General features: G+C 66.1%; 57 protein-coding genes and 1 riboswitch (1 of these 58 cut by a window edge). Of the genes, 29 read left to right on the top strand and 28 right to left on the bottom strand.

All coding sequences use genetic code 11. From position 1 onward, the window contains the following. Both CYJ10_RS15340 and CYJ10_RS15335 read right to left on the bottom strand, forming a co-directional pair. A protein-coding gene (locus CYJ10_RS15340) for an acyl-CoA thioesterase (RefSeq protein WP_092601105.1) crosses the window boundary here: on the bottom strand, positions 1–132 show its start. 357 nt of this gene lie to the left of the window's left edge; only the first 132 of its 489 coding nucleotides appear in the window; the start codon lies at positions 130–132; its stop codon lies off the left edge, out of view. Positions 133–317: 185 nt separating this feature from the next. After that, positions 318–599, bottom strand: a complete 282-nt coding sequence (locus CYJ10_RS15335; protein ID WP_008651272.1) for an HU family DNA-binding protein — start codon at positions 597–599, stop codon at positions 318–320. A gap of 102 nt (positions 600–701) precedes the next feature. Here CYJ10_RS15335 and CYJ10_RS33765 point away from each other — a divergent pair, with 102 nt between their 5' ends. The 3 genes from CYJ10_RS33765 (at position 702) to CYJ10_RS15325 (ending at position 3,456) form a co-directional block, all read left to right on the top strand. After that, positions 702–1,076, top strand: coding sequence for a hypothetical protein (locus tag CYJ10_RS33765; protein WP_146002044.1), 375 nt, complete (start codon positions 702–704; stop codon positions 1,074–1,076). Between the two features lie 83 nt (positions 1,077–1,159). Next, a complete protein-coding gene (locus tag CYJ10_RS15330) occupies positions 1,160–2,362 on the top strand; it encodes an ammonium transporter (RefSeq protein ID WP_101682335.1) in 1,203 nt (400 codons plus the stop codon). Positions 2,363–2,595: 233 nt separating this feature from the next. After that, positions 2,596–3,456 carry a mechanosensitive ion channel family protein gene (locus tag CYJ10_RS15325; protein ID WP_101682334.1) on the top strand — a complete coding sequence of 287 codons (861 nt, stop codon included), beginning with the start codon at positions 2,596–2,598 and terminating at the stop codon, positions 3,454–3,456. A 19-nt stretch (positions 3,457–3,475) separates the two neighbouring features. Here CYJ10_RS15325 and CYJ10_RS15320 read toward each other — a convergent pair whose 3' ends face one another. Beyond that, the gene (locus CYJ10_RS15320) at positions 3,476–4,690 is read right to left on the bottom strand and encodes a Bcr/CflA family multidrug efflux MFS transporter (RefSeq protein WP_101682333.1); all 1,215 of its coding nucleotides are present in this window, start codon (positions 4,688–4,690) and stop codon (positions 3,476–3,478) included. Positions 4,691–4,951: 261 nt separating this feature from the next. On the opposite strand from CYJ10_RS15320, the gene CYJ10_RS15315 reads away from it, so the two are divergent. Further along, the gene (locus tag CYJ10_RS15315; protein ID WP_101682332.1) at positions 4,952–5,533 is read left to right on the top strand and encodes a hypothetical protein; all 582 of its coding nucleotides are present in this window, start codon (positions 4,952–4,954) and stop codon (positions 5,531–5,533) included. 87 nt (positions 5,534–5,620) lie between these two features. On the opposite strand, the gene mdoH is transcribed toward CYJ10_RS15315, so the two are convergent. Beyond that, complete coding sequence (gene mdoH, locus CYJ10_RS15310) at positions 5,621–8,227, bottom strand: glucans biosynthesis glucosyltransferase MdoH (RefSeq protein WP_101682331.1); 2,607 nt, start codon at positions 8,225–8,227, stop codon at positions 5,621–5,623. Next, positions 8,200–9,717: a glucan biosynthesis protein G gene (locus CYJ10_RS15305; RefSeq protein WP_146002050.1), complete on the bottom strand. Its 1,518-nt coding sequence runs from the start codon at positions 9,715–9,717 to the stop codon at positions 8,200–8,202. The genes mdoH and CYJ10_RS15305 overlap by 28 nt, the downstream gene beginning before the upstream one ends. Before the next feature lie 569 nt (positions 9,718–10,286). On the opposite strand from CYJ10_RS15305, the gene CYJ10_RS15300 reads away from it, so the two are divergent. Next, positions 10,287–10,688, top strand: coding sequence for an RT0821/Lpp0805 family surface protein (locus tag CYJ10_RS15300; RefSeq protein WP_101682329.1), 402 nt, complete (start codon positions 10,287–10,289; stop codon positions 10,686–10,688). A gap of 63 nt (positions 10,689–10,751) precedes the next feature. Here the strand turns inward: CYJ10_RS15300 and CYJ10_RS15295 are convergent, their stop codons facing one another. The 3 genes from CYJ10_RS15295 to CYJ10_RS15285 all read right to left on the bottom strand — a co-directional run bounded on the left by CYJ10_RS15295 (position 10,752) and on the right by CYJ10_RS15285 (position 13,494). Next, a complete protein-coding gene (locus tag CYJ10_RS15295; RefSeq protein ID WP_101682328.1) occupies positions 10,752–11,321 on the bottom strand; it encodes a surface-adhesin E family protein in 570 nt (189 codons plus the stop codon). 216 nt (positions 11,322–11,537) lie between these two features. Continuing rightward, positions 11,538–12,224 carry a 3,4-dihydroxy-2-butanone-4-phosphate synthase gene (ribB, locus tag CYJ10_RS15290; protein ID WP_101682327.1) on the bottom strand — a complete coding sequence of 229 codons (687 nt, stop codon included), beginning with the start codon at positions 12,222–12,224 and terminating at the stop codon, positions 11,538–11,540. Positions 12,225–12,352: 128 nt separating this feature from the next. Further along, positions 12,353–12,515, bottom strand: a riboswitch (FMN riboswitch). Between the two features lie 109 nt (positions 12,516–12,624). Further along, positions 12,625–13,494 carry a helix-turn-helix domain-containing protein gene (locus CYJ10_RS15285; RefSeq protein WP_101682460.1) on the bottom strand — a complete coding sequence of 290 codons (870 nt, stop codon included), beginning with the start codon at positions 13,492–13,494 and terminating at the stop codon, positions 12,625–12,627. Between the two features lie 198 nt (positions 13,495–13,692). Between CYJ10_RS15285 and CYJ10_RS15280 the strand changes: the two genes are divergently transcribed. From CYJ10_RS15280 to CYJ10_RS15260, 6 genes are all read left to right on the top strand, one after another. Beyond that, complete coding sequence (locus CYJ10_RS15280) at positions 13,693–13,992, top strand: type II toxin-antitoxin system RelE/ParE family toxin (protein WP_101682326.1); 300 nt, start codon at positions 13,693–13,695, stop codon at positions 13,990–13,992. Continuing rightward, positions 13,989–14,336 (top strand): HigA family addiction module antitoxin, encoded by a 348-nt coding sequence (locus CYJ10_RS15275; RefSeq protein WP_101682325.1) that lies wholly within the window; start codon positions 13,989–13,991, stop codon positions 14,334–14,336. Before CYJ10_RS15280 ends, CYJ10_RS15275 begins: the two co-directional genes overlap by 4 nt. A gap of 110 nt (positions 14,337–14,446) precedes the next feature. Next, positions 14,447–15,760, top strand: coding sequence for a hemolysin family protein (locus CYJ10_RS15270; RefSeq protein WP_101682324.1), 1,314 nt, complete (start codon positions 14,447–14,449; stop codon positions 15,758–15,760). Between the two features lie 14 nt (positions 15,761–15,774). After that, entirely contained in the window at positions 15,775–16,164 is a 390-nt protein-coding gene (locus tag CYJ10_RS33760; protein WP_146002043.1) for a hypothetical protein, read from the top strand. Further along, entirely contained in the window at positions 16,164–17,501 is a 1,338-nt protein-coding gene (locus CYJ10_RS15265; RefSeq protein WP_101682323.1) for a GGDEF domain-containing phosphodiesterase, read from the top strand. Before CYJ10_RS33760 ends, CYJ10_RS15265 begins: the two co-directional genes overlap by 1 nt. A 130-nt stretch (positions 17,502–17,631) precedes the next feature. Next, a complete protein-coding gene (locus CYJ10_RS15260; protein ID WP_066740471.1) occupies positions 17,632–17,763 on the top strand; it encodes an entericidin A/B family lipoprotein in 132 nt (43 codons plus the stop codon). 143 nt (positions 17,764–17,906) lie between these two features. Here the strand turns inward: CYJ10_RS15260 and CYJ10_RS15255 are convergent, their stop codons facing one another. From CYJ10_RS15255 to CYJ10_RS15245, 3 genes are read right to left on the bottom strand one after another with little or no spacing between them, the layout of a single operon-like run. Next, the gene (locus tag CYJ10_RS15255) at positions 17,907–18,548 is read right to left on the bottom strand and encodes a bifunctional 4-hydroxy-2-oxoglutarate aldolase/2-dehydro-3-deoxy-phosphogluconate aldolase (protein WP_101682459.1); all 642 of its coding nucleotides are present in this window, start codon (positions 18,546–18,548) and stop codon (positions 17,907–17,909) included. Between the two features lie 59 nt (positions 18,549–18,607). After that, a complete protein-coding gene (locus CYJ10_RS15250) occupies positions 18,608–19,543 on the bottom strand; it encodes a sugar kinase (RefSeq protein WP_101682322.1) in 936 nt (311 codons plus the stop codon). A 15-nt stretch (positions 19,544–19,558) separates the two neighbouring features. Then, complete coding sequence (locus CYJ10_RS15245; protein ID WP_101682321.1) at positions 19,559–20,827, bottom strand: amino acid deaminase; 1,269 nt, start codon at positions 20,825–20,827, stop codon at positions 19,559–19,561. 123 nt (positions 20,828–20,950) lie between these two features. On the opposite strand from CYJ10_RS15245, the gene CYJ10_RS15240 reads away from it, so the two are divergent. The 7 genes from CYJ10_RS15240 to CYJ10_RS15210 all read left to right on the top strand — a co-directional run bounded on the left by CYJ10_RS15240 (position 20,951) and on the right by CYJ10_RS15210 (position 28,344). Beyond that, positions 20,951–21,856 (top strand): MurR/RpiR family transcriptional regulator, encoded by a 906-nt coding sequence (locus CYJ10_RS15240; RefSeq protein WP_101682320.1) that lies wholly within the window; start codon positions 20,951–20,953, stop codon positions 21,854–21,856. Positions 21,857–21,858: 2 nt separating this feature from the next. Continuing rightward, entirely contained in the window at positions 21,859–23,325 is a 1,467-nt protein-coding gene (locus CYJ10_RS15235) for an N-acyl-D-amino-acid deacylase family protein (protein ID WP_101682319.1), read from the top strand. A 63-nt stretch (positions 23,326–23,388) separates the two neighbouring features. Next, positions 23,389–23,781, top strand: coding sequence for a RidA family protein (locus CYJ10_RS15230; protein WP_101682318.1), 393 nt, complete (start codon positions 23,389–23,391; stop codon positions 23,779–23,781). A gap of 157 nt (positions 23,782–23,938) precedes the next feature. Further along, on the top strand, positions 23,939–25,294 hold the full coding sequence (locus CYJ10_RS15225) for a GntP family permease (protein ID WP_101682317.1): 1,356 nt from the start codon (positions 23,939–23,941) through the stop codon (positions 25,292–25,294). A gap of 140 nt (positions 25,295–25,434) precedes the next feature. Next, positions 25,435–26,616 carry an ABC transporter substrate-binding protein gene (locus CYJ10_RS15220; RefSeq protein ID WP_101682316.1) on the top strand — a complete coding sequence of 394 codons (1,182 nt, stop codon included), beginning with the start codon at positions 25,435–25,437 and terminating at the stop codon, positions 26,614–26,616. A 154-nt stretch (positions 26,617–26,770) separates the two neighbouring features. Then, the gene (locus CYJ10_RS15215; RefSeq protein ID WP_101682315.1) at positions 26,771–28,030 is read left to right on the top strand and encodes a PQQ-dependent sugar dehydrogenase; all 1,260 of its coding nucleotides are present in this window, start codon (positions 26,771–26,773) and stop codon (positions 28,028–28,030) included. After that, positions 28,027–28,344 (top strand): c-type cytochrome, encoded by a 318-nt coding sequence (locus tag CYJ10_RS15210; protein WP_101682314.1) that lies wholly within the window; start codon positions 28,027–28,029, stop codon positions 28,342–28,344. The genes CYJ10_RS15215 and CYJ10_RS15210 overlap by 4 nt, the downstream gene beginning before the upstream one ends. Before the next feature lie 57 nt (positions 28,345–28,401). Here CYJ10_RS15210 and CYJ10_RS15205 read toward each other — a convergent pair whose 3' ends face one another. The 5 genes from CYJ10_RS15205 to CYJ10_RS15185 all read right to left on the bottom strand — a co-directional run bounded on the left by CYJ10_RS15205 (position 28,402) and on the right by CYJ10_RS15185 (position 32,366). After that, positions 28,402–28,902, bottom strand: a complete 501-nt coding sequence (locus CYJ10_RS15205) for a GNAT family N-acetyltransferase (RefSeq protein ID WP_101682313.1) — start codon at positions 28,900–28,902, stop codon at positions 28,402–28,404. Between the two features lie 150 nt (positions 28,903–29,052). Further along, positions 29,053–29,772: an ABC transporter ATP-binding protein gene (locus CYJ10_RS15200; RefSeq protein ID WP_101682312.1), complete on the bottom strand. Its 720-nt coding sequence runs from the start codon at positions 29,770–29,772 to the stop codon at positions 29,053–29,055. Then, positions 29,765–30,517: an ABC transporter ATP-binding protein gene (locus tag CYJ10_RS15195; protein WP_101682311.1), complete on the bottom strand. Its 753-nt coding sequence runs from the start codon at positions 30,515–30,517 to the stop codon at positions 29,765–29,767. The genes CYJ10_RS15200 and CYJ10_RS15195 overlap by 8 nt, the downstream gene beginning before the upstream one ends. Beyond that, complete coding sequence (locus tag CYJ10_RS15190) at positions 30,514–31,503, bottom strand: branched-chain amino acid ABC transporter permease (protein ID WP_101682310.1); 990 nt, start codon at positions 31,501–31,503, stop codon at positions 30,514–30,516. Before CYJ10_RS15190 ends, CYJ10_RS15195 begins: the two co-directional genes overlap by 4 nt. Further along, complete coding sequence (locus tag CYJ10_RS15185) at positions 31,500–32,366, bottom strand: branched-chain amino acid ABC transporter permease (RefSeq protein ID WP_374703271.1); 867 nt, start codon at positions 32,364–32,366, stop codon at positions 31,500–31,502. The genes CYJ10_RS15190 and CYJ10_RS15185 overlap by 4 nt, the downstream gene beginning before the upstream one ends. Before the next feature lie 240 nt (positions 32,367–32,606). Between CYJ10_RS15185 and CYJ10_RS15180 the strand changes: the two genes are divergently transcribed. From CYJ10_RS15180 to fghA, 4 genes are all read left to right on the top strand, one after another. Continuing rightward, positions 32,607–33,530, top strand: coding sequence for an aldo/keto reductase (locus CYJ10_RS15180; protein ID WP_101682308.1), 924 nt, complete (start codon positions 32,607–32,609; stop codon positions 33,528–33,530). A 28-nt stretch (positions 33,531–33,558) separates the two neighbouring features. Continuing rightward, a complete protein-coding gene (locus CYJ10_RS15175; RefSeq protein ID WP_257993345.1) occupies positions 33,559–34,938 on the top strand; it encodes an NTP/NDP exchange transporter in 1,380 nt (459 codons plus the stop codon). A 124-nt stretch (positions 34,939–35,062) separates the two neighbouring features. Continuing rightward, positions 35,063–36,169 carry an S-(hydroxymethyl)glutathione dehydrogenase/class III alcohol dehydrogenase gene (locus tag CYJ10_RS15170; RefSeq protein WP_101682307.1) on the top strand — a complete coding sequence of 369 codons (1,107 nt, stop codon included), beginning with the start codon at positions 35,063–35,065 and terminating at the stop codon, positions 36,167–36,169. A gap of 11 nt (positions 36,170–36,180) precedes the next feature. After that, positions 36,181–37,029: an S-formylglutathione hydrolase gene (gene fghA / locus CYJ10_RS15165; protein ID WP_101682306.1), complete on the top strand. Its 849-nt coding sequence runs from the start codon at positions 36,181–36,183 to the stop codon at positions 37,027–37,029. A 60-nt stretch (positions 37,030–37,089) separates the two neighbouring features. Here fghA and CYJ10_RS15160 read toward each other — a convergent pair whose 3' ends face one another. Both CYJ10_RS15160 and CYJ10_RS15155 read right to left on the bottom strand, forming a co-directional pair. Next, positions 37,090–37,749 (bottom strand): nucleotidyl transferase AbiEii/AbiGii toxin family protein, encoded by a 660-nt coding sequence (locus CYJ10_RS15160; RefSeq protein WP_101682305.1) that lies wholly within the window; start codon positions 37,747–37,749, stop codon positions 37,090–37,092. Continuing rightward, on the bottom strand, positions 37,740–38,243 hold the full coding sequence (locus CYJ10_RS15155) for a helix-turn-helix transcriptional regulator (protein ID WP_101682304.1): 504 nt from the start codon (positions 38,241–38,243) through the stop codon (positions 37,740–37,742). Before CYJ10_RS15155 ends, CYJ10_RS15160 begins: the two co-directional genes overlap by 10 nt. Before the next feature lie 119 nt (positions 38,244–38,362). Here CYJ10_RS15155 and CYJ10_RS15150 point away from each other — a divergent pair, with 119 nt between their 5' ends. Next, positions 38,363–39,838: an amidase gene (locus CYJ10_RS15150; RefSeq protein WP_101682303.1), complete on the top strand. Its 1,476-nt coding sequence runs from the start codon at positions 38,363–38,365 to the stop codon at positions 39,836–39,838. Positions 39,839–39,850: 12 nt separating this feature from the next. Here the strand turns inward: CYJ10_RS15150 and msuE are convergent, their stop codons facing one another. The 7 genes from msuE to CYJ10_RS15115 all read right to left on the bottom strand — a co-directional run bounded on the left by msuE (position 39,851) and on the right by CYJ10_RS15115 (position 46,591). Continuing rightward, on the bottom strand, positions 39,851–40,414 hold the full coding sequence (msuE, locus tag CYJ10_RS15145) for an FMN reductase (RefSeq protein ID WP_101682302.1): 564 nt from the start codon (positions 40,412–40,414) through the stop codon (positions 39,851–39,853). A gap of 179 nt (positions 40,415–40,593) precedes the next feature. Continuing rightward, entirely contained in the window at positions 40,594–41,352 is a 759-nt protein-coding gene (locus tag CYJ10_RS15140; RefSeq protein WP_257993357.1) for a MetQ/NlpA family ABC transporter substrate-binding protein, read from the bottom strand. Between the two features lie 122 nt (positions 41,353–41,474). Then, on the bottom strand, positions 41,475–42,968 hold the full coding sequence (locus CYJ10_RS15135; protein WP_101682300.1) for an efflux transporter outer membrane subunit: 1,494 nt from the start codon (positions 42,966–42,968) through the stop codon (positions 41,475–41,477). Then, complete coding sequence (locus CYJ10_RS15130; protein WP_180862941.1) at positions 42,965–43,939, bottom strand: efflux RND transporter periplasmic adaptor subunit; 975 nt, start codon at positions 43,937–43,939, stop codon at positions 42,965–42,967. Before CYJ10_RS15130 ends, CYJ10_RS15135 begins: the two co-directional genes overlap by 4 nt. Next, the gene (locus CYJ10_RS15125) at positions 43,936–44,145 is read right to left on the bottom strand and encodes a DUF1656 domain-containing protein (protein WP_066740578.1); all 210 of its coding nucleotides are present in this window, start codon (positions 44,143–44,145) and stop codon (positions 43,936–43,938) included. The genes CYJ10_RS15130 and CYJ10_RS15125 overlap by 4 nt, the downstream gene beginning before the upstream one ends. After that, complete coding sequence (locus CYJ10_RS15120) at positions 44,145–46,121, bottom strand: FUSC family protein (protein ID WP_101682299.1); 1,977 nt, start codon at positions 46,119–46,121, stop codon at positions 44,145–44,147. The genes CYJ10_RS15125 and CYJ10_RS15120 overlap by 1 nt, the downstream gene beginning before the upstream one ends. Positions 46,122–46,126: 5 nt before the next feature. Beyond that, positions 46,127–46,591, bottom strand: a complete 465-nt coding sequence (locus tag CYJ10_RS15115) for a MarR family winged helix-turn-helix transcriptional regulator (protein ID WP_101682298.1) — start codon at positions 46,589–46,591, stop codon at positions 46,127–46,129. A 140-nt stretch (positions 46,592–46,731) separates the two neighbouring features. Between CYJ10_RS15115 and CYJ10_RS15110 the strand changes: the two genes are divergently transcribed. Further along, positions 46,732–47,169, top strand: a complete 438-nt coding sequence (locus tag CYJ10_RS15110) for a type II secretion system protein (RefSeq protein ID WP_101682297.1) — start codon at positions 46,732–46,734, stop codon at positions 47,167–47,169. Continuing rightward, complete coding sequence (locus CYJ10_RS15105) at positions 47,144–47,629, top strand: type II secretion system protein (RefSeq protein ID WP_101682296.1); 486 nt, start codon at positions 47,144–47,146, stop codon at positions 47,627–47,629. The genes CYJ10_RS15110 and CYJ10_RS15105 overlap by 26 nt, the downstream gene beginning before the upstream one ends. A gap of 45 nt (positions 47,630–47,674) precedes the next feature. On the opposite strand, the gene CYJ10_RS15100 is transcribed toward CYJ10_RS15105, so the two are convergent. Beyond that, complete coding sequence (locus CYJ10_RS15100; RefSeq protein ID WP_101682295.1) at positions 47,675–48,658, bottom strand: NAD-dependent epimerase/dehydratase family protein; 984 nt, start codon at positions 48,656–48,658, stop codon at positions 47,675–47,677. Then, positions 48,655–49,857, bottom strand: coding sequence for a glycine C-acetyltransferase (gene kbl / locus CYJ10_RS15095; protein WP_101682294.1), 1,203 nt, complete (start codon positions 49,855–49,857; stop codon positions 48,655–48,657). Before kbl ends, CYJ10_RS15100 begins: the two co-directional genes overlap by 4 nt. 98 nt (positions 49,858–49,955) lie before the next feature. On the opposite strand from kbl, the gene CYJ10_RS15090 reads away from it, so the two are divergent. Beyond that, entirely contained in the window at positions 49,956–50,558 is a 603-nt protein-coding gene (locus CYJ10_RS15090) for a helix-turn-helix domain-containing protein (protein ID WP_101682456.1), read from the top strand. 95 nt (positions 50,559–50,653) lie between these two features. Here CYJ10_RS15090 and CYJ10_RS15085 read toward each other — a convergent pair whose 3' ends face one another. Continuing rightward, a complete protein-coding gene (locus CYJ10_RS15085; RefSeq protein WP_101682293.1) occupies positions 50,654–51,325 on the bottom strand; it encodes a GntR family transcriptional regulator in 672 nt (223 codons plus the stop codon). Between the two features lie 118 nt (positions 51,326–51,443). Here CYJ10_RS15085 and pruA point away from each other — a divergent pair, with 118 nt between their 5' ends. The 3 genes from pruA to CYJ10_RS15070 all read left to right on the top strand — a co-directional run. Continuing rightward, positions 51,444–53,069: an L-glutamate gamma-semialdehyde dehydrogenase gene (gene pruA / locus CYJ10_RS15080; protein WP_101682292.1), complete on the top strand. Its 1,626-nt coding sequence runs from the start codon at positions 51,444–51,446 to the stop codon at positions 53,067–53,069. A gap of 49 nt (positions 53,070–53,118) precedes the next feature. Further along, positions 53,119–54,330 (top strand): ABC transporter substrate-binding protein, encoded by a 1,212-nt coding sequence (locus tag CYJ10_RS15075; RefSeq protein ID WP_101682291.1) that lies wholly within the window; start codon positions 53,119–53,121, stop codon positions 54,328–54,330. A 72-nt stretch (positions 54,331–54,402) separates the two neighbouring features. Beyond that, the coding region (locus CYJ10_RS15070) for an ATP-binding cassette domain-containing protein (RefSeq protein ID WP_146002049.1) at positions 54,403–54,728 on the top strand (326 nt) is incomplete at its 3' end.

The raw sequence follows: 54,728 nt of genomic DNA, 5'->3' as shown, positions 1-54,728 counted from the left end.
GCGGCTTGCACAGGCGTAGGCCACCATATCCAGATACTTGAGGATGGTGCCGCCGTGTACGTTGCCGGAGAAATTTGCCATGTCCGGCGTCATCAGCACGGTCATGGACAGCTGGTGGGACAAATCATTCATCGCAGAAAATCCAGAAATCGAGCCTGAGGCGCGGGCAGTGTAACCCGGTGCGCCGTGTCATGGCATATCGGTTGGCGTGATTTCCGTAACGGAGCCGCCAGACAGTCTGAATACCCCGCAGGACAAATAGAAAAGCGGCCCCGCAGGCCGCTTTCTGTACTGCTGTACCGCTGGACGCGATGCGCTTACTTCTTCTTGTTCACGGCGTCCTTGAAACCCTGGCCGGCGGAGAACTTCACCGTCTTCGCGGCCGGGATCTTGATCGTTTCGCCGGTACGCGGGTTGCGACCGGTACGGGCAGCACGCTTGCCCGAGCTGAAGCTGCCAAACCCCACCAGCGTGACCGAGTCACCCTTTGCAACTGCCTTCTTGATACTGTCCAGCGCAGCGTTCAGCGCGCGCTCGGCGGCGGCGTTGCTGAGTTCTGCTTCCGCGGCGATGGCCGATACCAGTTCACCTTTATTCATGGCTGATTTCCCTTGTTTGGTCGTCGTCACCGGACTTTTGCCAAGTGGGAAAAGTCCGATCGGCGCAGTCTAATCTCCCCTTTGTGGCTTGAGCAATCCCTAGTGGCACCGATGCAACGGAAACCGCCGGAAATCGTTCTCTGGCAAGACTTAGCGGGGTTTTTACCCCTCTGTTTTGCGAATCGGCACATCACATTTCGGGAGCAGGACGTATCGGACGGCGCACTTTATGAAACCGGCAGAAAGTTGCCGCAAATCCTCTGGAATGCGCAATTTCCGCCGCGGTTTTCCGGGGTGCCGCCGTCGATACCTTTGCGCGATTTCAGTGCATCAAGACCTGATGCACCATTAGCGTTCAATTTCCGCCTGCGTCATGCGTCGTTTTGGCGCATGCATGCCCCACAACCGCCCCATCCCGCCAATTTATTGCCGTTCTGCCGGGTGCCTCAATCGCCATTGGCGTGCGGCGCGCCCTGATTTGGCGCCATATTCCCCGTTTTGCGCCCAAAACTGGAACGCTAATTGCTTATCCGTGCTCCCATTTTGAGCATGAGGTAACGATGGACAACCTGAAGACAGGCACGGATGCCTTGTTCATCCTGCTGGGCGCGATCATGGTGCTGGCAATGCACGCCGGGTTCGCATTCCTGGAACTCGGCACGGTTCGCAAGAAGAACCAGGTCAACGCACTGGTAAAGATTCTGGTCGATTTCGCGGTATCGACACTCGCCTACTTCTTCCTCGGTTACACGATCGCCTATGGGGTGCAGTTTTTTGCAGGCGCCGAGACGCTGGCCGAAAAGAATGGCCACGAACTGGTCAAGTTCTTCTTCCTGGCCACTTTTGCCGCAGCCATCCCGGCGATTATCTCGGGCGGCATTGCAGAGCGCTCGCGGTTCAATCCGCAACTGGTGGCCACCTTTGTCCTGGTGGGCTTTGTCTACCCGTTTTTCGAGGGCATCGTCTGGAATAACCGGCTGGGGGTGCAGGACTGGCTGGCGTCGGTAACGGGCGCGCCCTTCCACGATTTTGCGGGTTCGGTGGTGGTGCATGCCGTGGGCGGCTGGATCGCCCTGCCCGCCGTGCTGCTGCTGGGCGCGCGCCGTGGCCGCTACCAGAAGGATGGCCGCATCAGCGCGCATCCGCCGTCAAACATCCCCTTCCTGGCCCTGGGTGCCTGGGTGCTGGCGGTGGGCTGGTTCGGCTTCAACGTCATGAGCGCGCAGACCATCGACAAGATCAGCGGCCTGGTGGCCATCAACTCGCTGATGGCAATGGTCGGCGGCACCCTGGCGGCATGGGCGGCAGGTCGCAACGACCCGGGTTTCTCGTACAACGGACCCTTGGCCGGGCTGGTGGCGGTCTGCGCCGGGTCCGACATCATGCATCCGCTGGGCGCGCTGGTGACCGGTGCCGTAGCCGGCGTGCTGTTCGTCCATCTGTTTACGCTGGCCCAGAACAAATGGCATATCGACGATGTGCTTGGCGTCTGGCCGCTGCACGGCCTTTGCGGCGCCTGGGGCGGCATTGCCGCCGGCATTTTCGGCAGCCGTCTGCTGGGCGGGATGGGCGGCGTGTCGCTGGTGGCGCAGGTGGCCGGTACGCTGATGGGTATCGTGGTCGCGCTGGTCGGCGGCACGGTGGTCTATGGCACGCTGAAGAAGCTGGTGGGCATCCGCCTGGACCCGGAAGAGGAATTCAATGGTGCCGACCTGACGCTGCACCGTATCTCGGCCACCCCGGAGCGCGAAACGAACTGGTAACCCACGGATTTGCAAGGCATTGCGTGGAAAAAGCGGCCGGGTAAATACCCGGCCTTTTTTATGTGGCGCGCAAAAAAGATTGACTTGAACTTTCGCACGCGGGCGCCCAATAATGCCCTTGCCCTTTCCGCAAACGCCGACACAGGCGTGCCTTGTGATCCTGACATTATCGACAGCACCCTTCATTTTTGCTGTCCCTGTTTTGCCTGCCCGTAAATCACAGGAGCATGTTCATGGATACCACCTCGCTGCAAAGCATCCGCGACGTCATTTACAGCTACGCCACCATATTCGGCGTGAAGATCCTGGCCGCGCTGGCATTCTGGGTGGTGGGCCGCTGGCTGATCCATTTCGTGGTACGGCTGGTGCAGAACTCGCTGTCCAGACAGAGCGTCGACCCCACCCTGCTGCGCTATGTCGGATCGATTGTCACCGTCACGCTGAATGTCGTGCTGGTGATCGGGATCCTCGGCTACTTCGGCATCCAGACCACCACGTTTGCGGCACTGATCGCGGCGGCCGGCGTGGCCATCGGCATGGCGTGGTCCGGACTGATGGCCAACTTTGCCGCCGGTGCCTTCCTGGTCGTGCTGCGTCCGTTCAAGGTGGGCGATTTCGTGACCATCGGCGGCGTGACCGGCACGGTGCGTGAAATTGGCCTGTTCGCCACGTCGCTCGATACCCCGGACAACGTCCTGACCGTGGTCGGCAACAACAAGATCTTCAGCGACACGATTCAGAACTACACGGCCAATCCGTTCCGGCGCGTGGAACTGAAAGCGCAACTGGCCGGCACTACCGATGCCGTGGCAGCCATCGCGCTGCTCAAGGAAAAACTGGCCGCCATCCCGAATGTGCTGGCCGAACCGGCGGTCGACGTCGATATCCTGGAATTTACGCTGGTGGGCCCGGTGCTGGCAGTACGGCCGTACTGCCACAACGACCACTACTGGCAGGTGTATTTCGATACCAATCGCACCATCCGCGACAGCTTCGGCGCCGCCGGCTTCGCCGCCCCGATGCCGGCGCAGATGGTGGTCATGCAGAACGCACCAGCTGTGCCATTGACCCAGTCGGCCAACCAGGCCGCCTGATCCGGCACACCCGGCACGATCAGCCGGGCTGGCGCACGCCGGCCCGGCCGTACAGGCGCAGCAGCACCGCGCCGCTGCCGCAGACCGCCATCACCACGGCCAGCGGCAGCGCCGTACCGTCGTGCCAGATGCTGACCGCTGCGCCCGCCAGCGTGCCGAAGCCGAACTGAAGCGTGCCCATCAACGCCGATGCCGTGCCGGCCCGATGGCTTTGATGGGCCAGGGCCAGTGCCGACGCGTTGGGCGTGATGCAGCCCAGCCCGGCCAGAAACACGAAGAAGCAGCACAGCAGCACCGGCAGCGAGGCCACACCCAGCAGCGTGGCCGCTGCCAGCGTCAGGCCCGCCACGCATGGCGCGATCAGCGCGACGCGCAGCACGTCGTCCAGCGCGCGGGCGCGCACCAGCTTGGCATTGACCTGCGACATCGCAATCAGGCCAAACGCGTTGGCCCCGAAAACAAAGCCGTAGTGGGAGGGATCGATGCCATGCAGTTCGATCAGCACGAACGGCGAGCCCGCGATATAGGCAAACATGCCCCCCTGCACGCAGCCGGCGGACAGCGAGTAGCCCAGAAATTCCCGGTCGCGCAACAGTTCCCAGTAGCCGCGCAGTACGCTGCCCGGATGCAGCGAGCGACGGCGCTGCGGGTCCAGCGATTCCTCCATGCGCGTATGGATCAGCCACAGCAGCAGCACGGCCGCGCCGCAGTGAATCCAGAAGATCGCGCGCCAGCCCGTGGCCGCCAGCACGGCGCCGCCGATCAGCGGCGCCAGGATCGGCGCCAGCCCCATCACCAGCATCAGCGACGAAAAGGCCCGCGCGGACTCGCGCGCTTCGAGCCGGTCTCGAATCACCGCACGCGACACCACCAGCCCGGTGCAGCCTCCCAGCGCCTGCAGGAAGCGCCAGAGCATCAGCGACTCCACGCTCGACGCCAGCGCACAGCCGGCGGCGGCCACGCCATAGATCGTCAGCCCCGCATAGAGCGGCACCTTGCGCCCGAAACGGTCGCTGACCGGCCCGTAGAACGCCTGTCCAATGGCCAGCCCCACCAGGAATGTGCCCAGCGTCAGCTGCACCTTGCCGATATCGGTATGGAGATCGGCTGCCAGCGCGGGGAAGCTGGGCAGGTACATGTCAATGGAAAGGGGTGCGATGGCGGTGAGCGACGCGCAGATCAGCAGCCAGAGCGGAAAGCGCGCGTCGGTGCGCGCGCTTGCGGAGGACGTCATGAAAGGGTTCCGGTAGAGCAAGCCGCAATTGTTGCATAGCGTGCAAGCGCTTGGCGGCGCGCGCGTCAAGTCACCAGAAGTACCGTGGAAAATCTGCCGCAGACCGGCTGCCCGTGCGGCATCACGGGTGGCGCTGCTTTCACGTGTGGCGGGGTGGAGGGTACAATGCCTGCCTGTCGGGACGGATGTACCCCAGACCACGCAGTCAGACGCATCGCGGGAGACGGATCACGGGACCCGTCCCCGGCAACGTTATCCTGCATGACCATACGACATACGCCGTTTATTGTTTCGCTGAGCCTGGTTGCATTGGCAGCCTTGCCGTCGCTGCCCGCATGGGCCGCGCCTGGCAGGCCGCCCGCCATGGCACCGGCTTCGTCGCCCGCGCCCGTGGTGGTCGATGAAGCCGAGGCCCTGTCACGCATGCTCAAGGGCGCGGCCACCGGACAGAACACCGGCGCGGCCGGCGTTCCCGAACTGCTGCGCAATACCAATCGCCCGGACAGCGTGCTGGCACGCGCCTGCCGGCAGCTCAACGACATCCTGCCCATCGAGATCGACGGCGAGACGCGCCTGCGCCGCTGCCAGTCGATACCGGGCAAGCACGTACTCTTCCAGCTGGAACTGACCAACTACCGCGGCCCGATGCTCGACCTGGCCAGCTTCGAGGTGAGCTACGCCGCGCCACTCCAGCGCAACATCTGCGCCAACCGCGACGTGGAAATCCTGACCAAGCTCGGCGTCAGCATGATGTTCCGCTACATGACGCGTAACGACCGGGGCGAGCGCCGCGTGGGCGACGTGTATATCAACGCGCCGATCTGCGTGTCGGCGCTGCGTTAAAACGCGCTCCTGAAACGCTCCCGTTTGAAACGGGCAAAAAAACGGCAGGCCCGAGAGCCTGCCGTTTTTCATTGCGCGAACCGTCGGTCACGCCACCCGTGGCCGCAAGGGCAGCACGTTGGGCGCGCGGCGCAGCAGCACGCGCGTTTCCTTCCACGCGGCATCGGCCAGCGGCGATCCCCAGACCAGCTCGTGCAGCTTCGACAGCGCGAACGGGTCGCCCAGCAGCACATGCTTCTGTGCCGGCGACAGCGAACCCGGGCCATGCGTCAGCGCATGCTGCACCAGCGATGCATGCTGCAGCCGTGCCGGCTCCGGCTGTACCGTACGCGGCGTGGCCGTGGCGCACATCAGCGCATTGGTCACCGGATCCACCACGGCATCGACGAAGCGCGGCGTCTCCTGGGCGTTTTCCACATGCTGCTGCGTTTCGACGACCTCGCGCGGCACGTAGGTTTCCTCGGGGATCATGAACAGGCCGGCGCGGCGCGCGGCACGACCCAGCGACACGCGCGACAGCATCACCGACAGCGGAATCGACATCGCCAGCGAACCCACGATCGGCAGCAGCCACCAGATGAAGCCCGGGCTCAGCCAGTACACGCCGGCGCCCCACACCAGGCCCAGCACCGTGTGCCAGCCGTGGCGGCGGAAGGCCTCGCCCCACGTGGTTTCCGCATCCTCGCGCGGGGGCGACTTCCACGAAATGCCCCAGCCGCTGTACGCGGCGATCACGAACTTGGTGTGGAACAGCATGCGCGTCGGGGCCAGCAGCGCCGAAAGCGTCATTTCGATCAGCATGCTCAGGACCAGGCGCACCACGCCGCCGTACTGCTTGGCGTCCTTGAGCAGCAGGATCACGCTGGCCAGCTTCGGCAGGAACAGCAGCGTGGCCGTGGCCGAGAACAGCATCAGCGCCTTTTCCGGATGCCATTCGGGCCAGGTCGGAAACAGCTGATATGGCTTGGTGAAGTACTCCGGCGGCACCAGCGCGTGCTTGGCCAGCGCGGCCGTGGACAGCAGCAGGAACAGGAACCACAGCGGCGCCGACACATAGGCCATGATGCCGGTCAGGAATACCGCACGGTGTACCGCGTGGAAACCCTGCTTCATCCACAGGCGGAAATTCATCAGGTTGCCCTGGCACCAGCGGCGGTCGCGCTTGACCTCGTCCAGCAGGTTCGGCGGCAGTTCCTCGAACGAGCCAGGCAGGTCGTAGGCAATCCACACGCCCCACCCTGCCCGCCGCATCATGGCGGCCTCGACAAAGTCGTGCGACAGGATTTCGCCGGACAGCGGCCCCTTGCCAGGCAGCGGCGCCAGGCCGCAGTGCTCCATGAACGGCTTGATGCGGATGATGGCGTTGTGGCCCCAGTAGTGCGACTCGCCAAGCTGCCAGTAGTGCAGCCCCGCCGTGAACAGCGGACCATAGACGCGCGTGGAGAACTGCTGCACACGCGCGTACAGTGTGTCGCGCCCCACGGCCAGCGGCGCGGTCTGGATGATGCCGGCGCCCGGGTTGGCTTCCATCAGCCGCGCCAGCGTGGCCAGGCAGTCGCCGCTCATCACGCTGTCGGCATCCAGCACGATCATGTAGCGGTACTTGTTGCCCCAACGGCGGCAGAAGTCGGCCACATTGCCGGTCTTGCGCTTCACGCGGTGACGGCGCCAGCGGTAGAAGATGCGGCCGAAGCCGCCAACGGCACGGCACAGTTCGATCCAGGCGTCGTGCTCGGCGGTGCGCAGGTCCGGATTGCCGCTGTCGGACAGCACGAAGAAATCGAAGTGCTGCAGCTCGCCCGTGCGTTCCAGCGACTCGTACGTGGCGCGCAAGCCCGCGAAGACGCGCGTCACGTCTTCATTGCAGATCGGCATGATGATCGCCGTCCGCGCGGACGGGTCGATCGGCGCATCGCTGGCGGCGCTGCGCGAGATCAGATGCTTGTCACCGCCCTTGAACAGCACCAGGAAGCCCATCATCGCCGTCCAGAAACCGGCCGAGACCCACGAGAACAGGATCGCGAACAGTGTCAGGATGGCCACTTCGAGCGGATCGGCGCCATGGTACGGCAGCACGCGCGACATGAAATACGTGGCCATGATGGTCTGGCCCACCACCAGTGCCAGCAGGAACCACCGACGGTGCGACCCGGCCGGGTGCCACTTGCCCTCGGCGTCGGGGCCGTCGTGCAGCGTGTCCCAGGTCTCGGGCACGGGCGGGCGGCCCAGCATCTTGCGCCAGGCATTGCGGATGCCGCCCCAGACGATATGCGGCGGCCACTGGCGCGGCACCATCGATGCGCGCTCGGGGTCCGGCCCCGTATTCACGCGCACGGTGCCGTCGTCGTTCCGCTGCAGCAGCGGTTCGCCGTCCACCTGCGGGTTGCCATAAGCCATCGCAAAGCGACGACCCACCGATGCGTAGGTTGCCCCGCCCGGGGCGCTGCCGTCATTCAAATCGGAAGCTTCCTTGTCCTTCGGGTTGCGGCCGGCCAGACGCGTTTGCAATTCAATCATGGCCGACGGCACTTCGATACCCTCGGCCGGCACGCTGGACATCAGCGATTTCGGGGTATCGGCCAGCAGTTCGCTACGCAGTTCGGGCGAAGCCGGCAGGCGGTCGACATAGCGCTCGCATGCCGCCGCCGCCTGGGCCGGGCGCTGCTTTAGCCTGGGGGTAAGATGTAGCTCCATGTCTCGGATTGGGTTGTACTGCCGTTGCGAAGATAGCCGCGCAACTCAACCGGCTTGTTCTCGTCCTTGCGCCGCATGAACATCGTCATGCGCCAGCCACCCGTGGCCTCGTTGCGCTGGACTGTCGTCTTGAGCAGCTCGCCGTTGGCGTCTGCCGATACCACCGGGTCCAGGCGCGCCTCCTCGGGCAGCTTCTTGAACGCGGGTCCCTCGAAATCCACCACCAGCGAGAAACTGGTGTCATCCTGCTTGCGCGTCAGGCCCTGGCCGCGGCGCGTCTGCGTGACCCACGACAGCGGCGGCAGGTTCTCGCCGTCCTTCTGCCATTTCAGTCGGTATTCGTAGTCGAAGGCCTGCTTCGGCTTGGGCGGGTTGTCCGGCACCCAGAACGCCACGATGTTGTCGTTGGTCTCGTCCGGTGTCGGAATCTGCACCAGTTCCACGCGACCCGAGCCCCAGTTGCCCTTCGGCTCGACCCAGCCGCTCGGGCGGCGCTCGTACCAGGAACCGATCTCCTGGTAGTTGTCGAAGCTGCGATCGCGCTGCATCAGGCCATAGCCCTGCGGATTGTTCGCGGCGAACGACGTCACCAGCAGGCGCTTGGGATTGACCAGCGGACGCCAGATCCATTCGCCGGTGCCGAGTTGCACCGACAGGCCGTCGGAGTCATGCACCTCGGGGCGGAAATCGGTGGTGGGCGACGGCTGGTTCTCGCCGAACAGGTACATGCTCGTCAGCGGCGCCAGGCCAAGCTTGGTCACGTGCTCACGCAGGAACAGGCGCGACTTGACCTCCATCACCGTCTCGTTGCCGGGCTTGATGATGAAGCGGTAGGCGCCGCTCATGCGACGCGAATCCATCAGCGCATAGATCGTCAGCTGCTTGTCGTTGGCCGACGGCCGCTCGATCCAGAATTCGGTGAAACGCGGAAATTCCTCGCCGGAGTTCAGCGCCGTGTCCACAGCCAGGCCGCGGGCCGACAGCCCATACCACTGGTCCTTGCCCAACGCGCGGAAGTAGCTGGCCCCCAGGAACGATGCCAGTTCGTCCTTGCGCTTGCCCTGCTGGTTCAGCGGATACATGAGCCGGAAGCCGGCAAAGCCCAGGGTCTTGAGCTTGGCGGGGTCCACCTTGTGCGATCCGTAGTTGAACGCAGCGGGGTCGAAGCGGAATTCGCGCACGCTGTTGTTGACCACCTCGTTGATGCGCACGGGCTGGTCGAAAACCATGCCTTCGTGGAAGAACGAGATCTCGAACGGCAGTCGCGCTCCGCGCCATGCAAAGCGCTCGGGCTTGTATTCGATTTCGCGATAGCGCTCGTAAGTCAGTTCCTTCAGCTCGCGCGGCAGTTCCTGCACCTTGGGCGGCTTGTAAGGCGACGTCGACAGCTGGCGCGCACGCGCCGCCACGGTCTCGAAGTCGAACGCGTGCGCGGTCAGCGCCAATACGGCCAGCATGCCGCCGCCGATCCAGCGTCCCAGCCCTGACATCCTGCCGGATAAGCGGCGCGCGGGCGCGACGGTAGGGCGTTGGATGGGGCGGAACGACGTGGGATAGGCGGACATGAAGGCCGTTGACAGGTTTGGCGGGGAAGCAGGCGGCCGGACGAAGCGACCGCCCCGGAATACGTCAGGAAACTTCAACGAGTGGCTACAGCAAAAGACGGACCAGCGTGCGGCGCATCAGGCGCGGCTGCAGCGTTCAACGCTGATACAGTCGAGCCGCGCGCAACGTACGCTTGTCGGGATTGTTGCAATGCGATGCGAAACCTTAACAATTCGAGACTTAAAAGTCACGTTTCGCCACCGCAACGTTTGCAACAAAATGTCTCACCTGTGGGCCCGAAGGCGCCCCACACGCGTGCTTCCGGGCTGAAGTCAAGGATAGGTCATGCATCGGAAGGCGCCATGAAGGTGCGATCCGACGGGAACGCATGGGGGAACGCATGGGGAGGGCGCACCATTGCCCAGACATGTGGCGGCGCGGCTGTGCATTCCGATGCACCGCGCTTACAATCGCCCACGTCACTCAACCGCTTTTTCAGCCACGAGGAATCGTCATGCACGTTCGGCGCCTAACACGTCCGGCCCTGGCCGCCAGCCTGGGCTGCGCCCTGCTCCTGGGCACCGCGCAACCCGCGTTCGCGTATTTCCAGACGTATCTGTCCGGCAGCATCATCGGCACGCTGACCAAGAAGGAAGCGGCCTCGCTGCAGCAGTCCGTCGGCAAGGCGCTCAATGACACGGAAGACAATCAGGTGGTGGAATGGCACTACCCGGCGGAGAACCGGCGCCAGGCCGTCGATGGGACGATCAGCCCGATCGCCACGAAGACCGACCAGGGCCAGAAGTGCCGCCGGCTCAAGTCCGACCTCAAGCGTGGCAGCGCCACCGAGGCATGGTCCGGCTGGTTCTGCAAGCAGTCGAACGGTACCTGGAAGGCACGGCACGTCGAAGACTGACGGCCGGCGCACCGTCGCTACCGGGCCGAATGCCGGGACCATGCCCGGCAGCGGCCCGCTCGATCAATGGCAGAGACGCGTCACCAGTTCGCCGGCCAGCGTGCCGGACACCGCTTGCTGCGGCATGCCAGCCTGCGGTCCGCGGATCGTATAGAGCGAGTCGCCACGGGCATAGCGCTTGGGGTATAGCGTCTGCTCGATCACGGCATACATCGACGTGGCGCAGTTGAGCACCATCCGCTTCAGCGACGACCGGATGGTGTCGCCGCTGGCAGTCTTGATCACGCCCTGTGGCGCATTGTGGACCAGCGCGACACCCACCTCTGACCCACGCCGACGAATCGACGTCTGGTCGAGATAGGAAATCACGCCATTGGCGCCCATCAGCGGCATCCAGCGCTGCGGGTCCGGCGCGCCTGGATCGGGCGACACCACCTGCGTACACCCTTCGCGCGGCGAACCACGGAAGATGGTGCCGCCATTGGGGCCCTGACACTGGTAGAGGCCGCTCGCCGCGGCGGCGCGTACGGGGGGATTACCAAGGGACGGCGCGCCGTTTGATTCGGCCTGCGCCGCCACACTGAAGCACGCGCCGGCGAGCAGGGCCGTGCGTGCGAGCATGCGGAAAAACATCGGGAGGTACCCTCGTAAGGACGGGAAGAAGCCGGGGATTTTCGCACAGCACGCGCCCTTGCCGACAGTCCGCAGCGCAGGGAACCGCCCGAAACCCCAATTCCACATGGCATTCCTGCGCGATATTCGCGCGTGGCTTGCGCGGGATCAGCCCTGCAATCCGCGCAAGCCTGCTATCGGTGCAATCGGCATCGCGACGGTTTCAGCGTCGCCGCGTCAGCCCTGCTGCTCGCGCCACGCCACCAGGTCAGCGATGGTCAGCACCGGCAACTGGTACATCTGCGCAAACGCCAGCGCCTCGGGGCGGCGCGCCATCGTGCCGTCCGGATTCATCAGCTCGCACAGCACCGCCGCGGGCGACAGGCCAGCCATGCGGGCCAGTTCCACGGAGCCCTCCGTATGGCCACGGCGCTGCATTACGCCGCCGTCCACGGCCACCAGCGGGAACACGTGCCCCGGGCTGACCACCGCATCGGTGCCGGCGTCGTCGGCAATGGCGGCGCGGATCGTCGTGATGCGGTCGGCCGCACTGACGCCGGTCGTCACGCCCTCGCGCGCCTCGATCGACACCGTAAACGCGGTGCCGTACTGGCTGCGATTGTTCTCGACCATCGGACGCAGGCCGAGCTTGCGCACCTTGTCGGCGGTCAGGCACAGGCAGACGATGCCGCTGCATTCGCGGATCATCATCGCCATGTTGGCATTGGTCAGGCGTTCGGCGGCCAGGATCAGGTCGGCTTCGTTCTCGCGGTCGTCATCGTCGAGCAGCACGACGGGACGCCCCTCGCGCATGGCGTCGAGCGCCTGTGCGATGCGCTCGGCAAGCGGGCGCGGGTCGGCCTCGGCCGTGGCGAGATCGCCAGTGGCCAGGTCGGAAAGATGGCTTTGATTGAGAGTCAGCATTGGTGAAACGCTCCGTGCAATGAAGTTTCCATGGGCGTTTCAGGGGAACGATCAGCGAAAGCGCGCACAACGCTCCGCCCGCGCGCACGGGCAACGCCGTTCGCGCGTGGGAATGCCATGCGGATTCCGCCCATCTTCTTTCATCCGGACTATGACCGTCGGCCCTGGCATCTCACCAGGTCTGCTGACCCCGCACGGGAATGCGGGCGCTCGCGGGCTCGTGGCGACCCTGCCTTTCGACAGTGGCCACATACCGCCGGTGGGGACTTTCACCCCGCCCTGAAGACGTAACGATGCCGCCGCGGCTTGCATGCCGCGACGGCCGGGCGATGTTAGCACGACTGTGCTTTTCTGGCCGAACTACGATACGGAAGGGGTTTCTCGGTGGCAATCCTGCCGGCTACGGACAAGCCGGCGCCGCCGCCAACGCCTCGAACAGCTCGCGCGTTGCGTCGTCGGCCGGATAGAAGCACTCGATTCGCAGCTCCTGCAGCGTGACGTCCTGCGGATTGCCCAGCGTGGTCAGCGTGGAAAACAGCGACGCGCGGAAGCGCCCGGCATGTACCACCACCGGCAGCACCGGCGGCAGCGGCCCCTCGGCGGGATCGTCTTCCACCAGCAGTACGCCGCCCGGCCCCACCAGATCCGGATGCCACTCGGCAATGCGACGAAAAATCTCACGCGCGGTCTGGTCATGCGCCTGGACCTGCAGCTCCTGCCACACGCGCCGCAGCAGGTAGCGGCCCACCTGGCGCGCATTCTCCAGCACGGGCCACAGCCCGTTCGGGTCGAACACCGCCAGCATCAGGTTGATGCGTCCGCCATCGCCGTCCAGCGTGGCCGGCTGGCGGTGGCCCAGCAGTTGCCCGAGCATGCGCCGGTATGCCTGGTTGGCATCGACCAGATGCCAGAAGCGGTCCAGCACCACGGCCGGATACGGTTCCTGCTTGGACAGGATCAGCGATATGGCATGACGCACCATCTGCATCGTGGGCGCGGCCAGCGTGTTCTCGCTATAGGCCGGCGCATAGCCGCTGGCCAGCAGCAGCCGGTTGCGCTGGCGCAGCGGCACGCCCAGCCGGTCGGCCAGCGCCAGCACCATCTCGCGGCTGGGCCGGGCGCGCCCCGATTCGAGAAAGCTGATATGGCGCTGGGATACCCCCGCCGCCAGCGACAGCGCCAATTGGCTGTAGCCGCGCTTGCCGCGCCAGTAGCGCAGGAGTCCGGGAAAGTCGATGGCGGCTTCGGAGCCAGGCGTGAGCGTTTCCATGTGACGCATTACAGCACATGGGCGGACGTCTCACGACTACCTTTCAGGTAATCGTCGTCATTCACCCGCCCCGCTCATCCCCCATCGGGCATCGGGCATCGGGCAAGCCTCTTTCAGATTCGTCGCATTTCGCTGGCGTCGCGCCGCGCCTAGCATGTCCACTTTCCCTCTACCCCGCTAGTCCGATGCGGGCCAACCATGATCCGTTCCCTTGCCAACAAGTCCACGGCCGCGCTGTTCTGTGGCCATTCCGTGCACACCCTGCCCCTCGACATCCAGACGGGCACCATGCGCAAGCTGGCCATGCTCGACGCCGCAGTGTCCCCGCCAGACCTGGCCGCCGCGCCGGCCAACGAACTGGAGCCAATGCGCGGGCGCCGCCGCGGCCAGTGGCGGGTGCGCATCGAGGGCGACTGGCACCTGTGCTTCCGATTCCTGAACGGCGAAGCCTGGGACGTGGAGGTCGTGCAATGCCCGGCTGACGAGGAGCAAGCATGAGCCTCAAGCGAGACGATCTGTCGCGGACAGACTTCAGCAGCCTCGTCACCGGCGATGCCGTGCCACCCACCCCGCCTGGCGACGTCCTGCTGCACGAATTCATGGTGCCCAACGCACTGTCGGCCGGCGCCCTGGCCGTGGCCCTGCGCGTGCCGGTGACACGGATCGAGGGCATCCTCTGGCGCGAACGCGCCATTTCGCCAGAAACCGCGCTGCGGCTGGCCCGCTATTTCTGCACATCGGCGGAATTCTGGGTCCGGCTGGAAGCCAACCATGCGCTGCGCGTGGCCCAGGCCTGTTGCGGATCGGCCATCGACCGCGACGTCCAGCCGATCACGGCATGATTCCTGCACGTCATCCTGAGTGCTGTTCGCGCCACTACTGTAATGCGACGTCACATGCGAATGGTATGCTCTGACTTTTCAATTCCCGCGCGCACAGGGCGCGCACCCAGATGGAAATAGCCATACTGCTGGCGCTGATCTTGCTGAACGGCTTGTTCGCCATGTCCGAAATCGCGCTGGTGACAGCCCGCAAGGCCCGTTTGCAGCGCCAGATCGAGGCAGGTGACCAAGGTGCCATCGCGGCGGTCAAACTGGGCGAGGACCCTACCCGCTTCCTGTCCACCGTGCAGATCGGCATCACGTCGATCGGCGTGCTCAACGGCGTGGTCGGCGAATCGACGCTGGCCGCCCCGCTCGCCGTATGGCTGCAAGGCTTCAGCATCTCGTCCACCACGGCGGGCTACATGGCCACTGCCATCGTCGTCGCTGGCCTGACCTATTTCTCGATCGTGCTGGGCGAACTGGTGCCGAAGCGCCTGGGCCAGATGGCGCCGGAAACCATCGCCCGCCTGGCCGCGCGCCCGATTTCGATCCTGGCCGTGGCCTCCACGCCCTTCGTCAAGCTGCTGTCCGGCTCCACGCAACTGGTGCTGCGCATGCTGGGCGTGAAGTCCGATCGCGGCCCGGCCGTGACCGAGGAAGAAATCCACGCGCTGCTGGTGGAAGGCTCCGAAGCCGGCGTGATCGAGCGCCACGAGCACACGATGGTGCGTAATGTGTTCCGGCTGGACGACCGCCAGTTGGCCTCGCTGATGGTGCCCCGGGGTGATGTGGTCTACCTCGACATCGAGTCGACCGAGGAAGATAACCTGCGCCGCATCGAGGAATCCGATCATTCGCGCTTCCCGGTGGTGCGCGGCGGCATGCACGACATCCTTGGCGTGGTCAGCGCACGCCAGTTGCTGGCCCGGCGCCTGCGCGGCGAGAAGGCAGACCTGACGGCCGTGCTGCAAGCGGCGGTGTTCGTGCCCGAGAGCGTGACTGGCATGGAGTTGCTAGAGAACTTCCGCTCGTCGGGCGGCCAGATCGCTTTCGTCATCGACGAGTACGGCGAGGTGCTGGGTCTGGTCACGCTGCAGGACCTGATCGAGGCGATCACCGGCGAGTTCAAGACCGAGACGGCTGGCGAAGAATGGGCCGTCCAGCGCGACGATGGCTCGTGGCTGCTCGACGGCCTGATCCCGATCCCCGAACTCAAGGACCGCACGGGTCTGCGCGCGGTGCCGGAAGAGGACAAGGAGCGCTATCACACGCTGTCGGGCATGCTGCTGCTGTTGCTCGGCCGCCTGCCGCAAACGGCGGATACGGTCCAGTGGGGAGACTGGAAGTTCGAGATCATCGACATGGATGGCAAACGCATCGACAAGGTGCTGGCGTCCAGGGTGCCGCCGGAAGACGGTCCGGAATCCGACACCACGGGTTGAGATCCGCGGACAAAATGAAACAACAACGGGCGCAACTTGCGCCCGTTGTTGTTTGGCCAACCGAATTGTGGCCGCCCCCTTTATCGCCATTCGGCCTTGACGGTCAAGATAACAAACGTGACGACATTCCAGAGCGTTGTTTGAAATCAAAACGCGTGCGACGCACGCGCCACGTCAACATCGTCGTTCTCCGAAATTGTTCTTCACTGCCGTATGATCTGAGCTACACGGTCCGACAACTCAGTAGTAGTACTGAGATGACAGGCCAAATCATCATAAATAAAAACAAAAGCACGCGCGTGATCGGCAACGAAACGCGCACCTTCAGCATGAACGGGAATGCAGTCCGAAGTATCGCGGGCGGCCAATGCACACATGAACTCGCTGCCAGCACGGGTAATTGATGGATCCTGACACCAAAGACACGCCATCTCCAGGCGTCGGTGGCAGTGGGTCACCTGCCGACGCACCGTCCGCCGCCATCCAGCCGGTGTCCTTTCTGGCCGCCCTGGAGGAACATCGCGCGCACTTCAGTCCGGCCCACCTGTTGGTCGTACTGGTGATCCGGCTCGACCGTTTTGCCCATGCTTGCGAAAGCATCGGGCCGCAGCGGGCGCACGATCTGCGTGCGCAGGTGAAGTCTCGCGTCACTGCGGTGGCCAGCATGCCGGTGGCCATGCAGTGGTTGGGGCCAGCCGATCTCGGTGTGGCCTGCGTGCTGCCCGACGGCGCCGAGAGCGCCCAGGCGCTGAGCCAGACCCTGGCTGTCGAACTCGGCCGGCCGTTCCAGGTCGGCGGCTTCGAGGCCTTCCTGTCGTGCAGCATCGGCAGTGCCGTAGACGCGCACGATACCGGCACCGAACGGCTGCTGCAGCAGGCGTTCGACGCGATGCTGCAGATCAACCGACGGGGCGGCGCGGGTATCGGTACGGCCAGCCGGCCCGCCACGCCACGCATGGCGACCCTGCTCGCGGCATTGCCCAGCGCGATCGAGCGCGGGGAATTGAGCCTGCAGCTGCAGCCGCGTGCGTCGCTGGCCACGGCCGCCATCACTGCGTACACGGTGCGCCTGCGCTGGCAGCACCCGGTGCTTGGCCGCGTGGCGCCGCAAGACTTCCTGCCGGCCGCCGAAACCCTGGGCATGATGAATGTGATTGGCGGCTGGACGCTGCAGCAACTGTTGCAGCTATTGCGCGACACGGCACCGCTCGGCCCGCTGCAATTCACGCTGCTGGCCACGAGTTCGCAAATGCAGGCCGACGACACGATCTGCATGCTGCGTCGGGCCATCGACGCCCATCACGTCAGGCCGGGGCAGATCTGCGTGGAGGTGCCGGTCGACATCGTGCCCGACGCCTCCGTGGCGACAGACAAGGCCCGGCGCTTGCGCGACGGCGACGTGGGTATCGCGCTGGCGGACTTTACCGACTCGGACGCCAGCCTGCGGGCACTGTCGCTGGTGCAGCCGGACATGGTCACGCTCGATGCACGCCATCTCGGTCATGCCAGCCAGAAGCCCGACATGGCGGCCAGCCTGCGCCGCGCCTGCGAATGGGCCAAGGCACGCGGCGTGACGGTCTGCGCAAAGGGCGTGGAAACCCAGGCACAGCTGGACGTGGTACGCAGTTGGGGCTGCGACACCATGCAGGGCTTTTTGCTGGCGCAGCCGTTTCCGGCGGCTTGGCTCCTGCAGACACACGCCGCCGTCACCGAACGTGCACGGCTACTGCTCAAGCCTTGAGCCACCCCGCTTTTGGCCGCTGTCTGTCAGACATTTTCGTAATTACAAATTGGCACACATCCTGCATCGACGGAGGCTGGGGCGACGTTAAAATGTGCCCACTTCTTACTATCCCTGAAAGGAGCCTCTGATGAAGAAAGGATGGATCTGGTGCGTACTGGTTGCCACGCTGCTCGCAGGCTGCAACACGATGTCCGGCCTCGGACAGGATGTCCAGAAGGGTGGACAGAAACTTGAGAATTCCGCCGAGAAGTCGAAGTAATTCGAGGCAGTAATCCGAGCGTCGCCAACGACTGGCGATACGAACAAGGGCGCCAGTGGCGCCCTTGTTGCATTGAAGCGTTCTCGCGCGACATCGCCCTGGCGTTGTAATTCTTACCGCCAGCGCGACATCAGTGCCTCGGCTCAGGATTTGCGCAGTTGCGCGGCCTCTTCCGCGAGCTTGCGAATGCGTCCCCAGTCCTTGGCCGCCACGGCATCCTTCGGCACCACCCACGAACCGCCCACGCACACCACATTCGGCAGCGCCAGATAGGTCGATGCCTTCGCCAGGTCGATGCCACCGGTCGGGCAGAACTTGAGTTGCGACAGCGGGCCATGCAGCGATTTCAGCATCGGCACGCCACCGGCGGCTTCGGCCGGGAAGAACTTCAGGAACGAAAAGCCGCATTCCAGCGCGAACATCGCTTCGCTGGCCGTGGCCACGCCCGGGAGCAGCGCGATGCCAGCGCCCTGCGCGCCATCGGCGAGCTTCTGTGTCAGCCCCGGCGACACGGCGAACTGCGCGCCGACGTCGCGCACCGCGTGCAGTTGCTCGATGGTCAGTACCGTACCGGCGCCCACCACGGCCTGCGGCAGCGCGCGGGCCACGGCTTCCATCGCCTGCAGTGCCACGGGTGTGCGCAGCGTGATTTCCAGCATCGGCAGGCCGCCCTCGACCAGCGCTTCGCTGATGCGCAGCGCGTCGTCCACCGAGTGGTATTCGAGCACCGGAATCACCGGCACGTTGGTCAGGCGTTCGATCAGCGGAGAAGGTTGGATTTGCATGACAGTATTCACAATGTTCATTGTCCTGAGCCGTCAGACCCGGTGTGCCCGGGTCCGGTTCAGGCGATGACCGTGACGCCCCGCTCCAGGCGGGCCAGCACGGTGTCGGCGGTAGGAATCGGCGCCACCGCGCCGTAGCCGGTGGTCGACAGCGCCGCCGCCACGTTGGCGTAGCGCGCCGCCTCGAACGGATCGGCGCCAGCGGCCAGGCGCGCCAGGAAGCTGCCGCCAAAGCAGTCGCCCGCGCCCGTGGCATCGAGCGGCCGGACCGGATACGGCGCCACCAGCGTGCGCGACTCCGGCGTGGCCACGTAGCTGCCCTCCTCGCCCAGCTTCAGCGCCACCACGCTCACGCCGCATTCGAGCAGGTGGTCGACGATCGCATCGCGGTCGTCCAGGCCCGTCAGCACGGTGATGTCGTCCCAGCTTGGCAGGCAGATATCGGTCAGCGAGAACGCCTCGCGCATGATGCCCCGCGCCCGCGCCAGCGACCACAGGCGCAGCCGCAGGTTGGTGTCCAGCGACACCTGCACACCGGCCTTGCGCGCGTGCTCCATCGCCGCCAGGCCGGCGTCGCAGGCCGACGTGCTGATGGCCAGGCTGATGCCCGACAGATGCAGGTAGCGCGCCTGGGCGATGGCCGCCAGCGGCAGTTGCTCGTGGTGATACCGACTGGCCGCCGAGCCTTCGCGCAGATAGTCGAAGCGATGGCCGTGGCTGTCGTGGGAAACGAAATAGACGCCGGTGGGGGCCGCGGCGTTGACGCTCACATGGCGCGTGTCCACGCGTTCGTGCGTCCACAGCGCCAGCAGCCGTTCGCCAAAGCTGTCGGCGCCCACCGCGCTGATGTAGCCGGTGCTCGCGCCCTGGCGGGCGGCGGCGATTGCAAAGTTGGAGGTGTCTCCACCAAAACCCTGCAGATAGCGGCTCGGGTCGTCAGGCTGCTGGTTGAACTCCACCAGCGGTTCGCCGTAGGCAAGGATGTCGATACTCATGAACGCGCGCCTCTCTCAGAAGAACGTCTGCACGATGTCGATAACGCGCAACTGGCCATCCAGCACGGGGATGTGGCGCCACTTGTCGAACGTCAGGCAAGGATGCGAGATATCAAAGGCAATCATATCTCCGACACGAATGTCGTCGCCAGCGTCGATTTCCAGGTAGGCATGCTGGTCCATCATGCCGGTCACCGTCCAGGCGGCCGGCACCGCCACGGGCGCGGCGGTGCCCGGACGATAGATCTGCGCCGGAATCGGCATGCCGGCATCGAACGCCGCGTCGCGCTTGCCCATGCCGATGATCGCGCGCCGGGGCTCGGGAATCGACTGCACATAGGCCCACAGCTGCAGCGCCGGCAGCAGGCCCTCCCGCATCTTCTGCGCCACCGGATTGCTGGCCAGGATACGCTCCTGCGCCGCGCGATAAACGCCCACGTCGTGCGTCAGGTAGCAGCCCGGGCGCAGCACGATGTCGATCGGCGCGCCAATATCGGTCCGCGCGAATTCCTCGGCCACCACGTCGTACCACGCCGAGCCCGCACCCGACATCACCACCGGACTGCGGCCGAAGCGGCCGGCGCCAGCCAGTTCGCGCGTCACGGCCACGGTGCGCTGCAGGAACCGCCGGATATCGGCCTCCTGCTGCAGCACGCCCTCGTAGATTTCGACGCCGGCCAGTGACAGCGCGTCGGGCCAGCGCGACAGCGCTTCCAGCACCTCGGCCTGCTGCCCGGCATCGCGCACGCCGGTGCGGCCGCCTTCCACGCCCAGTTCCAGCAGCACCTGCAGTTTCTGCCCTCGGGCCTGGAAGAACGCACCGAGCTGGTCGACCAGCGCGGCCGAATCCACCAGCGTGAAGAACTCGAAGCCCGGATCGCGTAGCAGATCGGCCACGATTTCCATATTGCGGCGGCCCACCAGCTGGTTGGCCATCAGCACGCGCTTCACGCCGTGCGCGGCGGCCGCAGCGGTCTGTTGCGCGGTCGCCAGCGTGATGCCCCACGCCCCTTCGGCAAGCTGGCGCGCAAACAGCTTCGGCGCCATCGTCGTCTTGCCATGCGGCGCCAACTGCACACCGTATGCGCCCATGAACTTCCGCATCCACTGGAGGTTGTGAACGAGCTTGTCCTCGTAGAGCACGGCGGCCGGCAGGCTCAGTTCCTCTTGCAGCAGATGCCAGCCCGGCTGACCGGCCTCGGCGGGCGCCAGCGGTGCGTCCAGACGGCCCAGCGCCTTGTTCAGCGGATCGATCATGCCGGTCTGGTACTTTGTTTCACGCATGGCTGACATCACCCTGTAAAAATTCAATTGACGTAATCATAGCCTTGAAATTACGATATTTCATCCTTGTTAGAAAGTAACACGCTGTGTCGGGCGAGCGCCTGCCAGCCTCCGCCACCCGCCATGACCGCATCCTTCGACATCCTGACCCGCATTGCCGAGCGCGGCCCGTCGCTGCGGCTGGCCGAGCAAAAGGTGGCGCAGGTGATCCTGGAGGATCTTGCCGGCGCGGCGGCCACCAGCATCAACGAACTGGCACGCAAGGCCGCCGTCAGCGAAGCCAGCGTGACGCGCTTTGCCAAGGCCATCGGCTGCCGCGATGTGCGCGACCTGAAGTTGCGCCTGGCCCAGGCCACGGCGGTCGGCTCGCGCTTCCTGCAGCCCGCCCCGGCCCTGGCCGATGACGCCTCGCCGGCAACCATGGCCGAGCGCATCCATGCCGACGTGCTGACGACGCTGGAAGTCAACCGCAAGCTGATCGATCCCGAACGGATTGCCGAGGCCGCGCGGCTGTTGCTCGATGCACGCATGGTCTACGCTTTCGGCATGGGTGGCGGCTCCACATTCATGGCCGACGAGGCGCGCTATCGGCTGGCGCGGCTGGGCCAGCCCGTGGCGACGTATCAAGACGCGCTGCTGCAGAAGATGGTGGCGGCCACGCTGTCGCGCGACGACGTGGTGCTGGCGTTTTCGGCCAGCGGCAATGTGCCCGAGATGCTGGCCAGCTGCGATATCGCACGTGAATACGGCGCGCGGCTGATCGCCGTGACGGCGCTGGGGTCGCCGCTGGCGGCACGCGCCGACGTCCTGTTGCCCGTGCGGACGCTGGAGACCGATTTCATTTTCAAGCCGTCGGCATCGCGCTACGCAATGCTGCTGGTGGTAGATGTACTGGCCACCCAGTGCGCCATGCTCCAGCAGGACGAGAGCAAGGAAAAGCTGCGCCGGCTGAAATATGTGCTCGATGCCCATCGCGGCGTCAACCAGGAAAGCGACGGGCCGGACAGCCGCCAGCCGCTGGGAGACTGACCATGCCACACCTGTTCGATACCCTCATTCGCTGCGTCATGCTGGTGGACGGCTCGGGCGGCGCGGCGCGCATGTCCGACATCGGCATCCGCGACGGGCGCATCGCCCGCATCGAAGAAGCCGGCGCCATCGATCCGGACACCGCCTCGCATGTGGTCGAAGGCCACGGTCTGGTGCTGTCGCCCGGCTTCATCGACGTGCATACGCACGACGACACCAATGTCGTGCGCGATCCGGCCATGACGCCAAAGATCTCGCAGGGCGTCACCACGGTCATCGTCGGCAACTGCGGCATCAGCGCCGCGCCGGTGACGCTGGCGGGCGATCCGCCCGACCCGATGAATCTGCTGGGCCGCGCCGACGCCTTCCGCTACCCCGATTTCAAGACCTACGTCGACGCGGTGAACGCGGCGCAACCGTCGGTCAACGTGGCCGCCCTGGTGGGCCACACGGCGCTGCGCAGCAACCATATGGACCGCTTCGACCGTGCCGCCACGGCCACCGAAATCGCGGGCATGCGCGCGCAGCTCGAAGACGCCCTGGCGCACGGCGCGCTGGGCCTGTCCACCGGGCTTGCCTACGCCAACGCGTTCAGCGCTCCGACCGACGAAGTGCTGTCCCTGGCCGAACCGCTGGCCGATGCCGGCGCGCTATACGCCACGCACCTGCGCAGCGAATTCGCCGAGATCCTCGATGCCATGGACGAGGCCTACCGTATCGGCCGCCATGCGCGCGTGCCGGTGGTGATCTCGCACCTGAAATGCGCGGGCGTGCCGAACTGGGGCCGCAGCGGCGAGGTACTGCAATCGCTGGAAGCCGCGCAGCGCTGGCAACCGGTGGGCTGCGACTGCTATCCGTACACGGCCAGTTCGTCGACGCTGGACCTCAAGCAGGTCACCAGCGACTTCGATATCCAGGTGACGTGGTCCGAGTCGCATCCCGAAATGGGTGGCCGCCTGCTGGCCGATATCGCCGCCGAATGGCAGGTGGACATGATGGAGGCCGCGCGCCGCCTGCAGCCGGCCGGCGCCGTCTACCACTGCATGGAAGACGCCGACGTGGACCGCATCCTGAGCCACCCGGCCACGGTGGTCGGTTCCGACGGCCTGCCCAACGATCCCCTGCCCCATCCGCGCCTGTGGGGGGCGTTCCCGCGCGTGCTGGGCCATTACGCCCGCGACCGCGAACTGTTTCCGCTGGCCGTGGCCGTCAACAAGATGACCGGCCTGTCGGCCGAGCGCTTCGGCCTGCAGGATCGCGGCTTCGTGCGCGAAGGCTACTGGGCCGATCTGGTGCTGTTCGATTCGGCCACCATCCGCGACGCCGCCAGCTTCACCGACCCGATGCAGCCGGCCGAAGGCATTGCGGCGGTCTGGGTCAATGGCGAACTGACGTGGCAGCACCGCGCGGCCACCGGCGTGCGCGCCGGCCGCTTCCTGCCGCGCGACGCGCGCCCGCGCCAGTCCTGAATCCGACCCCAGAACAACCGCATCAACCGCATCAACCGCATACCAAGCACAACAGGAGTTCCCATGGATATCAAACGATTCGGCGTCGAAGGCGGCACGGGCCAGGGCGGCTCGCACATGCCGTTCGCGCGCGCGGTGCAGGCCGATGGCTGGCTGTACGTGTCCGGCCAGGTGCCGATGGTCGCCGGCGAAGTCGTCGAGGGCAATATCGTCACGCAGACCCATCAGGCCATCAAGAACGTGCTGGCCATCCTGGCCGAGGCCGGCTACGGCCCCGAGCACGTGGTGCGTTGCGGCGTCTGGCTGGACGATGCGCGCGACTTCCCGTCGTTCAACAAGATCTTCAAGGAATACTTCGGCGCCAATCCGCCCGCGCGTGCCTGCGTGCAGTCGAGCATGGTGGTGGACTGCAAGGTCGAAGTGGACTGCATCGCCTACAAGAAACCCGCGGCCTGAGCCGCACCCCCCGCCTGCCGCCACCGGTGAGCCAACCGATGGCCGGCCGGCTTTGCCAACCAGCCGCTTTCGTACCGGAGACCCCGGGTCCAGGCGGCATTTTCATAGCGGAAGCGGACCGTCCGACCGGACGGCAACCGCCACAAGGAGACGAGACATGGGTGCCGTTACCGGAACCACGCTCTTGATTTATGCGCTGATCGCCGTGATCGCGCTGGTGATCCTGATCGCCAAGTTCAAACTCAACCCGTTCATCACGCTGGTGGTGGTGTCGGTAGCCCTGGGCTTTGCCGTGGGCATGCCGATGGGTGACATCGTCAAGTCGTTCGAGGCTGGCGTCGGCGGCACGCTGGGCCATATCGCGCTGGTGATCGGCCTAGGCACCATGCTGGGCAAGATGATGGCCGAATCGGGCGGCGCCGAGCGCATCGCCCTGACGCTCATCAACTTCTTTGGCGAGAAGAACGTGCACTGGGCCATGGTGGTCATCGCGTTCATCGTCGGCCTGCCGGTGTTCTTTGAAGTGGGCTTCGTGCTGCTGATTCCGATCGCGTTCAACGTGGCCAAGCGCACCAACACGTCGATGATCCTGGTCGGCATTCCGATGGTCTGCGGCCTGTCCGTGGTCCACGGCCTGATCCCGCCGCACCCGGCCGCCCTGCTGGCCGTGCAGGCCTACGGCGCCGACATGGGCCACACCATCCTGTACGCGCTGATCGTGGGCGTGCCGACCGCCATCATCGCCGGCCCGCTGTTCGCCAAGCTGATCGACAAGCACGTGAAGCTGCCGGCCGTGAATCCGCTGGCCGAGCAGCTGACCGAGGAAGCCGACACGGCCAAGGGCAACCTGCCCGGCTTCGGCATCACGGTGCTGACCATCCTGCTGCCGGTGTTCCTGATGCTGATCGGCAGCTGGGCAGACCTGATCGCCACCCCGAAGACGTTTGCCAACGACGTCCTGAAACTGATCGGCAACTCGGTGATGGCCCTGCTGATCGCCACGCTGTTCAGCTTCTACACGTTTGGCAAGGCGCGCGGCTTCACCCGTGAAATGATCCTGAAGTTCACCAACGAGTGCGTGGCGCCCACCGCCATCATCACGCTCGTGGTGGGTGCCGGCGGCGGCTTTGGCCGGGTGCTGCGCGATTCGGGCATCTCGACGGCCATCGTCGACGTGGCCACGAACGCCCATGTGTCGGTGCTGGTGCTGGGCTGGCTCGTCGCCGTGATGATCCGTATCGCCACGGGTTCGGCCACGGTGGCCATGACCACGGCGGCCGGTATCGTGGCCCCCATCGCGGCCAGCGTGCCGGGCACCCGCCCCGAACTGCTGGTGCTGACCACCGGCGCCGGCTCGCTGATTTTGTCGCACGTGAACGACGGTGGCTTCTGGCTGGTCAAGGAATACTTCAACATGACCGTGGCCCAGACCTTCAAGACCTGGTCGGTCGCCGAAACCATCATTTCGGTAGTGGCGCTGCTGTTCACGCTGGCGCTGGCAACGGTCGTCTGATCGGCTGATTGCTCCCCCTCTCCCGCCCCCGGCGGAAGAGGGGGGACTACCGAGGGCAATCCCGATTGTCCCGCACCCCGCACCCTCCTACACTCCCTGATCGATGCAGCCGTCCGATGCTGCACTTTCGGGAGACCTCCATGCCGTTCAGTCCGCTGCGGCGCGCCATGATGGCGTGCGGCGCCCTTGCCGTCCTCACGCATTCCCCGCTGTCCCACGCCGCCGATCCGGTCAGGATCGGGCTGATCGCGCCGTTCTCGGGCAGCTTTGCCGACTACGGCAAGCAGATGGAAGGCGGCATCAAGGCCTGGCAGAAGCTGAACGGCGACACCGTGGCGGGCCGCAAGGTCCAGATCCTGGTCAAGGACACCACGGGCCCGGTGCCCGAGGTGGCCAAGCGGCTGGCCCAGGAACTGGTGGTGCGCGACAAGGTGGACATCCTGGCCGGCTTCGGCCTGACGCCCGAGGCGCTGGCCGTGGCGCCCGTCGCCGAGCAGGCCAGGAAGCCCATGGTGATCTTCAACGCGGCCTCGTCGATCATCACCACCAAGTCGAACTACATCGCGCGCGTGTCGATGACGCTGCCGCAGATTTCCGCCCCCATGGCCACCTGGGCGGTGCGCAACAACATCAGGAAAGTGGTGACGCTGGTGGCCGACTACGCCCCTGGCATCGACGCCGAGACCGCGTTCAAGACCAATTTCCTGGGCGGCGGCGGCCAGATCGTGGAATCGATCCGCGTGCCGCTGCGCAACCCCGAATTCGCGCCATTCATCCAGCGCATCAAGGACGCCCGGCCAGAAGCGGTGTTTCTGTTTCTGCCCGCCGGCGAGCAGGGCGTGGCGTTCATGAAGGGCTTCCGCGAGCGCGGCCTGGCCGATGCCGGCATCCGCGTGATCGCCACCGGCGACCTGACCGACGACCACGTGCTGCCGGCCATGGGCGACGCCACGCTCGGCGTCATCACGTCCTTCCACTATTCCGCGGCGCACGATTCCAAGGAAAACAAGGCCTTCCTGAAGGCGTTTGCCGATGCCAACCCTGGCGCCGGCCGCCCGAATTTCATGGCTGTGGCCGCCTACGACGGCATGGCCGCCATCTACGACGCGCTGAAGAAGACCGGCGGCGCCACCGACGGCGACAAGTTCCTGGCGGCCCTGAAGGGCATGAAGATCCAGAGCCCGCGCGGCGCCATCACGATCGACCCCGCGACGCGCGATGTGATCCAGACCGTCTATATCCGCAAGGTGGAAAAGGTGGGCGGCGAGCTCTACAACGTCGAATTCGACAAGTTCGACGGGGTCAAGGACTCGGGCAAGTAGGCGCCAGGACCTGGGCGGAGGGGCGCCCCCTCCTGTCGAAATGTTTCATCGCGAAGTCAGGAATGTGCAATTCCCTTGCGGGAAAAGCTGACCTAACCTTGTCTGGCGGCGCCTGTCCGCGCCGTCACATGACAAGAACTCCGGAGACATCACGATGAAGAGCTCAGCCGTTGCCTTGGCCGCGTCGCTGGTCGTGGCCGCTTCACCCTTGCTCGCAGCCCCCACCGATAACCTGCAGAAGCTCCAGAATTTCAAGCAGACCGGGGCCGCACCCGCCGAAAAGATCGCCCAGGACGGCAAGCACGCCGACGCGCTGCGCGAGAACCTGAAGGCCATCAAGCTGCCGCAGGGTTTCAAGATCGAACTCTATGCCGTGGTGCCCGAGGCCCGCCACATGGCCATCGAGCCGTCCACGGGCGTGGTGTTCGTCGGCACGCGCAAGAACCGCGTCTGGCAGGTGACCGACCGCACCAAGCGCCGCGTGGCCGATGACGTGGTCCAGTTCGCCAGCGCCATCAGCTTCAAGGTGCCCAACGGCGTGTGCTTCTCGCCGGACGGCATTCTCTACGTGGCCGAGCAGAACCGCGTGCTGGCCTTCCCGGCCGCCCAGTTCTTCGGCGAAGGCGGGCCCGACGTGGCCGCCGCCGTGGTGGTGCCCCAGGGCAAGCTGATCCCGACCGAATTCGAGAGCTTCAATCACGGCGCCCGTGCGTGCCGGGTGGGCCCCGACGGCAAGCTGTATGTCGCGCTGGGCCAGCCGTGGAACGTGCCGCCCAAGGACAAGCTGGCAGCGCTGGACAAGAACGGCCTGGCCGGCATCATCCGCATCGGCCAGGACGGCAAGAACCGCGAGGTCTACGCCCACGGCGTGCGCAATTCGGTGGGGCTCGACTTCAATCCCGCTGACAAGACGCTCTGGTTCACCGACAACCAGGTGGACGGCATGGGCGACGACCAGCCACCCGGCGAGCTGAACCGCGCCACCAAGGCCGGCCAGAACTTCGGCTTCCCGTGGTATGGCGGCGGCAAGGTGCGCACCGTGGAGTACAAGGACCAGCAGCCACCCAAGGACGTGGTCTTCCCGGTGGTGGAATACGCGCCCCACGCGGCCGACCTGGGCATGTCGTTCTACACCGGCAAGATGTTCCCGGCCAAGTACCAGGGCGGCGTCTTTGCGGCCGAGCATGGTTCGTGGAACCGCACCAAGCCGATTGGCGCCCGCATCATGTACACAGCGGTGAAACCGGACGGCAGCGCGGGCGAGACCGAGGTCTTTGCCGAGGGCTGGCTGACGCCGAATGGCGAGTACATGGGCCGCCCGGTCGATGTCCAGCAACTGCAGGACGGCTCGCTGCTGGTGTCGGACGACTACGCCGGCGCGATCTACCGCATCTCGTATTCGGGCGCGAAATGACCTGGCCAGTCCGTATCGGCGCGCTGGTGCTGTCGGCGGCATGGGCCTTGGCCAGCGCTCCGGCGCTGGCCGCCGACGCGCAGGCGGGCCGGGCCAAGGCCATGCAGTGCCAGGCCTGCCACGGGCTCGACGGCAAGTCGAAACTGCCCGAAGCGCCCAACCTGGCCGGCCAGGTCGAGCAGTATCTGGTGAAGGCGCTCAAGGACTACAAGACCGGCGCCCGCAAGGACGAAATGATGACGATGATGGCCAAGCCGCTCAGCGACGCCGACATCGCCAATCTTGCGGCCTTCTACAGCAGTCTCAAGCCGTAGCGCGCGGCGCCCCTGCCCAGCCTTACCCCCTCCGCCTTCGGACGCCTTCGGAAGCCTTCAGGCACCCGAAGGCGCGTGGCCGGCCTTTGGTGGCGGAACTGGCGCGGCGATGACCTTCGACATTTCCGACGTCTGGCGCCAGCCTTCCTGCTGGTACAGGGGCCGTCCGGCCTCCGTGGCATGCAGGATCGTGAACGTGGCACCGCGCCGCGCCAGTTCGTCCTCCCCCAGCGACATCAGCTGCCGGGCCAGGCCGCGCCTGCGATGGGTCGGCTCGACGTAGACATTCAGGACGTAGCCACGCTTGTCCTGTTCCGGATGCGCGGGATGAGGCGGCCAGTCGATCAGCATCAGGCCGACCCCGGCCACCGGCCTGCCGCCATCCAGCGCCAGCAGACCAAAATACGTGTTATCGGCAAGCCGGGGCCGCAGCCAGCCGCGAAAATGCTGCGTCATCGTGTGCAGCGTGTCGGGGGCAAAGCCGGCCTCCAGGAACATGGCCTCGCGATGGCGGCAAATCAGGTCCAGGTCGTCCGGCTCGATCGGGCGTATTTCCATGTCAGCGGTCTAATGGTGGTTCGGGCGGTGGTTCGGGCGGCAGGTCGGGGAGCAGTTCAGGGGGCAGTTCAAGCATCACGCCGGAGCGGTCATTCTGCACGGCACACCCCTCCGTCGAAATAAGACGAATCCGAAAGCAAATGGAGGGGCCTAGCGCGATCCGTCCCCCTGGCGCACCGTCACCAAGTGGTCGAGCAGCGCGCCGTCGGCCAGCAGGCTGGCGCTGTCAGACCGGTGTACCACCCTGCCCCGATCCAGCACCATTGCCTGGCCGGTCATCGCCAGCGCCAGCCGGGCGTGCTGCTCCACCACGATCACGGCCATGCCGCTGTCGGCAATCAGCCGCGCGATCACGCGCTGCAGCTCCTGCACGATGATCGGCGCCAGGCCCTCCATCGGCTCGTCCAGCAACAGCAGGGCGGGATTCACCATCAGCGCGCGGGCAATCGCCAGCATCTGCTGCTCGCCGCCGGACAACTGGTTGCCCAGGTTGCGGCGCCGTTCCTCCAGCCTCGGAAACGTCCGATAGACAGCGACGATGTCCCACGGGCCCGGCCGCGCCACCGCGGTCAGATGCTCTTCCACGGTCAGCGACGGAAAGATCCAGCGCTCCTGCGGCACCCAGCCGATGCCTGCCTGGGCGCGCCGATGCGATGGCATTTTCGCCAGATCGCCGCCCTGCCAGAGCAGCCTGCCGCCGCGCACGCGCGTCATGCCCATCAACGTGGCCAGCAGCGTGGTCTTGCCCACGCCGTTGCGGCCCAGCAGCGCCAGGCTGTCGCCGGCGGCCAGCGTCAGGTCGACCTGGTCGAGCACGATGGCATCGCCGTAGCCTGCGCTGACGCCCTCCACGCGCAGCAGTTCAGTCATGGGCGGCTTCTCCCAGATACACCTCCTTCACGCGCGCGTCGGCGGCAATCTCGGCCGGCGTGCCTTCCGTCAGCACCCGCCCGCCCACCAGCACCGAAATGCGTTCGGCAAAGCGGAACACCAGATCCATGTCGTGCTCGATAAAGACGATCGTGATGTCGCGCGGCAGGCCCGCGATCACCGCGAACAGTTCGGCGCTGTCGCCGGCCGGAATGCCGGCTGCCGGTTCGTCCAGCAGCAGGATCGACGGCCGCGTGGCCAGCGCCAGCGCCATTTCCAGCAGGCGCTGCTTGCCGTACGGCAGTTGGCGCGTCTCGGTATCGGCGTCGCGTTCCAGCCGCAGCAGCGCCAGGACCGACATGGCCTCGTCCGCCAGCGCCGCCTGCGACGCCACCGTGCGGGCCCAGATCCGCGATGCGCCGGTACGCTCCGCCACCGCCAGCACCACCGATTCCAGCACCGTCAGCCCCGCAAACAGCGTGTTGATCTGGAACGTGCGTGTCATGCCCAATTTCACGCGTGCATGCTGCGGCAGCGACGTGATATCGCGCTCGCCCAGCCAGATGCGTCCCGCCGACGGCCGCAAGGCTCCCGTCAGCAGGTTGATGAACGTGGTCTTGCCCGCGCCGTTGGGCCCGATCAGGGCATGGCGCGCGCCGGGCGCGAATGTCAGCGAGAGATCGGTATTGGCCGCAAACGCGCCCCAGGACTTGCACAGCCCCTCTGTACGCAGCGTGGCGGTCATGCGTCGGCTCCGCGTTCGCGCGGGGCAGCCGCATGCCGGCGCGCCCTCCACACCGCGATCGCGCCCATCACCCCGCCCCGCGCATACAGCACCATCAGCACCAGCAGCAGGCCGATCCAGAACTGCCAGTACACGGGATTGATGCCGGCCAGCACATCCTGCGCGATCATGAACAGCGCCGCGCCGATCAGCGCGCCGTAGAGACGCCCGGTGCCACCCAGCACCAGCATGACCAGCAGCTCCGCCGAACGCGGAAAGCCCAGCACGTCCATGCCCACGAACTGCGTGGTCTGGGCCAGCAGGCCGCCGGCCACGCCGGCAATGGCCGCTGCCACCGTGAAGGCCGCGCGCAGGCGCCGGGGCACATTGGCGCCCAGCGCGGGCATGCGCCGCGCGCCCTCGCGCACGCCTCGCAGCGACAGGCCGAATGGCGACGCCACGATGCGCCGCACCAGCACGAACATCACGAACAGCACCACCAGGCTGTAGAGATAGGCAGTCTTGCCGTACAGGTCGAAGTCGAACACGCCCAGCAGCGGGCGCATGGCAACGCCAGACAGCCCGTCGACGCCGCCGGTCAGGAAGGCCGCCTTGTTGGCGGCCTCGAACAGCATCAGCCCGATGCCAAGCGTAACCATCAGCCGCGTCAGATCGCCGCCGCGCACCACCAGGAAGCTGCAGAGCCAGCCGGCGAAGGCCGCCACGGCCGCCGCGGCCAGCAGGCCCGAGAGCGGCTCGCCCCAGCCATGCGCGCCCAGCAGCCCGGCCGTGTAGGCGCCCAGTCCGAAGAACGCCGCATGGCCCAGCGACACGATGCCCGCATAGCCCAGGATCAGGTCCAGCGACAGCGCGAAAAGCCCGGTGATCAGAATCTGACTGCCCAGGATCAGGTAGTCGGGCAGCAGGAAGAACACGACCACCGGCATCAGCCAGAAGACGATTTCGGCCGGGTGCCAGCGGCCGTCGGCAAGTCGATGGGGCATCATGCGGCGCGCCTCCCGTAAAGGCCGGCCGGGAACGCCACCAGCAGCAACACCATCATCGCGTAGATGACGAAGGCGCCCACCGCGGGCACGTAGTACTTGCCTGCCACGTCCGCCACGCCCAGCACCATCGCCGCCACCAGCGACCCGCGAATGCTGCCCGCGCCGCCCACCGCCACCACCAGCAGGAAATAGACCATGTATTTGAGCGGAAATGTTGGGTCGAGCCCCAGCACGTCGATCCCCAGGCCGCCACCCAGCCCCGCCAGGCCAGAACCCAGCGCGAAGGTCAGGCTGAACACGCGCCCCACGTCGATGCCCAGGCCGCTGGCGGCCTGCTGGTTGTCCACCGCCGCGCGCACCTGCGCGCCAAAGCGGGTGCGCGCCACCAGCCAGCCCAGCGCCAGCGTGATGACGATCACCACCGCCAGCAGGAACAGGCGATAGGCGCCGACGTCCAGCCCCGCCACCCTCACCTGCCCGATCAGGAACGCCGGCAGCACCACCGGCTGCTGGCCGGGGCCGAACCACCAGGTGGCGCCGGCCATCACCATGAAGGTCAGGCCGATCGAAAACAGCACCTGGTCCAGATGGCTGGCCCGATACAGCCGCCGATAGAGCGTGCGCTCCAGTACCCAGCCGGCCAGCGCGACGCCCAGGAAGGCCGCCGGCAGCGCGGCCAGGAACGGCACGCCCAGCCGGTTCATCAGCACCACGGCCACGTAGCCGCCCAGCATCGCAAAGGCACCGTGTGCCAGGTTGACGAAGTTCATCAGGCCCATCGTCACCGACAGGCCGATGCTGATCAGGAACAGCAGGCTGCCGTATGTCACGCCGTCGAACAGCACGCCGGGCAAGCTCGAAATCACGATCCGGTCCTCTGAGTGGGTGGATGGGGGTGGATGATCGCTGCTGGCTGCGGAAAATACCGCGCCGATTGTTCAGTGGGCGCCGCTTTTTTGCAATCGGGCCGGACCCGTGCAAGGCGGGTCGCCACGCGGGCCGGCGCGATGGATGGCGCGGTGGCTGGCGGAAGGATTGTCTGGTTTACATCGACTGCCGCACGCGCTAAGGTCAATCGGACCGCCGCCAAGGGACGAACCGTCATGCCGATCGACCGCCGCACCTTTCTGGGGATGTCCGCCGGGCTGGCCGCACTGCCGGCCGGGCCTGCGCTGGCCGCCGCCGCGCAGGCCGCCACCGTGGAAGCGCCGATGCGCCGCAGGGTGCCGGGCACGGGCGAGCAGTTGCCGGTGATCGGCATGGGCACGGCCGACACCTTCAACGTTGGCCGGGGCACCGACGATCGCGCGGCGCTGACCGAAGTCCTGGCCGCGCTGCTGCAGCGCATTCCGAAGGCCGTGATCGACACCGCGCCCAGCTACGGCAGCGCCGAGGCCGTGACCGGCGACCTGCTGCAGGACGCCGGTGCGCGCGGCAAGGTGTTCGTGGCCACCAAGATTTCCACCAGTGCCGTCAACGCCATGGCGCAGTTCACGCGGTCGCGCGCCGAACTGCATTCGGACAGTGTCGACCTGCTGCAGGTGCACAACCTGATCGACTGGCGCGACAACCTGAAGCTGCTGCGGCAGTGGAAGGAACAGGGCAAGGCGCGCTATATCGGCATCACCCACTACCGCGACGACGCCCACGAGGAACTGGCGAAAATCCTGCGCAGCGAGAAGCTCGACTTCCTGCAGGTGAACTATTCGCTGGGCGAGCGCAACGCCGAAAAGACGCTGTTGCCGCTGTGCGAGGAGCGTGGCGTGGCCGTGCTGGTCAACCGCCCGTTCCAGGACGGTCGGCTGTTCTCGGCGGTACGCGGCAAGCCGGTGCCCGACTGGGCCGGCGAGGTGGACTGCACGTCGTGGGCGCAACTGTTCCTGAAGTTCATCGTCAGCCATCCCGCCGTGACGACTGCCATTCCGGCCACGTCCAAGCCGAAGAACATGGCCGACAACCTGGGCGCGGCGTTCGGGCGCATGCCCGACACTCGCGAACGCGCGCGCATCGCCGCGGCGCTGGCCTGATCCACCGACGCCCGGCCCCGATCGGCGCATGCAGACACCCGACCCACTCCGCAATACCGAATCCGACGACCCGCCGCAGGGCACCCTGCTGGGCCTGCGCGCCGGCGAACGCGCCGCCGTGGTGGCCGGCTTCGTGTTCTTCTTCTGCCTGTTCGCCAGCTACTTCATGCTGCGGCCCGTACGCGAGACGATGGGCATCGCGGGCGGCGTGCAGAACCTGCAATGGCTGTTCACTGCCACCTTCGTGGTGATGCTCGTGGCCATCCCGTTCTACGGCGCCTGCTGCAAGTGGCTGCCCCGCCGGCGCTTTGTGCCCTGGGTCTATGCGTTCTTCATCGCCAACCTGCTGGCGTTTGCCGGGGTCACGCGCGCCCTGCCGAACAGCGTCTGGCTGGCGCGCGTGTTCTACGTGTGGCTGTCGGTGTTCAACCTGTTCGTGGTCTCGGTGGCCTGGAGCCTGATGGCCGACGTGTTCCGCCCCGAGCAGGCGCGACGGCTGTTCGCGCTGATCGCGGCGGGCGCCAGTGCCGGCGGCCTGGCCGGGCCGGTCATGGGCGGCTGGCTGGTGGGCCGCATCGGCCTGACCGGGCTGATGCTGCTGTCGGCGGCGCTGCTGGCCGCCACCCTGCCCGTGGTGGGCTACCTGTTCGCATGGCGGCGCAGGCTGGGGGCCGGCATGGCCGATGGCACGGCCCCGGGCGGGCCAGCGGCACAGGACCCTGCCCAGCCGGTCGGCGGCGGGCTGTGGGCCGGGTTGTCGATGGTCCTGCGCTCGCGCTACCTGCTTGGCATCAGCCTGTTCGTGATCCTGCTGGCCACGTCGAGCACGTTCCTGTATTTCGAGCAGGCCCGCCTGGTGGCCGCGGCCTTTCCCACGCGGGCGCAGCAGACGCAGGTATTCAGCGCGCTCGATGCCACGGTGCAGGCGCTGACCATCCTCGTGCAGATTTTCTTCTCCGGCCGGCTGGCGCGGCGCTACGGCGTGACGGCGCTGCTGACGGCGGTGCCGCTGGCCGTGACCGGCGGCTTCCTGCTGCTGGCGATGTGGCCCACGTTCGGCGTGCTGGCCGCCGCGATGATCGTGCGCCGCGTGGGCGAATACGCCATGCTGCGGCCAGGCCGCGAAATGCTGTTTACGGTGGTCGACCCCGAGACCAAGTACAAGGCCAAGAACGTGATCGACACCGCGATCTACCGCGCTGGCGACGCGGTCAGCGCATGGGTGCGCACCGCCATCGACGCGTTGTCCGGACATCCCGCCACCGTGGCGCTGGCCGGTGCCGCGCTGGCCATCGGCTGGGCGTGGCTCGGGCTGTGGCTTGGACGCCGGCACGAAGGCCAGCTGACGGTTGCGGAAGCCGGGCCGGCGCAGCCGGTGCTGGCCCGCCCGGCGAAGGAGAGCCGATGACAGCCGCTCGACAAGGCCAGCCGATAATCGCGCGCCGGTCTGGCCCCATCGCGCCGATGCCCGTATAGTTCTTGCCGTGTTGGCGGCACATGCCGCCCTACCCCATTTGCACAGGAGTTGCCTCATGAAGACCAAAGCCGCCATCGCCTGGAAAGCCGGCGCCCCGCTCACCGTCGAAGAGGTGGATCTCGACGGCCCGCGCGCCGGTGAAGTCCTCGTTGAAATCAAGGCCACCGGCATCTGCCATACCGACTACTACACGCTGTCCGGCGCCGACCCCGAAGGCATCTTCCCGGCCATCCTGGGCCACGAGGGCGCGGGCATCGTCACCGACGTGGGCCCGGGCGTGACCTCGCTGAAGCCGGGCGATCACGTGATCCCCCTCTACACGCCGGAATGCCGCCAGTGCAAGTTCTGCCTGTCGCGCAAGACCAACCTGTGCCAGGCCATCCGCTCGACCCAGGGCAAGGGCCTGATGCCCGACGGCACGTCGCGCTTCTCGATCGACGGCAAGCCGATCTTCCACTACATGGGCACGTCGACGTTCGCCAACCACATCGTGGTGCCGGAAATCGCACTGGCCAAGATCCGCCCGGACGCACCGTTCGACAAGGTCTGCTACATCGGCTGCGGCGTGACCACGGGCGTGGGCGCCGTGCTGTTCACGGCCAAGGTGGAAGCCGGCGCCAACGTGGTGGTGTTTGGCCTGGGCGGCATCGGCCTGAACGTGATCCAGGCGGCCAAGATGGTGGGCGCCGACAAGATCATCGGCGTGGACCTGAACCCCGGCCGCGAAGCCATGGCGCGCAAGTTCGGCATGACCCATTTCATCAACCCGAAGGACGTCGAGAACGTGGTGGACGCCATCGTGCAGCTGACCGATGGCGGCGCCGACTACTCGTTCGAGTGCATCGGCAACACGCAGGTCATGCGCCAGGCGCTGGAGTGCTGCCACAAGGGCTGGGGCAAGTCGATCATCATCGGCGTGGCCGAGGCCGGCGCGGAGATCTCGACGCGTCCGTTCCAGCTGGTGACGGGCCGCGAGTGGAAGGGTTCGGCATTCGGCGGCGCACGTGGCCGCACCGACGTGCCCAAGATCGTCGACTGGTACATGGAAGGCAAGCTGAACATCGACGACCTGATCACGCATACGCTGCCGCTCGACCGCATCAACGAAGGCTTCGACCTGATGAAGCGCGGCGAGTCGATCCGCTCGGTCGTCCTGTACTGAGGCAACGGCCCATGGAACTGCTGTCAGAACACGGCTGCCACGGCGGCGTCCAACGCTTCTACCAGCACCAGTCGGCGGCCATCGGGCTGCCGATGCGGTTCTCGGTCTTCCTGCCGCCGCAGGCGCTGGTCGCCAACGCGAAGCCGCTGCCCACGCTGTTCTACCTCGCTGGCCTGACCTGCACCGAGGAAACCTTCATGATCAAGGCCGGCGCCCAGCAGTACGCGGCGCAGCACGGCCTGATCCTGGTGGCGCCCGACACCAGCCCGCGCGGCGCGCATGTGCCGGGCGAAGCCGATGCCTGGGACTTCGGCGTCGGCGCCGGCTTCTATGTCGATGCCATCGAGGCGCCGTGGCGCATGCACTGGCGCATGGAAAGCTACGTGGCGGACGAACTGTTCCACCTGGTCACCAGCGAACTGCCGGCCGACGCCGCGCGCGTCGGCATCTTCGGCCATTCGATGGGTGGGCATGGCGCGCTGGTGCTGGCGCAACGCTATCCGCAGCGCTTCCGCTCGGTCTCGGCGTTCGCGCCGATTGCCGCGCCGTCGCAGTGTCCGTGGGGCGTCAAGGCATTCACCGGTTACCTGGGCGAGGACCGCAGCCGCTGGGCCCAGCACGACGCCAGCGCGCTGATGGCCGCGCAGGCGTCGGCCCCCTTCCCCACCGGCATCCTGGTGGATCAGGGCCTGGCCGACAAATTCCTGGCGGAACAGCTCTACCCCGAAGCGTTGGAGGCGGCCTGCGCCAAGGTCGGCCAGCCGCTGACGCTACGCCGGCACGCGGGCTACGACCACGGCTACTACTTCATCTCGACCTTCATGGCCGACCATATCCGGCATCACGCGGAACGGCTGTGAGTACGGCCAGCGCCGGCTCAGCCGGCGCTGCAGTGCTCGAGTTGGTGGTGTTGGCGGGGCCTACTTCAGTCCAGCCAGGAATGCCTCCGCCGTCTGCAGGCATTCCTCGTAGTCCATCCAGAATTCCCTTCGATAGATCCGCGAAAACTGTTCCTTCATCAGCTCCGGCCGCACGCGGAGCCTGTGGATGAACGCGTCCGCATGCTTCAGCAGGAAGGGTGCGGCGCCTTCCAATGCCAACGGATCGGCTTCGATCACCACGGCGAAGTCGAAAAGATCCCGTGCCGTGCCGCTGTACCCACGGTGGTACAGCTTCTTTGCGATGATTTCCCCCGCGGTTTCGACACGCACCTCGTGCCCCATGATGTCCCAGATTTCGTAGGGCGCATCGGTCAGGTTCGTGGCCGCCACGACATCGATCTCGCCAGCGGGAAGCTTCAGCTTTATGTAGTTGGCCTGCTCGACATAGTCCTCGGTAATCGATTCCGCTGCCGGACTCAGCCTGGGATTCATGTATCCAAGGTACTGGGGATCCGGCACGAACAAATCGATGTCCATCGACAAGCGGTGCTGATAGCGAAGCATCAGCACCGTGCCGCCCCCAAACGTCCAGAATGGCTCGACACCGCCATGGACGCGAACCTCATTCATCAGCGTGAATGCGTGGGGAAACAGCGACTCCCACGTCTCGCCCGTCAACGCCTGGACCCTCAGTCCCATAGTCCGTCTCTCGTGGCAGTGGTGATGCGGGCAAGCGTACGTACGTTTTTCCAGATTTCGGCGGGCTTGCAATGGTGCTTGCGCGCGACCTCTGCTACCGCCTTGACGACGAGCTGCAGAGGCGCTTCATCCAGTACCTGCGCGACATGGGCCAGATAGCCTGTCGGCACCGTTCCCGTACTGAGCGCCTGTTCGAGCAGCTCCGTGGTGAATTCTCCCGAGTAGCTGACATTGGCACCGTGGGCAGCCATCCATAGCGCACGCTCTGGTTTGCCGCCCGCCAACCGGTCAGTCGAGGGATCGGCGATCGCGATGGACAGCCCCAGGATATCGAGCAACCGCAACAGGCTGTCCAGGGTCACGTTTACGGTGCCACGCTCGATTCCATTGAGCGACTGGCGCGACAGGCCCGCCATGGCCGCCAGTTGCTGCTGGGTCAGGCCCAATTCCTTGCGCTTGAGTTGAATTGGAAGCATCAACGATTGTTGGTTCATAAGGGGGCAACTAGCTAGTTTTGTCAAGTATAGTTGACAATTCAGACGTAGCAAGCGCTTCATTCTGCGCATATGTTGGCAGGCGTATGATTTGCGTTCCGCCCCAGAGCCGTATATCCATGACCCCCTACCGCCCCCACCCCATCGTCATGCTCACCGCCCGGCAGCTGTCCGAGGCGATCCACGCGAAGCAGGTATCGAGCCGTGAAGTCATGGCGGCCTATCTGGCGCACATCGCGGCCGTGAATCCGGCGTGCAACGCCATCGTGGCGCAGCAGGACGAGGCCGCGCTGATGCAGGCCGCGCAGGCTGCCGACGATGCGCTGGCGCGGGGGGAGTCGAAAGGCTGGATGCACGGCATGCCGCAGGCGCCGAAAGATCTGGCGATGACGCGCGGTATCCGTACGACGTACGGCTCGCCGATCTTCCGGGACAACGTGCCGGCCAGCGATTCGGTCATCGTCGAGCGCATGCGCCAGGCCGGGGCGATCCTGATCGGCAAGACCAACACGCCGGAGTTCGGGCTTGGCTCGCACACGTTCAATCCGGTCTATGGCGCCACGCGCAATCCGTACGATCCCACGCGGTCGGCGGGCGGCAGCAGTGGCGGCGCCGCCGCAGCGCTGGCGCTGCGCATGCTGCCCGTGGCCGATGGCAGCGACTTCGGCGGATCGCTGCGCAATCCGGCCGCGTACTGCAACGTCTTCGGTTTCCGGCCATCGGCGGGCCGCGTGCCTTATGGCCCGGCGCCCGAGCTGTTCCTGCCGCAACTGGGCTGCGAGGGCCCGATGGCACGCAACGTCGCGGATCTGGCGCTGCTGCTGGCCACCCAGTCCGGCCCGGACGCCCGCACGCCGCAGGCGCTGCCGCAGGACCCCACGCTGGCCATGCTGACACCGCAAAACGTGGGCAACGCGCTCGACGCGGACCTGTCGGGCAAGCGCGTGGCGTGGCTGGGCGATTGGGGCGGATACCTGCCGATGGAAGACGGCATCCTGTCTTTGTGCGAACAGGCGCTGCGCTTCTTCCCCGATTTCGGCGTGGCCGTGGAGGCCATCCAGCCGCCCTATCCGCCCGAGAAAATCTGGCAGACCTGGCTCGTGCATCGTCACTTCCTGACGGGCAATGCGCGGCTGGCGCTCTACAACAACCCGTCGACGCGCGCGCAGCTGAAGCCCGAGGCGATCTGGGAAATCGAGGGCTCGCTCGACCTCAAGGCCAGCGACCTCTACGCCGCCAGCACGCAGCGCAGTGCCTGGTATCAGGCCCTGCTGCGCACGTTCGAGACGTTCGACTACATCGCCGTGCCTACCGCGCAGGTGTTTCCGTTCGATGTCGCGCAGCATTGGCCCAAGACCATCGCCGGGCGGCAGATGGACACCTATCACCGCTGGATGGAAGTGGTGGTGGCGTGGACGCTGTCGGGTTGCCCGGTGATCAGCGTACCGGTGGGGTTCAATGCGGAAGGCTTGCCGATGGGCATGCAGCTGATTGGCCGTCCGCGCGACGACCTGAGCGTGCTGCGCCTGGCAGCGGCGTACGAGCGCGCCCGCGATTGGGTCAACGACCGGCTGCCGCCGGCGATTGACGGTTGAGGATAGAGCGCCTCAGGCCACGCGCCGCAATTGCCGTGCCGACGCACCGAACAGCGGCGCGGCACGGTCGGCGGCCAGCTTGATACGGTCGGCCAGCGCGCCGCTGCCGACCTGATAGCCGTCGAAATCGCCCGTCGACGCGTACACGCCAATCGGCAACGTCAGCGCCTGCAGGAAGCTGAACAGCGGCCGCAGCTGGTGCTCCAGCACCAGCGCGTGGCGGTCGCTGCCGCCGGTGGCCGCCAGCAGCACCGGCTTGTCGACCAGGGCATCCATGCCCACCAGGTCGAACAGATGCTTGAAATGCCCGGGGAACGAACCGCGATACACGGGCGCCGCGGCAATCAGCAGATCGGCCGATTCGATGGCCGCGACCTGCGCCTCGATCTCCGCCGGCAGTTCCTGGCGCGTCAGCGCGGCACCCAGCGGGCGGGCGATCTCGCTCAGATCAACGATCTGCGTGTCGAGCACTAGCCGCTGCTCCAGTTCGGCCAGCAGCGCCTGGATCAGTACCAGCGTGCGCGACGGTTGATGGGCGCTGCCATTGACGGCGACAACTTTCAGCGGCGTGGACACAATCTTTCTCCGGGGGCGAAAAGGCATGCCTCGTACCTTAGCGCCGTCGTCCGACGATGCGAACGAACCAATTCAAATATGCATAGATGCGAAAACGGCAGCCCGGGCGTGAACCCGGGCTGCCGTTTCGCTTGTTGCAGCAATGCCGTCCGCTTATTGCGCAAATTGCGCGAAGCGGCTTAGAACGACGGCACCATGGCGCCCTTGAACTGGGTCTTCATGAACTGGCGCACTTCTTCAGACTGGTACGCGGCCACCAGCTTCTTCACCCACGGCTTGTCCTTGTCCTGCGTGCGGACCACGATGATGTTCGCGTACGGGCTGTGGATGTCTTCCAGCGCGATGGCGTTCCCGGTCGGCTGCAGGCCGGCGGCCAGCGCGTAGTTCGTGTTGATCACGGCGGCGGCCACGTCGGGCAGCGCGCGGGCCAGCTGGGCGGCGTCCAGTTCCACGATCTTCAGCTTCTTCGGGTTCTCGGCGATGTCCAGCGGCGTGGCGTTCACACCATTCGTGCCGACGCCCGGCTTCAGCTTGATCGCACCCTGGGCGGCCAGCAGCAGCAGCGCACGGTTTTCATTCGAGGGGTCGTTGGGCACGGCCACCTTGGCGCCTTGCGGCAGGTCCTTCGGCGACTTCAGGTTCTTGGAATAGATGCCCAGCGGCGAAATGTACGTGTAACCCACGCTGACCATCTTGTAGCCGCGCTGCTTGATCTGGCTGTCCAGATACGGCTGGTGCTGGAAGCTGTTGGCGTCAAGGTCGCCGGCATCGAGTGCGGCATTCGGCTGCACGTAGTCGTTGAATTCCACGACCTTCACGTTCAGGCCGTTCTTCTTCGCCACTTTCTGCACCACTTGCCACACTTCGGCGTCCGGGCCGCTCACGGTGCCCACACGAACCGTCTGTTCCTGCGCCACCGCGTTGCCGGCAGCCACCATGCCCAATGCCACGGTAGCGGCAGCCAGGGTCTTCGTGATCGAGAGCATCTTCATAGGTATTGTTATCCTGGGAATCGAGGAGCGGCCGCACCGGGTAGGCGCGGCCGAGGCGCAAGCTTACCTCAATGCGCTTCCGGTTGATGCTCTGCCTTTTCGCCAGCTTCCTTGACCACCGGACGGCTCGCGATGGCCGGCGCGTTCTGCCAGCCGCCGCCAAGCGCCAGGAAGAGATTGACCTGATCCATGGCCACCTGTGCGTCCGATGCAGCCAGTGCGGCGTCGGTGTTGGCCAGCGTACGGTCGGCATCCAGGCTCTGCAAGTATGGCGACCGGCCGGCCTGCCACAGCACCCGGTTCTGACGCGCGGCCTCGTCGGCCTTGTCACGCGCCGCGCGCAACGACGCGTTGCGCTCCAGTTCATGCGTATAGGCGGACAACGCCGTCTGCGTCTCGCGCAGCGCCTTCAGCACCACCCCGTCGAAATGCGCCAGCGCGCCCTCGGCCCCAAACTCGGTGTTGTGGATGCGCGCACGCGTGCCGCTCGTCGGAATCGTCCACGAGAGCGCCGGACCCCAGCCCCAGTGCGCGGTCGGCGCCTGGCCCAGGTGATCGAGAATACCGGTGAAGCCGGCCGATGCGCCAATGCGGATCTGCGGGAACAGGTCGGCCGTGGCCACGCCGATCTTGGCCGTGGCGGACGCCAGTTCGCGCTCGGCCTGCCGCACATCGGGACGACGCTTGAGCAGCGCCGTGCCGTCGCCCACGGGCAGCGACTGTTTCAGCGCGGGCACGTGTTCGCAGGCCACGCTCTGCACATCGAGCGCCATCGGTGGCTTGCCCAGCATCACGGCCAGACGGTACGCCGCGCCCTCCTGCTCGGCACGATACTTCGGCAGCGCCGAACGTAACGTATCGGCCTGGGCCTGGGCGCGCAGCAGGTCGGTGGGCTGGCCACGACCGGCATCGACCAGCTTCTGCGCCAGCTGGACGCCGCGCTCCTGCAGGTCCAGCTGGTGCTGGGCCACGTGCAATTCGTGCGTGGCCGTGCAGCCCTGCACGTAGGCGCGCACCGTCTCGGCCACCACGCCCACGCGGGCCTGGTCGAGCGCGGCATGGCTGGCCTGGGCGGTCGCCAGCGCGGCTTCGTCGGCGCGCTTGAGCTTGCCCCAGAAGTCGATCAGGTACGACACCTGGAACCCGATGTCCCCGAAGTTCATCACCGGGATCTTTTCTTCGTGCAGCAGCGGCTCGCCGGCAATCTGGCCGCGCTCGGCGCTGGCCTTGAATTTGGCTTCGGGCAGATTCTCGGCTTCCACCTCGTGGTAGACCGCGATCGACCGCTTGAGATTGGCCGCGGCCACGCGCAGGTCGGTATTGGCGACGAGCGCCTGCTGCACGAGGTCGTCGATATGCGGATCGTCGTACAGGCGCCACCAGTCGTTCGGCACGTCGGCGATGGACACGGCGTCGCTGTCGCTGTGGGCGAACGGGCCGTTGGCCGCCGCAGACTTCACGGCGGCGTCGTCGGGCACCTTGTGGTCGGGGCCGACGGTCATGCAGGCGGCCAGCGCCAGCGGCAACATCGCCGCCAGCGTGGCACGGGCAAAGCGTTTCACTGCAGCACTCCGGTTGTGGACGCGCCCTTGCCGGCCAGCGCGACCTTGTCATGCGAGGCACTCTTGTCAGCCGCCGCCGGCGTGGCAGGCTTGTCGTTCGACTGGCCATCCGCCTTCACGGACACCGTGGCGGTACGGCCCGCCACCAGGCGCACGTCCTCGGGCATCTGGTCGAACTGGATGCGCACCGGCACGCGCTGGGCCAGGCGCACCCAGTTGAACGTGGGGTTCACGTTCGGCAGCAGGTTCGATCCGTTGGTGCGGTCGCGATCCTCGATACCGGCCGCGATGCTCTGCACGTGACCCTGCAGCACGCGCTTCTCGCCCATGATGCGGATGTCGACCGTGCTGCCGATATGGATGCCCTGCAGCTTGGTTTCCTCGAAATACCCTTCCACGTGGAACGAGTTCGAGTCCACCATCGACAGCACCGGCTTGCCGGTCACCACGTAGTCGCCCAGGCGCGGCAGGCGGTCGTTCACGTAGCCTTCCACCGGACTCTGCACCTTCGTGCGCTCCAGGTTCAGCTTCGCCACGCCGATGGCCGCATCGGCCTGGGCCAGCTGGGCTTCGCCCTGCTGCACCTTGGCCAGGCCTTCTTCGATGATTTCCTTCGACACCACGTCAGACAGCTTCTGGCTGCGCGATGCCTCGCGGCGTGCCTGGCCCAGGTTGGCGCGCACGGCCGCGGCGGTGGCTTCGGCCTGGCGCAGCGCCAGCGCATAGCGTTCGTGGTCGATCTCGAACAGGACGTCGCCCGCCTTCACGTGCTGGTTGTCCTTGACGGCGATGCGCGTGACCAGCCCCGAAACGTCAGGCGCCACCTGCACCACGTCGGCACGGATGTGCCCGTCGCGGGTCCACGGGGCCACCGTGTAGTAGTCCCACAGGTGTTTGACAACGACCGCGCCAACGGCGGTGACGGCCAGCGTCAACACCACCGGCCCGAGCGAAGAGAGTCTGAGTTTCATGATTGCAGCCACGGCACCATGGCAACCACCCCACCGAGGATGATCGCGTACAGCGCCAGATTGAAGAGGGATCGGTGCCACACGAGCCGGTAGAAGCCCACGCGCGACAACACCGCGCGTGCGGCACTCGTGATGAGAAAGGCCGCGAGCATCCACACCAGCAGGCTGGGGATGAACACGCCGTAGATACTGATTTCACCGGGCATCATGCTTTTCCGGAAACGGTTGCCGGCAGCGCCGGCGGAAACAGGGCCACCTGCATGTCGACCAGCGCGGCCAGTGCCACGCGCGAGCGCACCTTGTCCTGCGCGTTGGCCAGGCGCGTGCGCAGCGCGGCGGGCGGCGCATCGGCGGCGCCATCGAGCCGCGCCTTGTAGTAGGTGGAAATACTGCGCAGCACGCGCCGCACGGCATGTTGTTCGTCGGCCGGCATATCGGCCATCTCGCGCTGCAGGGCCAGGGCGGTCAGTTCCACGCGCACCTCGCTGAAGCCATCGGTCGAGACTTCGCTGTCGCTCGCGGCCAGCCGCGGCACCAACTGCGCCAGGCGGTCCAGCATGCGGGCGCGCAGCACCGTATGCGAATCGGGATGCTTGCCCAGCGCGTTATCGGCAATATCGCTCCAGCCGGCCCGCACCAGCCGGCGCGTGGCGGCCCGGGTGCCGAACGGCCGCACCACCAGCGTCCACACCAGCGCGAACGCGATACCCGCGATGCCGGCCACGTTGCTGTTGAAGAACGACTGGAAGTTGGCGCTGTACGCACCCTGGATACCGATGTCGTTGGCCGTGACCACCGCCAGCGGCATGCCGATCATCGCCAGGCGCGGCTGCGCCACCAGCAGGCCGATGATCAGGTACGGCACGGCAAACATCAGCACCAGCATCTCGAAGTCATGCGCGATGGGCAGCACCGCAAACAGCATCACCAGCGAGATCAGCAGGCAGACCACGTTCCAGTTGAAGAACGAGCGGATCATCGGCGCGGGCTCGTCCAGCGCGGCAAAGAAGCAGCAGGAGATCGCACCCAGCGCCACCGCGCCCGCCCCGTCAGCCCAGCCGGTGTGGATCCACACCATGCCCATCGCATAGATCGCCATGGCCACGGTCACGACCGAAAACAGCAGCATGCCGTGATCGTAGTGGCGCGCACGGCCCACTTCCCAGCGCAGGAATTCGGGCACCCACTGGCCTTCGATATGCTTTTCACCCAGGCGGCGGCACAGCGTGACGCAGTCGTGCCACAGCGCCAGCATCTGCTGGAGCCGGTCTTCCGCTGCCGTCACCAGCGCGGCGTCCCAGCCCGCCTGCACCGGCGATGCCGCAAGCACCGGACGCGCATCGGGGGCGGCCCCAGCCTGGATCCAGTCCTTCACGGCCTGCATCTGCGCGGCCAGCGGCGCGGGCAAGCCACCCGAGGCCTGCAGCGATTCGACGATCGTCGCAAACGACGCCATCACCGGCAGCAGCATCGTCATGCGGCCGCGCAGTTCGCGCGCGGCACGCACCCGGGCGGCGCTCTCGGCGTCGTAGCTCAATTGGCTGATCAGTTGGTCCAGCGCCAGGATATCGGCGGCCAGCCGATGGCGGCTGTGATGGCGCGATACCGAGGCGCCAGGCGCCGGCGACAGCATGTCCGATGCCCACAGCGTGGCATCGGACATCCATTGGCGAGATTTGTCGCGCAGCACGTTGGCCACGCTGGCCGGCATGATGACGGCGCCCACCACGGCGGCGCACAGGATGCCCAGGCAGATTTCCTCGGAACGGGCCACGGCAAGGTCGAAGATGCCAACTGGATTGTCGACCGAGGGCAGCGCCACCAGCGGGAGCGTGTAGGCGGCCAGCATGAACACGTAGCTGCGCGGTGTGCGATGCATCAGCGCCACGTAGAGCAGGCACGCCACCCAGATGGCAACGGCGCCCATCAGCAACGGCGGCGAATTCACCAGCGGCGGCACCATGGCAATGCCGGCAGCGGCGCCAAGCAGCGTGCCAAGCACGCGATACAGCGCCTTGGAGCGCGTGGCCCCCGTGAGCGGGTGCGCCACGATATAGACGGAGCCCATCGCCCAGTACGGACGGGGCAGTCCCAGGTACATCGCTATGTAGAGCGCCAGCATCGCGGCGATAAACGCCTTGAACGAGAACACCCAGTCCCTGGCGGACGGCCAACTCATCATGACGCTCAGGACTCCTGCTTGCCCGATGCCGAAGCGGCCGCCGCGGCGCGCGACAGCGCGTCGAGCACCCGTAGCGCAGCGGCCATGTCGGCTTCGCTGACATCGGCAAACACCTCGGCACGCAGTTGCTTGAGTTCCACTTCGATGCGCTCGGCCATGCGCTCGCCGGTATCGGTCAGCGACAGCACATTGGCGCGCCGGTCGCTGGGATCCACCTCGCGGCGCACCAGTTCGGCCGCGCAAAGCTGGTCTACCAGCCGCACCAGCGTGGCACCTTCGACGCCCACGTAGTCGGCCAGCGTTACCTGGCGTACGCCGCCGCCAAGGCGACGGATAAACAGCAAAGGCGCGGCGGCCGCGGCGGAGATGCCGTGGGCGGTAACAGCGGCCTGGCTGATCTGTCGCCATTGTCGACCGGACAGCATCAGCTGGCCGGTGAAGGCGAATCGGAGGGCATCGATCTGTGGCATGGGTCGAATGATAGACGTGAATTAATTAGAATGCAAATGATTTCTTTGCGAACTAGTTCATGGCAAGCGGCTCATGCGACATAGGCGCCGGCGACTCAGCGCCCGCCCCGTCCGGCGACGCCGACCTTTGAATTCAGCCAATGAGACGCATCGCCAGCCGCCCCGGCCCATCGGCCAACACGCACACGCGTGCCGGGTTCACGCTGATCGAGTTGCTGGTGGTGCTGGCCATCATGGCCGCATTGATGACACTGGTCGTACCGCGCTACGCGACCCAGACCGACCGCGCCGAGGAAGTGGTCCTGCGGCACAACCTGCTGACAATGCGTGAAGCCATCGACCGGTTCCACGCCGACCATGGCGACTATCCGCCATCGCTGGAAGCACTGGTGGCGCAGTCGTATCTGCGCCAGATTCCGGTGGACCCGATCCTGCGCAGTACCACGGCGTGGCGGTTCGTCTCCCCGCCGATGTCGGACGGCACTGCCTATGACCGGCAGGCACCCGAAGGCGTTTTCGATGTGCGAAGTACCGCCCCTGGCCAGACCCGCGATGGCACGCCGTTCGAGGATCTCTAGCGCCGCGCGCCGGCGCGGCTTTGCGCTGGTGCTGTGTCTGGTCGCCGTGGCGGTGACGGGCATCTACCTGATGAAGGTTGGCGATGTCTGGCGGATGCGCGCCCAGCGCGAGCGGGAAATTACGCTGCATCACGTGGGCCGCGAGATTCAGGTGGCGATCCGGCGCTATGTCGAGAACGGCGACGGCAGCTATCCGCGCACGCTCGACGACCTGGTGGAGGACCTGCGCGGCAGCCAGCCGCGTCGATGGCTGCGCCGCGCATGGCGCGACCCCATGACCGGCGGAGACTGGCAGTACCTGCCAGCGCCTGGCGACGGCTTCCTGGGCGTGCACAGCCTGTCGACCCTTCGGCCGCTCAGGCAGGGCAACTTCGCTGTGGAAGAAGCCGCCTTTGCCCAGGCCGGCAGCTATGCGGACTGGCGCTTCGCGTACTGGCCCGGACAGCCCGACCAGGACTGAAGGGCCGCGCCGTCATCGTGGCGCCACCCTGCCGTCATCGCGCAGTCAGCCCGCCGCGACCACCGCGCCGGCCGTCGCCCGCAGGTTCTCCAGCATGTCGTCGACCATCTCCTGCAAGCCGTATTGCGGCTGCCAGCCCCAGTCCTGCCGCGCGGCGCTGTCATCGATCGAGTCGGGCCAGCCCTGTGCGATGGCCTGCCGGTAATCGGCTTCGTAGCGGATCTCGAAGCCCGGTTCGCGCTTGCGGATCGCCGCGGCAATCTCGGCCGGCGTGAAGCTCATGCCGGCCAGGTTATAGCTGCCGCGCTCGCGCACCGCGTCGCGCGGGGCGTCCATCAGCTCCAGCGTGGCGCGGATGGCGTCGGGCATGTACATCATCGGCAGACGCTCGTCGGCGTTCAGAAAGCAGGTATAGGGCTCGCCGCGCACCGCGTAGTGGAAGATGTCGACCGCATAGTCGGTGGTGCCGCCGCCGGGTGGGGTCTTGTGCGAGATCAGGCCCGGATAGCGCAGGCTGCGCACATCCACGCCGTGGTTCTCGAAGTACCAGCGGCACCAGCCCTCGCCGGCCTGCTTGGAGATGCCATAGACCGTGGTGGGCTCCATGACGGTCTTCTGCGGGGTATCCACGCGCGGCGTGGTGGGCCCGAACGCGGCAATCGAACTGGGCCAGAACACGCGCTGGATGCCATGATGGCGCGCGGCTTCCAGCACGTTCAGCAAGCCCGTCATGTTCAGGTTCCAGGCCCATTGCGGCGCCTTCTCGCCCGTGGCGGACAAGGCCGCCGCCAGCAGGTAGATCTGGTTGATGCCATGCCGCTCGATCACCGTGGTCAGCTCGCCCCGGTCGGTGACATTGAGCATTTCATGGGCGATGTGCACGTGGCGCCCGGTGGGCACCACGTCGGACGTCACCACCTGCTCGCGGCCATAGCGCTCGGCCAGCGCCAGCGCCAGTTCCGAGCCCAGTTGCCCGTTGGCGCCGATGATCAGGATCTTCGGCACGGCGTTGTGTACTGCGTCAGTCATGGAATCAGTCCCAGCTCGCGCCCGGCCTGGGCGAACGCGTCCAGTGCGGGACGCAACGTGCTTTCATCGTGGATCGCGCTCATCTGCACGCGGATGCGCGCCTGGCCCTTCGGCACCACGGGATAGAAGAAGCCCACCACGTAGACGCCCAGTTCCAGCAGGCGGTCGGCCAGCTTCTGCGCTTTTTCAGCGTCGTACACCATGATCGGCACGATCGGATGGTCGCCGGGCTTGATGTCGTAGCCAAGCTTCACGATGCCGTCGCGGAAGAACTTCGTGTTCTGCTCCAGGCGGTCGCGCAGTTCGGTGCTGGCTTCCAGCAGGTCCAGCACGGCGATGCTGCCGCCCACGATGGCCGGCGCCACCGTATTCGAGAACAGGTATGGCCGCGATCGCTGACGCAGCAGTTCGACCACTTCCTTGCGGGCAGCGGTGAAGCCGCCCGATGCCCCGCCCAGCGCCTTGCCTAGCGTGCCGGTGATGATGTCGATCTTGCCGAACACGCCGCGCGCCTCGTGCGTGCCGCGGCCGCGCTTGCCCATGAAGCCGGTGGCATGGCATTCGTCGATGCCCAGCAGCGCGCCGTGGTCGTCGCAGATCTTGCGGATCTCGTCCAGGCGCGCCACGGTGCCGTCCATCGAGAACACGCCGTCGCTGAATACCAGCTTGAAGCGTGCGCCCTCGACGTCGGCCTGCTCCAACTGCGCGCGCAGGTCGTCCAGGTCGTTGTGCTTGTAGCGGTAGCGGCGCGCCTTCGACAGGCGGATGCCATCGATGATCGACGCATGGTTCAGTTCGTCGCTGATTACGGCGTCTTCGGGGCCCAGCAGGGTTTCAAACAACCCGCCGTTGGCATCGAAGGCCGAGCCGTAGAGGATGGTGTCTTCGGTGCCCAGAAAGCTGGCCAGCCTGGCTTCCAGTTCCTTGTGCACGTCCTGCGTGCCGCAGATGAAGCGCACCGACGACATCCCGTAGCCATGCGTGCGCAACGCGGCGTGGGCGGCTTCCATCACCTTCGGGTGCGACGACAGTCCAAGATAGTTGTTGGCACACAGGTTGATGACCTCGCGCCCGTCCGCCGTGCGGATGGTGGCGCCCTGCGGCGTGGCGATGATGCGCTCGCGCTTGTACAGCCCCGCGTCGCGGATGGCATCGACTTCGGCGCGGATCGATGCATAAAAAGCCTCGGCACTCGACATGGCCAGACTCCCAATGGTAGTGTCTCGGATCGTTCGATCGATAAATCGAACGTGTTCTATATATCGAACGTGTTGTGTACTATAACGAACAGATGTCGATGACGCAACCCTCATCCGTCAAGCCGCCTGCGGCCGTCGATGGCCCGCCGGCGGTGGGCAGCGCCCTGCAGGCGCTGCGGCAAAGCCAGCAGTTGTCGCTGGACGACCTGTCGCGTCGCGCCGGTGTCTCCAAGTCTATGCTGTCGCAGATCGAACGGAACCTGGCCAATCCCACCGTGGCGGTGCTGTGGCGGCTGGCCAATGCGCTAGGTGTGAGCCTGACGGACTTTCTGGCGCAGGGGTCGGAATCCGCCTCGGCGCCTGCCGTGACGGTGGTTCAGGCGCACGCGGTGCCGGCGCTGAAAAGCCCGGACGGGCGCTGCGAACTGCGCATCCTGGGGCCGATCGACCTGGCCGGGCGCTTTGAATGGTATGAATTGACGATCCAGCCGGGGGGCGTGCTGGCGTCCGAGCCGCACGAGGCGGGTACGCAAGAGCACTTGTCGGTGCTTGGCGGGGCCATGACCGTGCGGTCAGCGGGCGATGAAAAGAAACTGAAGCATGGCGAAACCGCGCGCTACGGCGCGGATGTGACCCATGCGATTGCCAATCCGGGCAAGAGCGTGGCGACGGCGCTGCTGGTCGTCGTGCATCCGGGCTAAGGGACGGGAGCTGCCAGGGCTGCCGCGGCCACCGCGGTCATCCAGGCCGCCCGGCCACGCCCGCCGACCTCAACCCGTCGCCCTGCCGCACCCTCTCAATCCTCTTCCTTCATCCGCTCGCTGGCCAGCAGGTTGCGCTTGGTTTCGAGGATGTGTTCCTCCAGCAGTTTCGCCACCGCCTCCGCATCGCGCGCCTTGCACGCTTCCAGAATGCGGTAGTGGTCGGCCTGCGGCCCTTCCTTGCCGGTGGCCAGCGACATCTGCTCGTGCGTGTAGCGGTCTGTATTGAGACAGAACTCCTCGATCAGCCGGCGCAGCTTGCGGTTGTTGGCCGGCGCGCACAGCGCCAGGTGAAAGCGCCTGTTGTATTCGGCCCACTCCACCAGCGATTCCGACTGCGAGTACGCGTCGAGGATTTCCTGCATCTGCTGGAAATCCTGCTGGACCATGTTCGGCACGCCCAGCCGCGCCGCATGGCATTCCAGCGCCACGCGGATATCCAGCAGCTCGCAGATCTGCGTCACATCCATGCCTGACACCACCGCGCCACGGTTGCGCTGGTAGGTCACCAATCCCTCCGTTTCAAGCTGGCGCAGCGCCTCGCGCACCGGAATCCGGCTCGCATTGAAGCGCTCGGCCAGTGCGTCCTGGCGCAACTGGGCACCGGCCGGCAGCGTGCCTTTCAGGATGTCGAAGCGAAGCTGGTCGCGAATGATCTGGGGTAAACCCTTGGTAGGGGCGCTTGCGCGGCCCGTTTGCGTGGACATGGGAAGTGCTGGAGATCGGTGTGCGATTCGAGTGAGGTCCCTATTGTGCCTGAATATTTGCGCTGCTATATTGGATCCAATTTAGTAAACCACATATCCAATAGCCTAACAGTCGTATATGTCTGCAAACAATCTCTATCCAAAAGCCATTAACGAAACCGTTCTGTCGTACGCGCCGGACAGTGCCGAACGCCAAGCCCTGACCGCCGAACTGGCCGTCCAGCAGGCCCGCGTCCAGGAGATTCCCGCTGTGGTCGGCGGCGAGCGCATTGCCAGCGGCAACACCACCGACGTCTGCGCCCCGCACGCCCACGCGCAACGCCTGGGCCGCATCCACAACGCCGATCAGGCAACCATCGATGCCGCCATCGGCGCCGCGGTCTCGGCGCAGCGCGACTGGAGCCAGGCCTCGCTGGCCGACCGTTCGGCTGTCTTCCTCAAGGCGGCCGACCTGCTGGCCGGCCCGTGGCGCGCAAAGCTGAACGCGGCGACCATGCTCGGCCAGGGCAAGACCGCCTACCAGGCCGAAATCGACGCAGCTTGCGAACTGATCGACTTCCTGCGCTTCAACGTGCAGTTCGCGCACGAACTGGCCGCCGGCCAGCCGATTTCGTCGCCGGGCCTGCGCAACCACCTCGAGTACCGCCCGCTGGAAGGCTTCGTCTATGCCGTGACACCGTTCAACTTCACGGCCATCGGCGGCAACCTGGCCATCGCGCCGGCGCTGATGGGCAACACGGTGCTGTGGAAGCCGGCCGCCACGGCGTCGCTGTCGAACTACCTGTTCATGGAGCTGCTGGAGGCCGCCGGCCTGCCCAAGGGCGTCATCAACTTCGTGCCCGGCGACCCGGTGGCGGTCAGCAACGCGGTGCTGGCGCGTCCGGAGCTGGCCGGCATCCACTTCACCGGCTCGACTGCCGTGTTCGACACGCTGTGGGGCGAGGTAGGCCGCAACGTGTTGCGCTATCGCGGCTATCCGCGCCTGGTTGGCGAAACGGGCGGCAAGGACTTTGTGCTGGCGCATCCGTCCGCCGACGCGGACACGCTGGCCGTGGCGCTGCTGCGCGGCGCCTTTGAATACCAGGGCCAGAAATGCAGCGCCGCGTCGCGCGCCTACGTCCCCGCTTCGCTGTGGCCCAAGGTGCGCGAGCGCCTGGTGGCCATGGTCGAGACCATCCGCATGGGCGATGTGACCGACTTCACCAACTTCATGGGTGCCGTGATCGACCGTCGCGCCTTCGACCGCATCGCCGGACACCTGCAACGTGCCGCGCAGGACAGCGCCGTGAAGGTGGTAACGGGTGGCCGCGCCGACGACAGCGTGGGCTACTTCATCGACCCCACCGTGCTCGAAGTGGACAACCCGCGCCACACGCTGATGGAAACCGAGCTGTTCGGCCCGGTGCTGAGCGTCTACGTCTACGCCGACAGGCAGTGGCCCGAAGTGCTGGCACTGGTGGACGGCACCAGCCCGTACGCGCTGACCGGCGCCGTCTTTGCCACAGACCGCGCCGCCATCGCACAGGCGTCCGACGCCCTGCGCTTTGCCGCCGGCAACTTCTACATCAACGACAAGCCCACGGGCGCCGTGGTGGGCCAGCAGCCGTTTGGCGGCGCGCGCCGCAGCGGCACCAATGACAAGGCCGGGTCGCCGCTGAACCTGCTGCGCTGGGTGTCGCCGCGCACGGTCAAGGAGACGTTCGTGCCGCCGGCCGACTACCGCTACCCGCACATGGCGGCCTGAGACCGCCCGCCTGACTGATTTCGAGCCACACCACCACGGAGATAAGAAGATGAAGCGAGCCACCCTGCTGTCCGCCGCCCTGGCGTGCAGCCTGTCCGCCTTTGCCGGCGCCGCCAGCGCGGCCATTTCGGGCGATGTCGTCAAGATCGGCGTGATGACCGACCTGTCCGGCGTCTATCTGGACTACGCCGGCAAGGGGTCCGTCGAAGCCGCCAGGATGGCCATCGAGGACTTTGGCAACGGCCTGCCCGGCAAGAAGATCGAACTGGTCACCGCCGACCACCAGAACAAGGCCGACATCGGCAGCGCCCGCGCGCGCGAGTGGATCGACCGTGACGGCGTGGACACCATCGTCGACCTGCCCAATTCGTCGGTTGCGCTGGCCGTATCGCGCATCGCCTCGGAAAAGAAGCGCATTTCGCTGATCACGGGCGGCGCCAACCTGCGCCACACGAACGAGGAATGCTCGCCGTACATCGTGCACTACGTGTACGACACGTACGCGCTGGCCAACGTGGCCGGCAAGGCCATGGTCACGCAGGGCCTGAAGAGCTGGTACTTCCTGACCGCCGACTACGCGTTCGGCGCGTCGCTGGAAACCGCCACCGCCGACGTGGTGAAGGCGTCGGGCGGCAGCGTGGTGGGGCAGATCAAGCATCCGCTGAACGCATCGGACTTCTCGTCGTTCGTGCTGCAGGCCCAGGCGTCCAAGGCCCAGGTCGTGGCGCTGGCCAATGGCGGCGGCGACACCATCAACGCGATCAAGGCGGCCAACGACTTCGGCCTGCCCAAGAACCAGACGCTGGTGGGCCTGCTGATGACGATTAGCGACGTGCACAGCCTGGGCCTGAAGCTGACGCAGGGCATGAAGATGACCGACGCGTGGTACTGGGACCTGAATCCGCAGACGCGCGACTTCGGCACCCGCTTCTTCGCCCGGATGAAGCGCATGCCGAACATGGTCCACGCCGGCACCTATTCGGCCGTGCTGCAGTACCTGAAGGCCGTGCAGGCCACAGGCAGCGACGATTCGGACACCGTGATGGCTGCGCTGAAGAAGGCGAAGATCAACGACGCCTTTGCCAAGAATGGCTACATCCGCGCCGACGGCCGCATGATGCATGACATGTACCTGATGGAAGTGAAGAAGCCCGCGGACTCGAAGTCGCCGTGGGACTACCTGAAGCTCGTGGCCACCGTGCCGGCCGACGAAGCCTTCCAGCCGCTGTCGCAATCGCGCTGCCCGCTCATCAAGAAGTAAACCCACGGTTTCTTCTCCCCTCTCCCGCTGGCGGTAGAGGGGAGAAAACCCACGTCCCTATCTCCCGAACGAATGACTACCAACGTACTGGAAGTCCGCAACCTGACCAAGTCCTTCAAGGGCTTCACGGCGGTCAGCGGTGTGGACCTGCAGGTGCGTCGCGGCTCGATCCATGCCTTGATCGGACCGAACGGCGCGGGCAAGACCACTTGCTTCAACCTGCTCACCAAATTCCTGGAGCCCACCACGGGCACCATCCTTTTCAACGGCATCGACATCACGCGCGAGAAGCCCGCCCAGATTGCGCGGCGCGGCGTGATCCGCTCGTTCCAGATTTCCGCCGTGTTCCCGCACCTGACCGTGCGCGAGAACGTGCGCATCGGCCTGCAGCGCCAGCT

Source organism: Cupriavidus pauculus (assembly GCF_002858765.1).
In the GTDB taxonomy this organism is placed as follows: Bacteria; Pseudomonadota; Gammaproteobacteria; order Burkholderiales; family Burkholderiaceae; genus Cupriavidus; species Cupriavidus pauculus_B.
Note: the sequence above shows the minus strand (reverse complement) of the source record. Positions and strands in the feature narration are given on the sequence as shown.

Bases quoted from the DNA above. Each gene is read 5' to 3' on its own strand.
- CYJ10_RS15315 (WP_101682332.1), top strand. From the start codon at position 4,952: ATGACCATACGACATACGCCGTTTATTGTTTCGCTGAGCCTGGTTGCA.
- CYJ10_RS15230 (WP_101682318.1), top strand. From the start codon at position 23,389: ATGGATATCAAACGATTCGGCGTCGAAGGCGGCACGGGCCAGGGCGGC.
- CYJ10_RS15295 (WP_101682328.1), bottom strand. From the start codon at position 11,321: ATGTTTTTCCGCATGCTCGCACGCACGGCCCTGCTCGCCGGCGCGTGC.
- CYJ10_RS15215 (WP_101682315.1), top strand. From the start codon at position 26,771: ATGAAGAGCTCAGCCGTTGCCTTGGCCGCGTCGCTGGTCGTGGCCGCT.
- kbl (WP_101682294.1), bottom strand. From the start codon at position 49,857: ATGTCGAGTGCCGAGGCTTTTTATGCATCGATCCGCGCCGAAGTCGAT.
- CYJ10_RS15125 (WP_066740578.1), bottom strand. From the start codon at position 44,145: ATGCCCGGTGAAATCAGTATCTACGGCGTGTTCATCCCCAGCCTGCTG.
- CYJ10_RS15330 (WP_101682335.1), top strand. From the start codon at position 1,160: ATGGACAACCTGAAGACAGGCACGGATGCCTTGTTCATCCTGCTGGGC.
- pruA (WP_101682292.1), top strand. From the start codon at position 51,444: ATGTCTGCAAACAATCTCTATCCAAAAGCCATTAACGAAACCGTTCTG.
- CYJ10_RS15120 (WP_101682299.1), bottom strand. From the start codon at position 46,121: ATGATGAGTTGGCCGTCCGCCAGGGACTGGGTGTTCTCGTTCAAGGCG.
- CYJ10_RS15105 (WP_101682296.1), top strand. From the start codon at position 47,144: ATGGCACGCCGTTCGAGGATCTCTAGCGCCGCGCGCCGGCGCGGCTTT.
- CYJ10_RS15140 (WP_257993357.1), bottom strand. From the start codon at position 41,352: ATGGTGGCTGCCGGCAACGCGGTGGCGCAGGAACAGACGGTTCGTGTG.
- ribB (WP_101682327.1), bottom strand. From the start codon at position 12,224: ATGCTGACTCTCAATCAAAGCCATCTTTCCGACCTGGCCACTGGCGAT.
- CYJ10_RS15200 (WP_101682312.1), bottom strand. From the start codon at position 29,772: ATGACTGAACTGCTGCGCGTGGAGGGCGTCAGCGCAGGCTACGGCGAT.
- CYJ10_RS15195 (WP_101682311.1), bottom strand. From the start codon at position 30,517: ATGACCGCCACGCTGCGTACAGAGGGGCTGTGCAAGTCCTGGGGCGCG.
- CYJ10_RS15320 (WP_101682333.1), bottom strand. From the start codon at position 4,690: ATGACGTCCTCCGCAAGCGCGCGCACCGACGCGCGCTTTCCGCTCTGG.
- CYJ10_RS15275 (WP_101682325.1), top strand. From the start codon at position 13,989: ATGAGCCTCAAGCGAGACGATCTGTCGCGGACAGACTTCAGCAGCCTC.
- CYJ10_RS15245 (WP_101682321.1), bottom strand. From the start codon at position 20,827: ATGCGTGAAACAAAGTACCAGACCGGCATGATCGATCCGCTGAACAAG.
- CYJ10_RS15280 (WP_101682326.1), top strand. From the start codon at position 13,693: ATGATCCGTTCCCTTGCCAACAAGTCCACGGCCGCGCTGTTCTGTGGC.
- CYJ10_RS33760 (WP_146002043.1), top strand. From the start codon at position 15,775: ATGAAACAACAACGGGCGCAACTTGCGCCCGTTGTTGTTTGGCCAACC.
- CYJ10_RS15110 (WP_101682297.1), top strand. From the start codon at position 46,732: ATGAGACGCATCGCCAGCCGCCCCGGCCCATCGGCCAACACGCACACG.
- CYJ10_RS15265 (WP_101682323.1), top strand. From the start codon at position 16,164: ATGGATCCTGACACCAAAGACACGCCATCTCCAGGCGTCGGTGGCAGT.
- CYJ10_RS15090 (WP_101682456.1), top strand. From the start codon at position 49,956: ATGACGCAACCCTCATCCGTCAAGCCGCCTGCGGCCGTCGATGGCCCG.
- CYJ10_RS15225 (WP_101682317.1), top strand. From the start codon at position 23,939: ATGGGTGCCGTTACCGGAACCACGCTCTTGATTTATGCGCTGATCGCC.
- mdoH (WP_101682331.1), bottom strand. From the start codon at position 8,227: ATGGAGCTACATCTTACCCCCAGGCTAAAGCAGCGCCCGGCCCAGGCG.
- CYJ10_RS15085 (WP_101682293.1), bottom strand. From the start codon at position 51,325: ATGTCCACGCAAACGGGCCGCGCAAGCGCCCCTACCAAGGGTTTACCC.
- CYJ10_RS15210 (WP_101682314.1), top strand. From the start codon at position 28,027: ATGACCTGGCCAGTCCGTATCGGCGCGCTGGTGCTGTCGGCGGCATGG.
- CYJ10_RS15100 (WP_101682295.1), bottom strand. From the start codon at position 48,658: ATGACTGACGCAGTACACAACGCCGTGCCGAAGATCCTGATCATCGGC.
- CYJ10_RS15175 (WP_257993345.1), top strand. From the start codon at position 33,559: ATGCAGACACCCGACCCACTCCGCAATACCGAATCCGACGACCCGCCG.
- CYJ10_RS15220 (WP_101682316.1), top strand. From the start codon at position 25,435: ATGCCGTTCAGTCCGCTGCGGCGCGCCATGATGGCGTGCGGCGCCCTT.
- CYJ10_RS15240 (WP_101682320.1), top strand. From the start codon at position 20,951: ATGACCGCATCCTTCGACATCCTGACCCGCATTGCCGAGCGCGGCCCG.
- CYJ10_RS15285 (WP_101682460.1), bottom strand. From the start codon at position 13,494: ATGGAAACGCTCACGCCTGGCTCCGAAGCCGCCATCGACTTTCCCGGA.
- CYJ10_RS15250 (WP_101682322.1), bottom strand. From the start codon at position 19,543: ATGAGTATCGACATCCTTGCCTACGGCGAACCGCTGGTGGAGTTCAAC.
- CYJ10_RS15335 (WP_008651272.1), bottom strand. From the start codon at position 599: ATGAATAAAGGTGAACTGGTATCGGCCATCGCCGCGGAAGCAGAACTC.
- CYJ10_RS15155 (WP_101682304.1), bottom strand. From the start codon at position 38,243: ATGAACCAACAATCGTTGATGCTTCCAATTCAACTCAAGCGCAAGGAA.
- CYJ10_RS15150 (WP_101682303.1), top strand. From the start codon at position 38,363: ATGACCCCCTACCGCCCCCACCCCATCGTCATGCTCACCGCCCGGCAG.
- CYJ10_RS15255 (WP_101682459.1), bottom strand. From the start codon at position 18,548: ATGCAAATCCAACCTTCTCCGCTGATCGAACGCCTGACCAACGTGCCG.
- CYJ10_RS15075 (WP_101682291.1), top strand. From the start codon at position 53,119: ATGAAGCGAGCCACCCTGCTGTCCGCCGCCCTGGCGTGCAGCCTGTCC.
- CYJ10_RS15180 (WP_101682308.1), top strand. From the start codon at position 32,607: ATGCCGATCGACCGCCGCACCTTTCTGGGGATGTCCGCCGGGCTGGCC.
- CYJ10_RS15130 (WP_180862941.1), bottom strand. From the start codon at position 43,939: ATGAAACTCAGACTCTCTTCGCTCGGGCCGGTGGTGTTGACGCTGGCC.
- CYJ10_RS15115 (WP_101682298.1), bottom strand. From the start codon at position 46,591: ATGCCACAGATCGATGCCCTCCGATTCGCCTTCACCGGCCAGCTGATG.
- CYJ10_RS15205 (WP_101682313.1), bottom strand. From the start codon at position 28,902: ATGGAAATACGCCCGATCGAGCCGGACGACCTGGACCTGATTTGCCGC.
- CYJ10_RS15325 (WP_101682334.1), top strand. From the start codon at position 2,596: ATGGATACCACCTCGCTGCAAAGCATCCGCGACGTCATTTACAGCTAC.
- CYJ10_RS15305 (WP_146002050.1), bottom strand. From the start codon at position 9,717: ATGTCAGGGCTGGGACGCTGGATCGGCGGCGGCATGCTGGCCGTATTG.
- CYJ10_RS15270 (WP_101682324.1), top strand. From the start codon at position 14,447: ATGGAAATAGCCATACTGCTGGCGCTGATCTTGCTGAACGGCTTGTTC.
- CYJ10_RS15170 (WP_101682307.1), top strand. From the start codon at position 35,063: ATGAAGACCAAAGCCGCCATCGCCTGGAAAGCCGGCGCCCCGCTCACC.
- fghA (WP_101682306.1), top strand. From the start codon at position 36,181: ATGGAACTGCTGTCAGAACACGGCTGCCACGGCGGCGTCCAACGCTTC.
- CYJ10_RS15160 (WP_101682305.1), bottom strand. From the start codon at position 37,749: ATGGGACTGAGGGTCCAGGCGTTGACGGGCGAGACGTGGGAGTCGCTG.
- CYJ10_RS15300 (WP_101682329.1), top strand. From the start codon at position 10,287: ATGCACGTTCGGCGCCTAACACGTCCGGCCCTGGCCGCCAGCCTGGGC.
- CYJ10_RS15235 (WP_101682319.1), top strand. From the start codon at position 21,859: ATGCCACACCTGTTCGATACCCTCATTCGCTGCGTCATGCTGGTGGAC.
- CYJ10_RS15260 (WP_066740471.1), top strand. From the start codon at position 17,632: ATGAAGAAAGGATGGATCTGGTGCGTACTGGTTGCCACGCTGCTCGCA.
- CYJ10_RS15190 (WP_101682310.1), bottom strand. From the start codon at position 31,503: ATGATGCCCCATCGACTTGCCGACGGCCGCTGGCACCCGGCCGAAATC.